Source organism: Lysobacter sp. Soil_N_23 (genome assembly GCF_057656135.1).
The window spans coordinates 1-57,671 of record NZ_JBDGKY010000016.1; the positions used below are offsets into that span (position 1 = coordinate 1).

The 57,671-nt window shown below is 62.8% G+C and carries 43 protein-coding genes and 2 pseudogenes (1 of these 45 running past the window's edge); 28 read left to right on the forward strand and 17 right to left on the reverse strand.

Annotated features, from left to right (window positions below; all coding sequences use genetic code 11):
- Positions 1 to 250 precede the first annotated feature (250 nt).
- The gene (locus AC3A3X_RS12675) at positions 251 to 937 is read right to left on the reverse strand and encodes an energy transducer TonB (protein ID WP_487583385.1); all 687 of its coding nucleotides are present in this window, start codon (positions 935 to 937) and stop codon (positions 251 to 253) included.
- A gap of 263 nt (positions 938 to 1,200) precedes the next feature.
- On the opposite strand from AC3A3X_RS12675, the pseudogene AC3A3X_RS12680 reads away from it, so the two are divergent.
- The 6 genes and pseudogenes from AC3A3X_RS12680 (at position 1,201) to AC3A3X_RS12705 (ending at position 10,300) form a co-directional block, all read left to right on the forward strand.
- Positions 1,201 to 2,361: pseudogene (locus AC3A3X_RS12680) on the forward strand (IS30 family transposase).
- Between the two features lie 701 nt (positions 2,362 to 3,062).
- Positions 3,063 to 6,617 (forward strand): DUF6531 domain-containing protein, encoded by a 3,555-nt coding sequence (locus AC3A3X_RS12685; protein ID WP_487583386.1) that lies wholly within the window; start codon positions 3,063 to 3,065, stop codon positions 6,615 to 6,617.
- A 102-nt stretch (positions 6,618 to 6,719) separates the two neighbouring features.
- Positions 6,720 to 9,005, forward strand: a complete 2,286-nt coding sequence (locus tag AC3A3X_RS12690; protein WP_487583387.1) for an RHS repeat-associated core domain-containing protein — start codon at positions 6,720 to 6,722, stop codon at positions 9,003 to 9,005.
- Positions 9,002 to 9,427: a hypothetical protein gene (locus AC3A3X_RS12695; protein ID WP_487583388.1), complete on the forward strand. Its 426-nt coding sequence runs from the start codon at positions 9,002 to 9,004 to the stop codon at positions 9,425 to 9,427. The genes AC3A3X_RS12690 and AC3A3X_RS12695 overlap by 4 nt, the downstream gene beginning before the upstream one ends.
- A 376-nt stretch (positions 9,428 to 9,803) precedes the next feature.
- A complete protein-coding gene (locus AC3A3X_RS12700) occupies positions 9,804 to 9,947 on the forward strand; it encodes a hypothetical protein (protein WP_487583389.1) in 144 nt (47 codons plus the stop codon).
- A 125-nt stretch (positions 9,948 to 10,072) separates the two neighbouring features.
- Positions 10,073 to 10,300 carry a hypothetical protein gene (locus AC3A3X_RS12705; protein WP_487583390.1) on the forward strand — a complete coding sequence of 76 codons (228 nt, stop codon included), beginning with the start codon at positions 10,073 to 10,075 and terminating at the stop codon, positions 10,298 to 10,300.
- 175 nt (positions 10,301 to 10,475) lie between these two features.
- Here the strand turns inward: AC3A3X_RS12705 and AC3A3X_RS12710 are convergent, their stop codons facing one another.
- The 4 genes from AC3A3X_RS12710 to AC3A3X_RS12725 form a co-directional block, all read right to left on the reverse strand.
- Positions 10,476 to 11,399, reverse strand: coding sequence for a plasmid partitioning protein RepB C-terminal domain-containing protein (locus tag AC3A3X_RS12710; protein ID WP_487583391.1), 924 nt, complete (start codon positions 11,397 to 11,399; stop codon positions 10,476 to 10,478).
- Positions 11,396 to 12,277: a plasmid partitioning protein RepB C-terminal domain-containing protein gene (locus AC3A3X_RS12715; protein ID WP_487583392.1), complete on the reverse strand. Its 882-nt coding sequence runs from the start codon at positions 12,275 to 12,277 to the stop codon at positions 11,396 to 11,398. The genes AC3A3X_RS12710 and AC3A3X_RS12715 overlap by 4 nt, the downstream gene beginning before the upstream one ends.
- A gap of 12 nt (positions 12,278 to 12,289) precedes the next feature.
- Positions 12,290 to 13,855: a recombinase family protein gene (locus AC3A3X_RS12720; protein WP_487583393.1), complete on the reverse strand. Its 1,566-nt coding sequence runs from the start codon at positions 13,853 to 13,855 to the stop codon at positions 12,290 to 12,292.
- A 98-nt stretch (positions 13,856 to 13,953) separates the two neighbouring features.
- A complete protein-coding gene (locus tag AC3A3X_RS12725; RefSeq protein WP_487583394.1) occupies positions 13,954 to 14,349 on the reverse strand; it encodes a helix-turn-helix domain-containing protein in 396 nt (131 codons plus the stop codon).
- 484 nt (positions 14,350 to 14,833) lie between these two features.
- On the opposite strand from AC3A3X_RS12725, the gene AC3A3X_RS12730 reads away from it, so the two are divergent.
- The 4 genes and pseudogenes from AC3A3X_RS12730 to AC3A3X_RS12745 all read left to right on the forward strand — a co-directional run bounded on the left by AC3A3X_RS12730 (position 14,834) and on the right by AC3A3X_RS12745 (position 17,750).
- Positions 14,834 to 15,004: a YegP family protein gene (locus tag AC3A3X_RS12730; RefSeq protein WP_487583395.1), complete on the forward strand. Its 171-nt coding sequence runs from the start codon at positions 14,834 to 14,836 to the stop codon at positions 15,002 to 15,004.
- A gap of 545 nt (positions 15,005 to 15,549) precedes the next feature.
- Positions 15,550 to 15,786, forward strand: a complete 237-nt coding sequence (locus tag AC3A3X_RS12735) for a hypothetical protein (protein ID WP_487583396.1) — start codon at positions 15,550 to 15,552, stop codon at positions 15,784 to 15,786.
- Positions 15,787 to 15,870: 84 nt separating this feature from the next.
- Positions 15,871 to 16,215, forward strand: a pseudogene (locus tag AC3A3X_RS12740) (helix-turn-helix domain-containing protein); the annotation flags it as partial.
- A gap of 524 nt (positions 16,216 to 16,739) precedes the next feature.
- Positions 16,740 to 17,750 (forward strand): S1 family peptidase, encoded by a 1,011-nt coding sequence (locus AC3A3X_RS12745; protein WP_487583397.1) that lies wholly within the window; start codon positions 16,740 to 16,742, stop codon positions 17,748 to 17,750.
- Positions 17,751 to 17,884: 134 nt separating this feature from the next.
- Here AC3A3X_RS12745 and AC3A3X_RS12750 read toward each other — a convergent pair whose 3' ends face one another.
- Both AC3A3X_RS12750 and AC3A3X_RS12755 read right to left on the reverse strand, forming a co-directional pair.
- Positions 17,885 to 18,187 (reverse strand): DUF3892 domain-containing protein, encoded by a 303-nt coding sequence (locus AC3A3X_RS12750; protein ID WP_487583398.1) that lies wholly within the window; start codon positions 18,185 to 18,187, stop codon positions 17,885 to 17,887.
- A gap of 71 nt (positions 18,188 to 18,258) precedes the next feature.
- Positions 18,259 to 18,483, reverse strand: coding sequence for a DUF2188 domain-containing protein (locus AC3A3X_RS12755; RefSeq protein WP_487583399.1), 225 nt, complete (start codon positions 18,481 to 18,483; stop codon positions 18,259 to 18,261).
- A 130-nt stretch (positions 18,484 to 18,613) separates the two neighbouring features.
- On the opposite strand from AC3A3X_RS12755, the gene AC3A3X_RS12760 reads away from it, so the two are divergent.
- Genes AC3A3X_RS12760 through AC3A3X_RS12770 form a run of 3 tightly spaced genes read left to right on the forward strand, consistent with a single transcriptional unit; the run spans position 18,614 to position 20,405 of the window.
- The gene (locus tag AC3A3X_RS12760) at positions 18,614 to 19,240 is read left to right on the forward strand and encodes a hypothetical protein (RefSeq protein ID WP_487583400.1); all 627 of its coding nucleotides are present in this window, start codon (positions 18,614 to 18,616) and stop codon (positions 19,238 to 19,240) included.
- The gene (locus AC3A3X_RS12765) at positions 19,237 to 19,653 is read left to right on the forward strand and encodes a hypothetical protein (RefSeq protein ID WP_487583401.1); all 417 of its coding nucleotides are present in this window, start codon (positions 19,237 to 19,239) and stop codon (positions 19,651 to 19,653) included. Before AC3A3X_RS12760 ends, AC3A3X_RS12765 begins: the two co-directional genes overlap by 4 nt.
- Before the next feature lie 2 nt (positions 19,654 to 19,655).
- The gene (locus AC3A3X_RS12770; RefSeq protein ID WP_487583402.1) at positions 19,656 to 20,405 is read left to right on the forward strand and encodes an ImmA/IrrE family metallo-endopeptidase; all 750 of its coding nucleotides are present in this window, start codon (positions 19,656 to 19,658) and stop codon (positions 20,403 to 20,405) included.
- 83 nt (positions 20,406 to 20,488) lie between these two features.
- Here AC3A3X_RS12770 and AC3A3X_RS12775 read toward each other — a convergent pair whose 3' ends face one another.
- From AC3A3X_RS12775 to AC3A3X_RS12795, 5 genes are all read right to left on the reverse strand, one after another.
- Entirely contained in the window at positions 20,489 to 21,271 is a 783-nt protein-coding gene (locus AC3A3X_RS12775) for an AlbA family DNA-binding domain-containing protein (protein WP_487583403.1), read from the reverse strand.
- A gap of 285 nt (positions 21,272 to 21,556) precedes the next feature.
- Entirely contained in the window at positions 21,557 to 22,063 is a 507-nt protein-coding gene (locus tag AC3A3X_RS12780; protein ID WP_487583404.1) for a hypothetical protein, read from the reverse strand.
- Between the two features lie 1,231 nt (positions 22,064 to 23,294).
- Positions 23,295 to 23,810: an HAD domain-containing protein gene (locus tag AC3A3X_RS12785; protein ID WP_487583405.1), complete on the reverse strand. Its 516-nt coding sequence runs from the start codon at positions 23,808 to 23,810 to the stop codon at positions 23,295 to 23,297.
- A gap of 417 nt (positions 23,811 to 24,227) precedes the next feature.
- Entirely contained in the window at positions 24,228 to 24,479 is a 252-nt protein-coding gene (locus AC3A3X_RS12790; RefSeq protein ID WP_487583406.1) for a peptidase, read from the reverse strand.
- Positions 24,480 to 24,511: 32 nt separating this feature from the next.
- Positions 24,512 to 25,543 carry an alpha/beta hydrolase gene (locus tag AC3A3X_RS12795; protein WP_487583407.1) on the reverse strand — a complete coding sequence of 344 codons (1,032 nt, stop codon included), beginning with the start codon at positions 25,541 to 25,543 and terminating at the stop codon, positions 24,512 to 24,514.
- Positions 25,544 to 25,863: 320 nt separating this feature from the next.
- Here AC3A3X_RS12795 and AC3A3X_RS12800 point away from each other — a divergent pair, with 320 nt between their 5' ends.
- The 6 genes from AC3A3X_RS12800 (at position 25,864) to AC3A3X_RS12825 (ending at position 36,500) form a co-directional block, all read left to right on the forward strand.
- On the forward strand, positions 25,864 to 29,088 hold the full coding sequence (locus AC3A3X_RS12800) for a YadA-like family protein (RefSeq protein WP_487583408.1): 3,225 nt from the start codon (positions 25,864 to 25,866) through the stop codon (positions 29,086 to 29,088).
- 61 nt (positions 29,089 to 29,149) lie between these two features.
- Entirely contained in the window at positions 29,150 to 30,916 is a 1,767-nt protein-coding gene (locus AC3A3X_RS12805) for a S8 family serine peptidase (protein WP_487583409.1), read from the forward strand.
- A 251-nt stretch (positions 30,917 to 31,167) separates the two neighbouring features.
- Complete coding sequence (locus tag AC3A3X_RS12810) at positions 31,168 to 31,446, forward strand: protease inhibitor I42 family protein (RefSeq protein ID WP_487583453.1); 279 nt, start codon at positions 31,168 to 31,170, stop codon at positions 31,444 to 31,446.
- Positions 31,447 to 31,557: 111 nt separating this feature from the next.
- Positions 31,558 to 33,900, forward strand: coding sequence for a winged helix-turn-helix domain-containing protein (locus tag AC3A3X_RS12815; RefSeq protein ID WP_487583410.1), 2,343 nt, complete (start codon positions 31,558 to 31,560; stop codon positions 33,898 to 33,900).
- A gap of 463 nt (positions 33,901 to 34,363) precedes the next feature.
- Positions 34,364 to 34,618, forward strand: a complete 255-nt coding sequence (locus AC3A3X_RS12820; RefSeq protein WP_487583411.1) for a hypothetical protein — start codon at positions 34,364 to 34,366, stop codon at positions 34,616 to 34,618.
- A 193-nt stretch (positions 34,619 to 34,811) separates the two neighbouring features.
- Complete coding sequence (locus AC3A3X_RS12825; RefSeq protein ID WP_487583412.1) at positions 34,812 to 36,500, forward strand: tetratricopeptide repeat protein; 1,689 nt, start codon at positions 34,812 to 34,814, stop codon at positions 36,498 to 36,500.
- Here AC3A3X_RS12825 and AC3A3X_RS12830 read toward each other — a convergent pair.
- Genes AC3A3X_RS12830 through AC3A3X_RS12840 form a run of 3 tightly spaced genes read right to left on the reverse strand, consistent with a single transcriptional unit; the run spans position 36,485 to position 38,956 of the window.
- Positions 36,485 to 37,615, reverse strand: coding sequence for a serine hydrolase domain-containing protein (locus tag AC3A3X_RS12830; RefSeq protein WP_487583413.1), 1,131 nt, complete (start codon positions 37,613 to 37,615; stop codon positions 36,485 to 36,487). The genes AC3A3X_RS12825 and AC3A3X_RS12830 overlap by 16 nt on opposite strands.
- Entirely contained in the window at positions 37,612 to 38,349 is a 738-nt protein-coding gene (locus AC3A3X_RS12835; RefSeq protein ID WP_487583414.1) for a GntR family transcriptional regulator, read from the reverse strand. The genes AC3A3X_RS12830 and AC3A3X_RS12835 overlap by 4 nt, the downstream gene beginning before the upstream one ends.
- A 46-nt stretch (positions 38,350 to 38,395) precedes the next feature.
- Positions 38,396 to 38,956 (reverse strand): VOC family protein, encoded by a 561-nt coding sequence (locus AC3A3X_RS12840; RefSeq protein WP_487583415.1) that lies wholly within the window; start codon positions 38,954 to 38,956, stop codon positions 38,396 to 38,398.
- A gap of 281 nt (positions 38,957 to 39,237) precedes the next feature.
- Between AC3A3X_RS12840 and AC3A3X_RS12845 the strand changes: the two genes are divergently transcribed.
- From AC3A3X_RS12845 to AC3A3X_RS12885, 9 genes are all read left to right on the forward strand, one after another.
- A complete protein-coding gene (locus tag AC3A3X_RS12845) occupies positions 39,238 to 42,198 on the forward strand; it encodes a TonB-dependent receptor domain-containing protein (protein WP_487583416.1) in 2,961 nt (986 codons plus the stop codon).
- Between the two features lie 34 nt (positions 42,199 to 42,232).
- On the forward strand, positions 42,233 to 43,660 hold the full coding sequence (locus AC3A3X_RS12850) for a spinster family MFS transporter (RefSeq protein ID WP_487583417.1): 1,428 nt from the start codon (positions 42,233 to 42,235) through the stop codon (positions 43,658 to 43,660).
- 56 nt (positions 43,661 to 43,716) lie between these two features.
- Positions 43,717 to 45,909, forward strand: coding sequence for an alpha-ketoacid dehydrogenase subunit alpha/beta (locus tag AC3A3X_RS12855; protein ID WP_487583418.1), 2,193 nt, complete (start codon positions 43,717 to 43,719; stop codon positions 45,907 to 45,909).
- A gap of 30 nt (positions 45,910 to 45,939) precedes the next feature.
- Positions 45,940 to 47,169: a pyruvate dehydrogenase complex dihydrolipoamide acetyltransferase gene (locus AC3A3X_RS12860; protein WP_487583419.1), complete on the forward strand. Its 1,230-nt coding sequence runs from the start codon at positions 45,940 to 45,942 to the stop codon at positions 47,167 to 47,169.
- Between the two features lie 4 nt (positions 47,170 to 47,173).
- Entirely contained in the window at positions 47,174 to 48,565 is a 1,392-nt protein-coding gene (lpdA, locus tag AC3A3X_RS12865) for a dihydrolipoyl dehydrogenase (protein WP_487583420.1), read from the forward strand.
- Between the two features lie 74 nt (positions 48,566 to 48,639).
- The gene (locus AC3A3X_RS12870) at positions 48,640 to 49,650 is read left to right on the forward strand and encodes an extracellular catalytic domain type 1 short-chain-length polyhydroxyalkanoate depolymerase (RefSeq protein ID WP_487583421.1); all 1,011 of its coding nucleotides are present in this window, start codon (positions 48,640 to 48,642) and stop codon (positions 49,648 to 49,650) included.
- A 109-nt stretch (positions 49,651 to 49,759) separates the two neighbouring features.
- On the forward strand, positions 49,760 to 50,722 hold the full coding sequence (locus AC3A3X_RS12875) for an extracellular catalytic domain type 1 short-chain-length polyhydroxyalkanoate depolymerase (protein ID WP_487583422.1): 963 nt from the start codon (positions 49,760 to 49,762) through the stop codon (positions 50,720 to 50,722).
- Positions 50,719 to 52,203, forward strand: a complete 1,485-nt coding sequence (locus AC3A3X_RS12880; protein WP_487583423.1) for an NAD-dependent succinate-semialdehyde dehydrogenase — start codon at positions 50,719 to 50,721, stop codon at positions 52,201 to 52,203. The genes AC3A3X_RS12875 and AC3A3X_RS12880 overlap by 4 nt, the downstream gene beginning before the upstream one ends.
- A 196-nt stretch (positions 52,204 to 52,399) precedes the next feature.
- Positions 52,400 to 53,896, forward strand: a complete 1,497-nt coding sequence (locus AC3A3X_RS12885; RefSeq protein WP_487583424.1) for a hypothetical protein — start codon at positions 52,400 to 52,402, stop codon at positions 53,894 to 53,896.
- A 27-nt stretch (positions 53,897 to 53,923) separates the two neighbouring features.
- Here AC3A3X_RS12885 and AC3A3X_RS12890 read toward each other — a convergent pair whose 3' ends face one another.
- Positions 53,924 to 54,802, reverse strand: coding sequence for a toll/interleukin-1 receptor domain-containing protein (locus AC3A3X_RS12890; protein WP_487583425.1), 879 nt, complete (start codon positions 54,800 to 54,802; stop codon positions 53,924 to 53,926).
- A 321-nt stretch (positions 54,803 to 55,123) separates the two neighbouring features.
- Positions 55,124 to 57,671: the 3' portion of a glycosyl hydrolase 115 family protein gene (locus AC3A3X_RS12895; RefSeq protein WP_487583426.1), read on the reverse strand. Its footprint extends 65 nt past the window's final position; the window shows 2,548 of its 2,613 coding nt (coding positions 66-2,613); its start codon lies beyond the right edge, outside the window; it ends in the stop codon at positions 55,124 to 55,126.

Below are 57,671 nucleotides of genomic sequence, written 5' to 3' on the forward strand. Positions count from 1 at the left end.
CATGAGAACCAGCAACGGCCTTCAAGCTCCAGGCAAGAGCGTCATGCACCCGGAGTTGACGGGAAGCTCCTTACGGACTTGTTAGGCCTAGCGACGCAAACGGAGCCCGGAGCTGCGGCCGACCGCCGTGCCATGACCCAACCCCCGGCCGGGAATGTATCTGTTCGTGATGCGGTCTCAGCACCTCGCCCAAGCCGAGCACCCTCAGTCGGCCAGGAGCGTACGCGAAGCGTCCAAACCGAGCCGACGCCTATCTCACCGTGAAGTCCGACTCGGCGGAATAACCGTCGTCGGCTGTGATGATGACCCGATACCGGCCTTTCGCCTGGGGCGCATCGAACAGAAAGATATAGTTGTTTCGCGAGGGATCCACGGCGCGCGTCTCTTCGCCGACGGGAATCAATGCACCGTACTCTTCTCTTACCCAACTGGCGACAACGGTCATTGGCCTAGGCGGCTGGAACCGCACCTCCGCGAAAACGGGCTTGCCCGCAGCAAACTTCCACTGCCCGGGTGCCGGTGCCAGGGTCAGGAGCATTTCGGAGCAGAAGGCTGGCTTCTTCCGTTGCGCCTCAAACGAAATCGGGAAACGCACCCTCTGCGCCACGGGCACACCGTCCGCGGTGGAAGGCCTGAACTTCCACTGCTTTGACGCCTGCAAGGCACTTTTGTCGAACAAGCGGTTCCCGCTGCTTGCTTCTACCTGCTGGTCTATCACCACGCCCGATGAGTTCACTAACAGGATGAGGGTCGTTGTCGCAGTCAGCCCCGAACAGGTGAGCTCAGGCGGATAGATGGGCGAGGGCACCTGCGAGACAGGCACTGCATTGCGCACGTCTCGTGGATAGCCCGGCGGAATCGGCGGAGGCGGCGGTGGACCCGCCAACGCGTTGGACATCGCAAGGCAGGTCATGGTCGACCAAAAGAGACGCTTCACCAGTTTTTCCCCTGTAGTTGCGGAACCGCTGCCGCTAGCGAGGGCATGGAGATCTTGACCAGATCCGCTCGCTGCCCCGTCCGTCGAAGCATAGCGTGCCGGCCGGTTCGGGCAATAGCTACTCAGTCAGCGGATCGTCTTGGCGCGAGTGACAACGTCCGCAAGCGCCGGAGCGGGCTTACGTCGTTCGTCTGCTATCGGCTGCGGTTTCAACCGGTCGATGCAACACACTGAAGGCTGCCTCGGCAGCAGGAGTGTTGCAGATGAAGTACCGGGCAAGGATCTGCTACACGGAACTGCAGAAGGCCCAGATGTGGGATCGGTGGCAGAAGGGCGAGTCGCTGCACCAGATTGCGCAGCTCTTTGATCGGCGCCACAGCTCGGTTCGCGGGATCCTGGCCGCGTCCGGCGGGATCCGGCCGCCCGCGCGCCGACGGTCAGATCGGGCACTGAGCCTGGCCGAGCGGGAAGAGATCTCGCGTGGTGTGGTGAGCGGGCAGTCGATCCGTTCGATCGCGGCCGCACTGGGGCGGGCGCCATCCACGGTGAGCCGGGAGTTGCGGCGCAATGGGAAATCCAGTGGCTACCGCGCCAGCCGAGCCGATCAAGCCGCCTGGGACCGGTCGCGTCGTCCAAAGACTTGTAAGCTGGCCCGGCATCGAGCCTTGGCGCGGCAGGTCGCGGCCAAGCTGCAACGGCGCTGGTCCCCGCAGCAGATCGCCGGATGGCTCAAGCGCATCCATCCAGACGACGCGAGCGGTCAGGTGTCATACGAGACGATCTACCGCACCCTCTTCATCCAGGCCCGGGGCGCCTTAAAGCAGGAGCTTCTTGGCTACCTGCGGCGGACGCGGGCGATGCGCCGATCACGCCACCACACACAGAAGACGGACAACCACGGCCGCATCAGCGACACCGTATCGATCCGCGAGCGCCCTGCAGCGGTCGAGGACCGGGCGGTGCCGGGCCACTGGGAAGGCGACCTGTTGTTTGGCAGCAGCAACAGTTAGATTGCCACGCTGGTGGAGCGGCATACGCGCTACGTCATGCTGGTGAAGGTCGGAGGTAAGGACACCGAAACGGTCATCGATGCGCTGATCAAGAATGCGCGGCGCCTGCCGAAGGAACTGTACCGATCGTTGACCTGGGACCGTGGCAAGGAGATGGCCGACCACCGCCGTTTCACTTTGGCAACGGACATCCAGGTCTACTTCTGTGATCCACAGCATCCTTGGCAGCGCGGCTCGAACGAGAACACCAACGGACTGCTGCGGCAGTACTTCCCCAAGGGGCTCGATCTGTCCGCTATATCGCAGGCCAAGCTTGACGCCGTGGCCAGAGAGTTGAACGGACGTCCCCGGAAGACGCTAGGCTACGAAACGCCGGCCGAACGATTCCAACAATCTGTTGCATCGACCGGTTGAAACCGCAGTCGGAAGCGGTCGTTCCCCGCCCTCCAGTACCACGCTGCCGTTCGAGGCCAGCTTACGTCTATCGTGCGTCCTAGCACGTAGCCCCAGCTAGCCGAGAAACTTTCTCGGTGGCGTGCGGGGCGGTGCCGTCAGATGCTCACGACGCTGCAGCCCGCAGCGCTATTAGGGGGCGGTATGCATAGTTGGTGCGCTCGGATGGGCCAGGCCTCCACCGGTGGCGTCTGGCACGTTGTGCCAGGTTGGAGGTGAGTGGTTCCTTCGCGTTGCCGTAAGCGCTACTTCAGCTAATGTCCTTATGGTCACTGCGACACAGTTCACAGACATATCACATGGAGGCATGATTCGCTGTTCCGGCCTGCCAGGGGTGGTGCGCCGGCTCGCTTAATTGAGTCGATAGGGAAAGAATCGGTCGCCGCAGCGTATGGGCCGTCGATTGCAGGGGGAGCTATGAAGCTAAGGGGTGTGCTTCTGAGCCAACAGGAATGGCCCGGTGGACGGCACACGATGCCGATACCAATGGCCATCTCGAATCTCGCTTTGCTCAGCTGGACGATTCGGGACCTTGGCCCGCGCCGTGTGCTCGCATGGGCATCACCTGCGTCACCTGTGTCAGTGCAACCAATCGGCCTGTAGCGATTCGCGCGTTGAGTTCAACACTGCAGTTTGCCTGTCGGCAAATCAGGGGAGAAAGGATGCAGATTCGATCGTTCCGCCCTGACAAGGACGCTCCCCTGTCGGCCGTCATAGATGGAAGAGTTGGAGCTCAGTTTTGCAAGCGTTGGGCGCTTCTATCATTATCCATTCTTTGCGCCGGTGCTCATGCGCAGGGCTACGCCCTGTCGGACCAGGGTTACGGGGCAGGCCCTCATGACCTAGACCATGTGACGGTACAGGCGTTGGGACTGTCACTGTCCAACTTTCAGTTCCTGAACCCTGGATTGCTCCAGGAGACTTCGCCTGTCGTACCGCTGTTCAATCAGACCTTGGGCGATCCGGCTGTCAGCGCGAACAATGGCACGGGTTGCGGCGGGACGCAGCCGGACAAGTCCAATCCCATCGTAACTGCAACAGGGAACAAGGTAGAGCCCGAAACTGATTTTACAGCCTCCGGCGAAATGGGATTGTTCTTACGCAGGGAATACAACGCGCAATCGAACGCGGCTGGAATGTTCGGGCCCAAGTGGCTGAGCAATTTTGACAAGAGGTTGCTGTTCGATTATCGAGACATTCAAGACTGCTACCCATCTGCCGGCGGCCTGCTATGTCAGGCGCCTGATCTACCCATGGCGGTGTGGGCATACCGGCCCGATGGACGCGCCATCAAGTTCCTCCAGTTCGTAAACGGCACCATGCAGGAGGTCAAGCCTGCCGCGGTTTCAAAGCTGATGGGAACCAATGCGCAGAGCATGACGCTCTACACCGAAGACAACACGGTGGAGGTCTACCAAGGAGGCCTCATCCAATCTGAAGTCAACGCCCATGGCGTTGGATGGGCCTACACCTACGGCGGTGCGAATGGAACCCAGCTGCAGCGCGTAACACACACAGGTGGCGCGCACGTCGATTTCACCTGGTCGGGTGGGCGGCCGGAGACTGTGACGGATCCGGCGGGTAACGTATACACGTACAGCTACGACGCCGGGCGGCTGTCTTCTATCACCTTGGCGGGCGGTCCGAGCACCGCCATTTCGTACGTTTACGGCGGAACTGGAGGCCTCCAGTTGCTAGGGAAATCGTACAACGGCGTTCGCTATTCATATTTTGATTACGACGCAAACGGTCGTGCAACAAGGTCGGAGCACGCCAATGGTGCAGATCGATACATCTTCGGCTACACGACGGACGCGGCTGGTCGAGTCACCCAGACGTTGGAAACCAACCCGCTCGACAAGCAGACGAGGTACACCTTTCAGGATGGGAAGCTGACTACGACCGACGGTCTGGAATCACCGAACTGCGCCGCCAGTTCTATGATTCGGCGCTACGACGCCAACGGCTACGAAGATGAGGTCGAGGACTTCAAGGGCAACAAGACGAACGTTGACTATGACGCCCATGGGCATCTCATAACCAAGATCGAGGCATTCGGAACTCCCCAGGCGAGAACCACTACCTACGAATGGGACGAGGGGAACAACCGGCTAACGAAGGCAACGGTCTTGGGTGTGCAGGAAACCTCGTATACCTTCGCGCCGGACAATCGCCTACAATCCGTGGCCATCCGGAACCTGTCGGCCAGTGTACCAGCCAGCCAGGGGCAGGTCAGGACGACCAGCTATTCGTATACGAAACACCCCAATGGAATGTTGGCCACGGTGCAGGTCGATGGCCCGCTGACCGGAGACACAGAGACCTACACCTATAGTGCAGCGGGAAATCTCATCGAGGCCCGCAATGCGCTGGGACACGCCGCACTCTTTGAAGGGCACAACGGGCTTGGGCAACCCGCGCGCGTGACAGGGCCGAATGGCGATGTCCTGGACTACAGCTATGACGGGCGAGGCCGGCTTACCCGCGTTCGCGCCTACCCAAACGGTGTTGCTGCAGACACCCTCTATCGATACGGCGCCGACGGACTGCTTGAATCGGTAACGAGCCCAGATGGCCTGGAGATGAGGTACGTCTACGACGCAGCAAGGCGCCTGATCGAGAAGTATTACCGTGAGGTGAGTGGCGGCTATGCGCGCACTCAGTACACATACAACGCAGTGTCGCTGCCGACGGTGGTCCAGACCCTCGGGACGGCCTACCCATGGAACACGAAGGTCATCGGCAACATCGAAGGCCTGTCGACCGCGACTGGCGACTACACGCTGGCTGGCTGGGCGTGCTCAACCGGTATGAATGGCGCGATCGATGTGCACCTGTACTTGGGAGGAGCCGCAGGGCAGGGGCAGTACGTAGGCAGTTACGTGGCGAATCTGGCAAGCGAGCCCGCGGTGGCCACTGCGTGCCAGGCAAACGGCAATGCCTATAGGTTCTCGATACCATTGCCGCAGGCGCTGAGGGCCGTGCATGGTGGCAAAGCAATCTTCGTGCACGGCATCTCGCCCACGGGTACCGGAAACCTGCTCCTGAACTCCTCCGGCGCCTTTGTTATCCCAGTGGTAGCTCCGACCATCAGCCTGCCGCCGACGAACGACACCGGCACATATTCAGTTGGCTGGAACGCGGTCGCTGGCGCGATTGGCTATGAACTGCAGGAGCAGTTCAATGGTGGAGCCTGGTCTGCAATAGAAACGTCCGGAACGCAGACGAGCAAGCAGGTCACTGGCAAGGTCAACGGAACGTACGGCTACCAAGTTCGTGCCTGCAACGGAGCATGCAGCGCGTACTCGGCAGTGGCTTCCGTTGCAGTGAGTATCCCGCCGCCTCCAACGCCGACAAACTTCACCTACACGCCGCATTATAATCCGCCTCCGTACACGACCACGTGGTACTTCTCGTGGACGAACGCGCCGACGGCCACCCGCTATGAGTTGTCCGACGGAGGGGCGCCGTTCGCAGCGGTCTCGCAGCTCGTGCGAGACGGCTCGCCCAACGGCATCAACTATTCGATCCGTGCCTGCAACGGTGGTGGTTGCTCTGCATGGACGGCCATGCCTCCGGTGTACAACGCGCAGTTCATCGCTCAGACCGTGCCGACGGTCATGCTTCCGGGTAGCACGCACTCCGTTAGCGTCCAGATGAAGAACACGGGCAACACGGTCTGGGCGGCATCCGAGGCCTATAACCTCGGGTCCCAGAATCCGCAGGACAACACGACCTGGGGGCTGGGGCGGGTGGCCGTTGCCGGATCCGTGACACCAGGACAAACGGCTACGTTCAACTTCACCGTAACTGCGCCACAGACGCCCGGCAGCTACAACTTCCAGTGGCGGATGGTGCGCGATGGCGTCACGTGGTTTGGGCCTCAGTCGACTAACGCCGCAGTGCAGGTCCAGCCTGCGATCCCTGCGACTCCAACGCTTACAGCACGTTATGTTGTCACGCCCATGCCTCCTGTCCGGACGACGTTCACCATGTCCTGGACGGTGTCGCCTGGCTCGTCCTACTACGAGCTCCAGAAGATCTCGACACCTACCGGAACCGGAACCATCTACTCGGGATCGGGCGTGTACTACCAGTATCAGAACTCAGGTGGTGGTCCGTTGGAGGGCGGGATGATTCCGAGATTCTCGGTGCGGGCGTGTAACGCAGGTGGCTGCTCGGCGTGGTCGCCAGAGATCACGCCTACTGGTGGATAGTGAAACGGCATGGGCACTTGCGCATCCGGGCATATTGGCAAACACCATGCAATCGCTGGTGACTAGAAGTAGGTCAACTGCCGGACTTACAAGGGGATAAAGATGAACAGGAACGTCCTGGTGGTGTTCTCTGCGCTGGCATTACCGGCGTATGCCGCCGTTGAGGATGGCACCAAGGTCTACCACGAGTACGACGAACTGGGTCGTGTAATTGCCCAGTATGGCGACGCGCCTAGCTCGCGGTTGGTCAGCTACACATACGACGACAATGGCAACCTTGAATCAGTGACTGAAGGAGAGGTAGGTCAGGAGCGAACCACAATTCTCACCTACGATGCGCTCGATCGCGTTATCACGTCTTTGGATGCGGCCGGAAAGGCCGCCTACTTCGAGTACGACGCCGGTGATCACCTGGTCAAAGTGACTGATCCGCGTGGCAAAGTGACGGCCTACACCTACGATGGCTTTGGTCAGCTATGGTCGTTGGTTAGTCCCGATAGCGGGTCAACTACCTTCAACTACGACGGCAGTGGCTTGCGAGCGTCGATGACCCGGGCGGGGGGGCAGGTCACGACCTATGGATACGACGGCATGGGTCGAGTGACAGGCGTTTCGTCCGGTGGAAAGGTTCATGCGTTCACATACGACGCGTGCACCAACGGTAAGGGGCGCCTGTGCCGTGCAGCTGACCCTGATGGCAAGGGCACTTTGGATTACATCTATAGCCCTGAGGGGCGCGTGCTTGTGCAGCAGCAACGGATTGGTACGAGTGGGATTGCCTTTGACATGACGTATAGCTACGACAATATTGGACGCATCACGCGGACTACATATCCCAATGGTGTCAGAGCCGATTACAGCTACCAGTTGGGGCACCTGTCCAGCATGACAGCGACCATCGCCGGTACAACTTCCAACGTGATCAGCGGAATTACGTATCGCCCGTTCGGTCCGGTGACGGGCTGGACCCATGGCAATGGGATGTTGCGATCCCACTCCTACGACAGCGACGGACGCCTGTTGGGCCTAAGTGTAAAGTCCAGCGAGAGTGATATTCGCCAGAGCCTGACGTTTGGATACAACGAAAGCGATGAGATCGTCGGCATCACCAATGCGGTGAGTAGTAGCCTTAATCAGGCATTTGCTTACGACCAACTTTCACAGCTGACCTCGGTCACGGCGGCGGGAGCGAACCAGCAACTCAACTACGACGAGAATGGCAATCGCACCAGTCACACCTGGGGTGGTCAAACCGACAGCTATACGGTCGACGGTCAAAGCAATCGCCTGCTGGCTATCACCGGTCCGCGACCGCGATCGTTCATCGTTGATGTAAAGGGCAATGTCACTTCCAGCGGTGATGCCACCTTCACGTACGACGACTTCAATCGTTTAGATAGCGTCACAAAAGCAGGTGTCACAACGACTTACTGGTTCAACGCGCTCGGGCAACGGACCTACAAGAGCCAAGGCTCTTCCAACGCAACGGGCTACGTCTATGGCCTCGATGGTCAACTAGCCGCTGAGTACAACTGGGCTAGCGGTAACTGGAAGCTTTATATTCGCGCTGGAAGTGAACTAGTGGGTTTGGTTCGCAGCGGCGACAACCAGGTCTACGCCGTGCACACCGATCAAGTTGGACGCCCGGAACTAGTCACGAACGCGGCTAGGGCCAACGTGTGGAAGGCGAACAACTATGCGTTCGACCGTACAGTCACACAGGACGGCATTGGCGGGCTGAATATTGGGTTTCCTGGGCAGTACTACGACGCTGAAAGTGGCATCTGGCATAACATCAGTCGCGACTACGATGCGAGTACTGGTCGCTACTTGCAGTCGGATCCGATCGGGCTGGGCGGGGGCATGAACACCTATGCCTATGTGGGCGGGAATCCGATTAGTGCGATCGATCCCCTGGGGTTAGACACGCTAGTGATCATTGGGGGCGAGACATCTTCAAACCCGTTTGGCCATGTTGCGATCGCATTCACAGGTCAAGGTGTTTACAGCTATGGCACCGGAACACCACTGGGTTCATCGCTTACTGGGTACTTGGCCAATCAGGCTCAGTATCGATCTAGCACGATCATTCGTATCGCCACAACCCCAGCACAAGAGAAGCAGATGCTTGCGCAGATTTCGAAGTACAAGGGCATTCGATTGCCGGATCCGAAGGAGGATCCGGCCGGCGCTTTCAAAGATACGTGCGCGACGAGAACCCAGGCTTCGCTAGCTGCCGGCGGCATTACGTCCTCTTTGGTTCCAGGGAGAAGCCCATTCCCAATTGACACCGGGATTATCGCTGGAATGAATAGCTCGCAGATATCCGTCCTGTGGCAAGGAAGCGCTGTACCATCGGGCTATGAGTCATTCAATCCGGGGCCATGAAAATGCGTAGTTTTTATCACATTGCCCTGTCGGCACTAGCACTGCTTGGTGCAGGGTGCGGGGCTGACTCACATGCCGGTCAAGAACTCGATGCAAAGTCTGAGTATTCTGTATTGCAGAGCTTCGAGTTTGATTACAGGCAGCAAGACCACTCACAGCCTTATGTCGTCGGCAAGAATGCTCTAGGCTCCGAATTCGATGTGGTTGGATTGCCTCGAAGAAGTAGCAATCACGGGTATGTGTGGCTGATAGCGAATCCGGAGAGCGAACCGCTCGTTAAGCAATTACCGAGCGACGTCGATTTTTCCATCAGCAAGGATGTGCTTGTCGCGATTGAGGCATCAACACGATTGACCCCAGAGGTAAAAGCGTACCTTTCCGCCCATGTTGCGAACAACCAACCAGGCCGCCTTCACCGCTGATGGTGTGTCCGCGCCTCCGGGCACACACACCGACCGGGCGCGAGAACGGCGCCCAAGCCGACGCAGCTGGGCAAGCGCACACCGCATTGGCTCACTCCATCGCGCCATCACCCGGTCGAAGCCAGTCACTCTTTGGTGGGGATAGCGCCTGACGTAAAAAGCGCCCGGGCGCTCCACCTCCCAAGGCTGAGCGGCCCGTGACAGTAGTTTGCGCAGTAACAACGCCATTGCTGCGAAGCAGAATCAAAGTAAGTTATTGTTTCCTTGGAATATTACGTGTCGCTCCACGCTGGTCCAATGGAAGGCGAGGTTCGAATATTGAAGGCAGCGTCAACGCCGACTGGCTGGCGATGACGAGCGGCACACCAACCTGGAGGTGCTGGGCTGGCGGACCTCCATCAGCTACACCCCCTACGACAACCTGGGGCGGTTGACCAGCTACAGCTACACCAGCCGCGACATCGGCAACAGCACCCACACGTTCGTGATGGCCTACACCGGCTGGGAAAGCTACCAATAGGCCGGTGTCTCCGGTTCCAACCCCAATACCAACTACAAGCCACCACCAACACGCTCACCTGCGACGGCCGCGGCCGCCTGGTCAGCCAGCGCGAGCACACCAACAACGCGACCCTCGACGACCGGATGCGCTATTACGGCTACACCGGCAAGGACCAGGTCCTGATGCGCCGCAGTGGCATGATGAGCGGGACGACGTTCGTGCAGGAGGCCGACCCCTACGGCGCCCGCGCCAATGCCCTGTTCGTGTACGCGGCCGAGGGCACGGTGCTGGAAGCGCCGGGGGTGATGGGCCGGCCGTTTGGCGCAGAAGCATGGCATGGTGTGAAAGCTGGAATGCTATGGCTGTCGTAAACGCCCTACCCGGGCGAGAGGATTGAGGCGATGGACAATGAGACAACAGCGGCGGCAGTTGGTCGCCTAAGCGAAGAAGAGAAGCGCCGACGCATACTGGAGGCGCTCGCTGATGTAGATGCCGGGCGCACAATACCCCACGCTGAGGTGGTTGCATTGGTTCGGCAGATGGTAGCTACGGACTTGCGGCGGAAGGCGCCTCGGAGTCGAGACTGACGATGTCGCCAATTCGCTGGAACTCTGCCAGGTATTCCGGCTGATTTGAGCTAAGCCACTCTACTATTCTTGCCTTACTGAGGATCTTCGTCAGAAAGCTCTTGGCGATCGTCAGGTGCAAGTTGTCGATGCCATAGGTTTCCTCTGCGAACAGGGTTCGACTCTGGACCGACGCCAGTTCACGCTCAAGTCTGGCAATCTGCTCGCGTGTGACGTCAGGTTTTCGGCCGACCGCCTTAGGCTTGGTTAGCTGCTCGTCTGGGGTTGCGTGAAGTAGTGCTCTAGCGAAAGACGTTGTGTAGTTTCGTTGTCCTGTCATGATCTCAGCCGCCTCGATCTGTCTCAGTGGCTTCATGCGTTTGAGGATCTCAAATGCGGCCATCGGACAAGGCTTGTCAGAGAGCAGAGTGGCGGCCTCCGAACAGATGCCATTTAGCAGTCGAAACCGTCTCCGAATTGAGCTGGCTTCCAAGTTGAGGGCCTCGGCTATCTGGTCTTCTGGAACGCCTTCCTTCACGGCTCGAACGACCATCTTGTGCTCTTGCACAGCCGATATCCTGCTGATGCGCTTGTTATAGGTGTACGATTCGTCGTCCGTCGAGATCAGGCATTCGATATCTTCAGCGCCGAGATCCTTCAGTATCTCCAGGCGCAGCAGACCATCGAGTAGCAAGTAGGTTCCGTCACCCTTGGGGTTCGGTGCTACGACTGGTAGCTCGACTAACCCGATCGTGCGGATGGATGTGGCTATTTGTTGAAATTTCTGACTCTGACGGGTCGTCTGACGCAAAGATTTGAGTGGCACGATGCGGCTGATAGGGATTAGTTTCGTTTCCGGATGGAAGCCTAGGAGTGGCCCCTGTGGGGGCAGTTCGCTGCTCATTGGATCACCCTCCTGGTCATTCTTTCCTCCAGCGCTTTTGGCATGGAGTGGATCCCTTCGGTGCGAAGCAGTTCGACAAATTCCTTTTCGATTAGCAGCTCCCTCAGGGCTTCGACAACGAACAACAGGCGCCCTTGGGTGAACTCTGCCTTCTTGGCAAGTAGCTGTTGCTTCTTTACCTCTTTCTCGTAGACGCGGCGAAGATCCTCCGCTGACAGCTTCTTCGTTGCCTTCTTTCCCTCGTAGGGCTTTCGCGCTGACTTTCCTCGGTTCGCTCTCTGTTCAAGCAAGCGCCTCAGCATGGCCAGCTTCTTACCCTTGAGCTTGCCTTGCGTGTAGGCATCGGCTAGGGCCATCTGAATTCCAGAGTCGTCGCTCCTTGAAATGATGACGGCCAGGCTGACAGGAATCAGACCAGTTTCGACGGCTGATAACAGGCGCTCCTCGCCTCGCTCGAATAGCCGAAGGACCATGCCGACCCACGACTGAGTGACTCCTAGCTTCTCGGCAATCTTGTTCTCGTCATAGCCCCGCTCATCGAGGGCGCCGATTTCCTGCATCAGCTCAATGGGAGCGTGTTGACGTCTGGCAATGTTCTCTACCAGGCTCATGACAAGGCAGTGCTCTTGGGCAGCGTCGACTACGAAAGCGGGGATCTCTTGGTGTCCAAGCTGCTGGTATGCCTCTAAGCGACCTTGCCCGCATACCAGGTCGTAGTGTGGAGTACCTGCACTGTCCGGACGTCGGCTTACCGTGATGGGTCGCTTCAGCCCAATAGTTCCGATGTTTTCGGTGATCTCTCGATGAACCCGTGCGTTCCTGCTCCTGGGGTTGAGCACGTGGATGTGCTCAAGACGAATCATCTCGATCGGGCGCATGGCGTTGTCCTCTCAAGCGGCGGCTTTCAGGTGGAATCGCTCCGCCAGATCGTACAGCGGCGCTAGCGAATCGAATCGATATGAATCGAGCGTGATCTCGTTGTTATCCTCGGCCAACCGTCGGCCCCGCAACGGCATGTCGACTCGAGGGAATATGTAATAGTCAAAGATGTCTTTGTTGGTGGCAGCCATGCGCGCAACAACGGTTACGTCCGGCGTGAGACTCGTGTCAAATCGAAGGTGCCAGCGGAAGGTGCCACTGGGGAGCTGTCGGCACCTGGCCAAGGCAATCGACAGCGTGAACTCGTCGTTTACCGTGACAAGCTGCGTTGTCTCCGTGGTGGTTCGCGCGCCGGCAGATACGAGGCCTTCGATGACACCTTCAATGACGTTCGGCAGCATCGATCGAAGCCTTTGGTTGATCTCCAGGTAGCGAAAGTCACGATCTGGATGGAATCCAATCAAAGAGTAGGCGCGGATGAGGCCGCCGAAGTGCGATCGATAAACGCTACTCGATGGCATTTCGTCTTGTTCGTCAATCAGTAGGCCGGAAAGCGCGCCGGTTCGTTCGTAAAGGCGCCTTAGTAGATCAAGCATGGTCGATTCGTCGAATCGGCGTGCTCTGGCGGTGATCAGTTGTCGAGCGGCGTTGAAGAGATCAAGCGGGACAATGTTCTCAAACGCGCCCTCGCACCTGACCCACATGTCCGGGCCATTTCGGACGTGCTTTTGCTTCAGTTTGAACGATGTCCGGTTGTAAACATTGTTCCCGACGTACTTTTCATTGGTTAGCAGTTGGTGGACGGTTCCCCTGGTCCAGGTTCGGCCTAGATCTGTGCATATGCCGGCGGCATTGAGGTGGTCGGCAATCTCCCGCTCAGTAGCTCGGCGGTGGACAAACTGCTCGTAGATGTCCCTGACTAAGGCCACCTCATTGTCCGGCCCCGGTACGAGAGTCACCCGATCGGTTTGTAGGCTTTTCCGTTCTCCCGGCTGCAACTGTGACTTGGGCGCGCGACATTCGTCCAACAACATCCGGCGTAGACCAAAGCCAGGCGATCCGCCTTGTCGAAAGCCGAGCTCTATGAGCCTGCATTGGCCCATGAAGACCTTGTTGGAAAGCTCGCGGCTGTACTCGCCGGCCATCGCGCGTTTCACGCTCTTCATGATGACCGACATGGGGCTGCCGTCGTTCTCAAACGGCTCAGCGCAGTACAGGACACGAAGCCCAGCGCGCCGGCAAACGTACTCGTAATATGCGCTCTCGTCTGCGTCCTGAAATCGGCCCCAGCGACTGATGTCATAGACCAGGATCGCCCTGAAGCCTGCCTGGGAGGACTGGACATCCTGAATCAGCTGCTTGAGTGCATCGCGACCATCTAGGCTAAGGCCGCTCTTGCCCTCGTCTGCATAGGTCCTGACGATCTCAAAGCCGTGCTGAGCGGCGTACTTCCCGATGGCTTCGCGCTGGTTTTCTGTCGAGTAGCGCTGATGATCGGTCGACATGCGCACGTACTGAGCGGCCGGGACCAGGGCGTCCCCGCTCAGCCGAACCGGATCTCCGTGTCGACCAGTCATCGCCGCGCTTGGGCGTAGCCCTGCCAGCTGTGCAAGGGGTCAATCCTCTACTACAATGTTGGAAAATGTCAAGAAGTTCCAACATGTTGCAAGAATGCCTACTTCCTCGAGGCAAACTCGTCTGGCGAGACTTGGGGAGGTCCGGAAGAGATGGCGATAAGCAACTGGAGAACCGCTTCTTGTTGCGGTGCGGTAAGGCACCGGAGACGATCGAGCGCGCGTATCTCATATGGGCTCAGCGGCTGAGGAAGATCGTCTGCAACGAGTGTCCAGGGGTGGCACCCCAAGGCGGCCCCCAAGCGCTGGAGCCAGTCGACAGTGAGCCGACGCTTGCCTGTCTCCAGATTGCTGATCTGTTGGTTGGTCGTGTTGGCGAGCAATGCGAGCTTGTCCAAGGACAGCCCTTGAGCCTCTCGAAAGGCTCTGATCCGATTGTTCACGCTTGAGGCTACTCCCCGATCAGGTGCGGCTCGACAGTCCGTTCTTCCAGCCATCCTTAGGCTACTTTACGCGGGGAGCTCAACTGCAATGGAGGGCGGCTTGGTGGCCATTCCCTAACGGGCCAGCGGCACCATAACAATGGCTCCGTTATCGCGCAGAAGTCATGTTATTTATTTGAATTAAAAGGAATATTTAGGGGGTTGGTGGCATCTTAGTCGATCGGGATGACGTCTACCTGCAGATCGCTGCTGGTGAACGGTGCGCGAGCCGGGGCCTCCCGGCCTAGACGGCAACCGGCGAGTCGGCGGCTTTCCGGTCCGAACTTCGTCCGTCTGGACGCGTTTCCCGGCCACTGGCAAGGCAATCTTGGCTGCCGCACTTAGCAGGGCGACCTAACAATTCACTCCAAGCCGAAGCCGCCGCGGCCGCGGCTCGGCTTAACTCTGGCGTTAGGCTTGGGTGAATATGTCTCAGCTTGTGAGACATGACCATGATCTGCTCCTTGCGCGTCGCTCCGACGCGCAATCGAGCACCAATATGTACTTCAAGCTGTACAAGGACACCGCCGGATACTGGCGCTGGACGCTTTACTCGTCCAATGGCAATAAAATTGCCGACTCTGGCGAGGGTTACTCCAACAAATCGGGCGCTGAGAACGGCATCAATTTGGTCAAGTCCACGAACTCTGCCACTCCCGTCCGGGAGTAAGTCGTAATGGCTTGGGCGGGGCATTTCCCGCCCTTTTTCGCACCTGAGGTGCTGCTATTCTCAGCCCTAGCAAGTCATTCAAGCCGGCGCCGCTCCGCGGCGCGGCTTACCGTATGCGGAGGCGCAGGCGCTTCTGAGCGCGCTGGTCGACGAAGGCCACGATTCGATCAGGTGCAATTGCTCGGCAGTCACCAGCGCTGCAATCGGCGTACGACGAGACTCTCGGCTAATGGGAGCCTGGTCAGCCCCGCCCGTAACGATTCTGTTCGACACACTATCGACGACCGGATCCGCTAGTACGGCTACACCGGCCAGGACCAGGTCCTGATGCGCTGCAGTGGCACGATGAGCGGGACCACATTCGCGCAGGAGGCCGATGCCTACCCCGCTTGCAGAACTCGAGATGTCACCGTCAGCGATCGTGGCCAAGGAGCCTGTCGTGTCGAGCAGGGCCTTCGTGGCCGCTCCCAAAGTGTCGAATCTTGATTCTGCTCAACTGTACGGGCAGCATCCGGTTGATCCGACTGGATGCCTGAGGAGTCACTATGGATGAGAAGGATGCTTTCGTCGAAGGTCAGCTAACTGCCATGCAATGGGCGCTTTTAGCACTAATTGAGGCGTCCCCTTCTCGTGAAGCAATCTGCGCGACCGCATTGCGCGGAGTGGCCGCGCACGATGAGCGATATCGCCAGAGTGACCGTAACCCCGCGGTCCGCGATGAGTTCCTGAAGGGGCTGCATACTGCCGCCAACCTTCTCTTCGCGCCGAGAGGCAACACCTAGTACGGCAGGGCGAGCTTGCGTTGGTCAAAGGGGAGCGGCCGCTTCCGACCGCGGTTTCAACCGGTCGATGCAACACACTGAAGGCTGCCTCGGCAGCAGGAGTGTTACCGGGCAAGGATCTGTTACGCGGAAAGCCAGAAGGCCCAGATCTGGGATCGGTGGCAGAAGGGCGAATCCCTGCACTCGATCGCACGTCTGTTTGATCGGCGCCACGGCTCAATTCGCGGGAGCTTGGCGCAGTCTGGTGGGATCCGGCCACCCGCGCGTCGACGTTCTGAGCGTACGTTGAGCCTGGCCGAGCGGGAGGAGATCTCGCGGGGTGTGGTGAACGGACAGTCGTTCCGCTCGATTGCGGCCGCGCTGGGGCGGGCGCCGTCCACGGTGAGCCGCGAATTGCGACGCAATGAGGGTTCGAATGGCTATCGGGCCACCCGAAGGATGCTGGGAAAGGCGCCTCCAAACATCAAGTTGACGTCATGCCCTCATTACGCGACACGGGCAGATAGGGAGAATTATGCCGCTGCGCATAGTTCGGCTGTTCTCAAGTTGGCACTGCAACCTACGGATTTACAAGGAATTATCCTTCCTTGTCAGGTTCTGACTAAGAAAGGATAATTTCTGCATAATCAGTCACTTACTTAGGCGCAAAGGCGGTGAGCAAACTGCGACGGCATGGCCTACATCGGATTTGACGCCGCTTATGACACTGTTGTGCACGTACCTGAGTGCCACTCTTGAAATAGATTCGTTCCCTTCTCCGCGGTTTTGACGGCGCGCGGGTGCACCGTGCGACCAACGCCATTGCCCCTCGTTGCTGCTGGCCATATCGGCAGCACTCCCGTTGAGAAGCTGGCCTTTCCGCTCGCCTTGTACGCGAGCGAACTTCGCAGCCGCGCATCGCGTCGCGCACATGGTCTACGATCTCGCTCTCCAGTCACCCGGCGAGGCGCGTCTTGGACGCAGAGCAGCGCAGACAACGGTACTCCCGGCTTGCCCCGTTCTCGCTCCGTCAGCAGATCGAGCTCGCAGTCGCCGCGCTCAATTTCTTCTCGCCGATGGCATACGAGAAGAACTGCCAGGTCGTTGGGCGACCTCCAACCCCCGGCCGAACCGAACCGTTGGACGGCGCGGAGTTCCTCATGTTTCTTGAGCGCACCGGAAGATTGCCGGAGGCCCGACGCTACCAGGCGCGCATTGCCGAGCTGCTCGGCCAACTGGAAAGAGCTGGACTACTGGTCCCTCTCGGGCAGGGACGAAACATCCATGTCGGCAAGAAGTACTACTTCCTGAAAGAGCTTACGTCGGTGGAGCGAAGCAGCAATCTATGGCTGTCGGAATCGCTCGGGCCGCAGTTTCTGTACAACCAGTTCTCCGACTTCACCCTGCAGGTCACCGGCACCAACGAGGTGGGCGATGTCCACGCGGGCACGGGCCTCGTGCTGGGGAGTCACTGGGTGATCACGTGCGCGCACGTCCTACGTGACATGACCGTCGACGCCGACCAGATGATCTCAGGCACTCCTGTCAAAGTCGCGCAGGTGCTCGCCCACCCCACCTTGGACGTCGGTCTCTTGCGCATCGAGCCAGGCGTGGCGACATTGCCGGGCCTGGTGTTCCGCGATCCCCAACTGTGCGAGCCGCTGTACACCTTGGGGTATCCGCGCGTCCCGCTCGCGCGCACGGCCCCGCTGGTCATGCAAAGCGGCGAAGTCACCGCGTCCGCGGTGACGTTGCTTCATGGCGCGCAGGTGTTCCTCTATTCGGCAGTCGCCCGACCCGGCAATAGCGGCGGGCCGATCATTGCGGCGAACGGACACGTTCTCGGCATCGTCACGGAAGAGCTTTCCGTCGAAGGCGCCGCACCGGCATCGCCATTCCACGCCGGCCTGACGGCGTCCACCCTCGCGGCCGCCATCGCGGAACTGGCCCCCGGCCTTGCACTCCCGATGGAGGACTACGAGTGAATCTCTGTCTGGGCCCGACCTGGCCCCACCCCCGCGGCGTGGACGCGAGCCGGGTCCGGCCTGGACGACAGGCGGCGGCGCCAATCGGCGCCGTCGCGATCATGTTGGAATTGAGTGGCTCCGGTTAACGTGTTCTACCCCACAAGCGAGCAGGTAGCCCCACATTCGGCAAGTGCGAGCAGATTGTCATTCCAGACGCCGTCGGCATAAGTGCGCAGGTATGGGGCCTTCCCAGCCTCCCTAACGACGCCGATGTAGGCGCGGGTGCCGGTGACGCGATCGACCGTATAGAACACGTTGACCTTAGCCTCAATCTGCGCGATAGCCAGTTCACGGGTCATCCGCCAGTTCGCCTGGATGTTGCCGATGTGTGTGATGTGCTCGTGCCGGCTGGTCCGGTCGGACTTGTTGATGCAAGTAACTTGGTAATCGGCCACGTGGAGCGTCCTTGATGTAAGTGGGGTTGGTAGTAGCGGGCGGCCCCCGGCGGCACCGAGGGCGCTGGCAATCAGCCCTTCGGGGGGAGCGGATCGGAGCCGTGGCTGTCCCTCGATTGGATCTGGCCATCGCGACCGTGGACTACGAGCTCGGTATGCTGGTTCTGCGCGATCGCGCGCGCCCGGTCGACAGCGTTGGACTTCCGGTCGAAAGTCTCGGTGGCCCGGGATGCTCCGGCGCCACGGACCGCCCAGCCACTCGCGTGGGGAACAACATGCTGGTTGCGCTTGCTCATGGATATCTCCTTGCGCGGCAGGAAGTACCGCTCAGGTATGTGTGCGGAACGACCCGACGACCCGGACATGGCAAGGCCGTGTCCGGGTTTGGTTTTCGTTCCGCATACTCAAGGGAATCAGGAGCCTTGAGTGAATCGACCCATCCCCGAAGGGGCCACGACCATCGACGACATTCGCCAGGCCTTTGAGGGCCTGACGAATGACGAGCTCTACCGGCTGCGCAAGCTGGCCCGGATCTTCATGGTCGGGACCGAGTATGTCGACCCGCAGGAACTGCTGAATGAGACCTTGGTGCGGACCCTTCGCGCGGCCAACGGCGAGAGGGGACGCCATTGGCCGAAGTCTGTGCCTTTCATGGCGTTCCTGGTCCAGACCATGCAGGGCCTAGCTGACGACTCGCTCAACTCCTCCTACGTCAAGCAGACACAGGGAATGGAAGCCCTTGCTACGGAAGCATTGACGGCCGAGGAAGTTCTCGGGGCGAACGGACACGCCCACATGGACGTTGTGACATTGGCCATTGAAGCGGGTGAGCGGGCGGACGAGCAGGATCGAGCGAAACAGGACGCTGCGAGGATCGATGCGCACTTCACCGGCGACGATGAAATTGGCTGGCTGGTGATGGGCCACAAGGATGGCCTGAAGCCCACGGAGATCCGCGAACTATCCGGCATGAGCCAGACCCAATACGAGACGGCGCGCCGGCGCTTCCGCCGCGGCCTGGAAAGAATATTCCAAGGCAGGAGTCAGAAATGAAGCTGCCTAAAACACATCAAGAAATCATGGCCATGCGCACGCTCGCCCTGGAAGACCTGATGGCGCAGAGTGATGCGCAGCTTCGTCAGGAAGCGGCTGAAGATGGCGAGAATGTTGACGCTCTGACAACAGCGCTGCGGGCGGCGTTGTGTGAAGCAACTGCGCATGTACTGCGGCAGCGGATCGCAGATGCAAAGGAGCGCATGATGAACTCGGCGACGCGCCCCATGAAATCAGCAGCGTATCCGGCGCTTGAGATGATCAAACGTCGGATCCAAACCGCATTTGAAACGCAACCTGAGCTAGGGTTGGCATTTCGAGAAGGAAAGAAACAGTCGGAGTCGGATTGGCATTCGCTATACGACGACTTGATTGAACTCGGTGCTATTGCCCCGGATGAGGACAGCCTTTGAGTATGGTGTTGGCGCCGGCTGAAGCATTGCTCAAGAGCTACGGCATCATCGAGCCGAGCCAGATTGACTTGGATGCTATAGCGTATGACCAACGCGCTGTAGTGCGATATCGCTCACTGGAAGGATGTGAAGCGCGCCTAGTCGCAGGCGTCGAAAGCGCTGTAATTAGCGTCAATACGATGGGGGCGAGTCTTGGTCGGCAGCGGTTCTCGCTGGCTCATGAGCTGGCGCATTGGCTTTGCGACCGACGCACCGGTTCGTTCCTGTGTGCGAAGAGTGACATCGGCCCGCAGAACGCCGAGGCGAAGTCTGTCGAGGCTTTTGCTAACGCGTATGCCAGCCAACTGATACTTCCCACGTATCTTGTGGATCCATGGCTGGCCGGTCGTGCAGCCTCCCTGGCGGTCGCGCGCTCTCTAGCTTCTGAGTTCCGGTCAAGCCTAACGGCGGCCGCCATCAAGCTCATCAAGCGGACCCACGACGTCGCGATGGTGGCACGCCATGGGCAGGGGCGACTGGTCTGGCATCAGCGAAGCATGAGCGTTCCGTCGGAGTACTTCGTCTTGCCGGAGTTGCACCAAGATACCGACGCGTTTACGTTGAGCTTTGGTGGCGCAGTCAGCGATCGTCCGCGGCGCGAGCCGGCTAGCCGCTGGCTTGCCGGTCCGAACGTTGTCCGCCTCGACGCGATTACGCAATCTGTCAGACTTCCCGATGGCACAGTGTTGTCCCTAGTTTCCTTTGGGAGATGATGCTGTGCGCGGAGTCGCGTGACGTCGATGAGCAATCATGCAGAGGATAACGCGTCTGAATCCAAGATATGTCTGGTCCGCCATCACAACGACCAGTCGATCTCGATGTCTAAAACGCCAAGGCCTAACTCGGCGAAGACCTGAGCCTTCTTTCGTTCGTAGATACCCTCGATAAAGCCCTTAAAGTCTGATGACTGCTGATCGTCTGAGGGGCTTTCGTGTGCCCTTATGGCTTGGCTAATCCAGCTGTCGTTGTGATGGCGCCACTCGTCCAGGACACGAAGTTGCTCGAGATGCTTGGTGAGGTCCAATGCTCCTTGGTTGGAGTGCCCTGTTTCGATTCGGCGGTTTAGGAGCTGCTGTAGTTCGTCGTGATCCGCTTCTCTCGAGCTAGTGCCAGAGCGGACATAGATTGCATTCTTCCTAAGGTCCTGCCCATCAGAGAGGGCCAGATACGGCAACTCCTTCGGATCGCTCTCGGTCAAGACGACTTGAAAGGATTTTCCGGTGAGTTCGGCGAAATCGGAGGAGACATAGGTAAAATCGAGCACGAAGTAGTTGAGCGACTTTGGCAGGAACCTCTTTAGGGTCATCGTCACCTGGGCCTTATCCAAAACGGACGAGAGACCGCTCGCCACGAGTTGACCGCTGGTGCCTTGGCGAACACCGATTACAAGTGCACCGCCACCAGAGTTTGCAAGCGCCAAGATGTGCTTGGCTAGCTTTGGAGTGTCTGGCCAAGCCTCTTTGAAGTCGAGGTGGTCAGCTTCGCCGATGCTGTTCCTAATTAGTTGCCGGAACGCGTCTCGAGTAGGCTCACTGAAGAATCTGGCAAATTCCTCATGCTGATCCTTTTGTAAGCGCATGGTTCGTCATCTTCCTAGCGGATCATGGCTGCTTGCTGGAATCTGTGCCGAGCTTATTCCAATCACTTCCCTGTCGAGAGACGCCACAGGTCGTGCAGACGTAGTCGCCCGTTGCTGACCCGAAGTGGTACTCCTTCGAAAGGACAGGGTGATCGCAGGGATTGTCTCCCCAGGCCTTCCTGAGTGCAGCGGCTTCCCTAATTTGCATTCACTTCTCCTTACTTCCGTTTCGGCGGCGGTGGTTCATATCCGCGATTGGGTGTGTTGAGCCCACCGCCGTTGCCTCTATCGTCCCGCTGCGGCCGGGGCTCTGGTTGCGGACGAGGTTGGGGGCTGGACGGCTTTCTCTCGGTCATTTCGGGGGGCTCCTGTTACGAGATTCTTTGTGGCAAATGCGGCCATGAAGCAAACCCCGACAAAAAAGAGGATTGCGCCACTGGCATTCAGCCAACGTGTGATCCTGGAAAAGAAACCTCCAGGCGGCTGGCAGAAGATCGTGTTCTCATCGCACTGAATGATGGCTCTGCGTAGGGCCAGGCGGCTAAGGTAGAACGATGCGAGGACAGCAAAGGTACTGAAGGCCCATGCGGACCAAGCGCATATCAACCAACTTGGGTTCTGAATGGGATTTGTCCCGACGATGTCCTTCACAAAAACGAAGGACACGCCAAGGGCGCCGCCGGACAAAGCGATAACTGTCTTGTCGAAGTCTTCTTGAGCTTTTTGCTCTGCGACGACGAGCCATTGCCGGTACTCAGGGTCGACCTCCGGTGGAGAGGATTTTGCTTCCATCACTGGTGGCTTAGTTGTCATAGCGCCTCCCTGTCTAGCTCCATGTACAGGCCCCCCGGAAAGCTTATTCAACCGCGCAACCGGTCACAAGTTCTGCGCTTGGTGCGCTCCGCAGCTAACGCGCCTCTGCCCCGAAGTTGCCACGCGACTCAGCTGGGGTGGGCGACTACACGCCGCCCTAGGGCACTCTCGATCCCAGCATCGGCATGAAGGCCGACCCGCCGGAGGTAGTTGACCGGATGGACGCGACGACCTACTGCGGCCAGTTCGTGCTGAAACACAGCCCGCCCAGCCAGGTGGACTACCCGCGTGCCGGAGCCGGTGCTTAAGTCCGCTTCCGACCCATTGCGACATTGGCCGGGCCATCCGAGCCGGCCCGCTGGATTCGGCCGTACGCTGGCTTGCTAGCCGGATCCCGCTTGCATAAGCTCAAGCCGAATCAGGGGTTGCAGCCTATTCGATTGGGTGTGGCGTCAGAATGACTGGACCCACGGGTCCGTTTATTAGGTAGTTGAGGCAGTACGCAGTTCTCACGGCAAAATCTGAAAACCCAAAGGAGCATTGCTATGACGACAATCAAGCCTGGCCCGAAGCCGATTGCCAAATCGACGGGGAAGCCGGACAAGCGTCGGCGGGACAACAAGGAGACTCCAGGAAATACGCCTTCTCTCAAGCCTCATAAGCACAAGAAGGGTAGCTGAAGGTTTGCCTCTGCTTTGCAGATGTGTCGCCTAACAATTCATTCAAGCCGACGCCGCTTCGCGGCGCGGCTTAACTCAGGCGTTGGCGAATGGCCGCTTGTGGCCGATAGCGGACGCTCTCGACGGGTAGTGTCTCCAAGGCTGTGGCCAGTATTCGTTGCGACGAGTTGGGTACGCACACCTCGGCACGACCACGGCCTAAACTGTCCAATTATGAAATTCCAGCTAATTGCCGCTAATTCTTCGAATGCTGTGCTTTCAATAACTTAGCCAGCCAAGTGGCGTCGCGGGCAAGCGGAATTTCGATCAAATCGTCAGCAGCTTGATGACTTCGATCGACCAGAAGTGGACCTTGCGCATCGTTTCATAGCGAGGTTGATTCGTCCGGCGGGCGGAGCGTTTCGTGGGTATTGGCCATGCAGCCACCCATGTCTTCATTCGATATGGTGACGCATTGGTAGTCGCTTCGGCAGTAGAGCTCCGCCTGTACGCACCTCCGCCCTGGATGACGCTAACAAGAACCATAGGCGTCACGGCCCCAGCATTTGCTTGAGGCGCTCGACTAGATTGCTTTGCACCGTAAGATTGGCCAGCGTGCCCCAGGCCAGCACCAGGTGTTCGCGCTGGTCTTCGGGGAATGAGTCTCCATCATCGTCTAGCGCGAGCCATGGGCCTGAGTAACCTGGGCGTCGGCGCTTCAGCCAGACATCAATGCAGTTGTAGCGCGTGGCGAAGGGGGAGAGGTAGTCGTTGGATCCCGCCCTCAGTTCGGGAAGCCAGATCGAGTCGACCACGTGCGTCGCCAGTGCTGGCGGCAACAAGGCGCGGATCTGTTGGAGGCTACGCGTGTAGGCCCACCAGCTTGAGATTATGATCTCGATGCGATCGGCGTACGGTGCAAGCAAGGCTTCCAGAATGGGTGCCTCAATTAGCCACGGCCCTGCGTACGGTTCTGCAGTCTCGCGGCCTCGATCGCCTTTCTTGAAGGTCCACGTCGGGTGCAGCGTGCCATCGAAGTCAAGGAAGAATGGCATGAGTGGGGCCATGTCTAGTTCACTCCCTGGCGACACTGGCCGCCATGCATACTTAGCTTAGGTGACTGTTCGAAGGAGTCGAACCAGAAGCTTCGTGCGCTCTTGGGGATAGGACTTCATTTCCAGAACCTTATCGACCCAATGATGCGGCCGGGATAGAACTTCGAGATCACGCCTCTCAACTTTCGCGACGGGCAATCAAGGAGTTTCGACTGCCGGACGATAAGGTTCTATTCTCGGTCCACAACAAGTTGTCTACAGCAAATGGAATTCCATCTTGGGTAATGGAGTTCTATTTCAGGCAATAGAGTCTGCTCCTCGCATTTGTGGTACGAGATAATAGTTGGTCCAACTTAGTATTCGTCGGCCCGCCGCCCGGCAATGTCTAGCAGGTGAGACGGTTTAGGGGCGACCCTTCCAAAGGCTACGTTAGCGCTTCACCGGGGGATTCTTGCAGAACGCATCGAATGCCTCCTTCGTCGGCTCGTAGCCGTTCTTCTTCGCAAGCTCCCAAGGGCGCTCGCACTGATTCAGGTCGGCACACCATGAGTATCCTGCCGATGCGATGCAACCGTGTGCATCACTGTCTGATCCAGGCGCGATTGCCGGAGGCGGTGTTTGAGTAGTGCAACCGCTCAAGCTGCCGATCAGGGCCGCAGCCATAGAGAGTGGCAGTTTCATGTAAACCTCCTGTCGACTGGGTTGTCGTGACTTCAATCGTCAATCTGCTCTGTAGAGCGGGCCTCTGGTACATCGCTCTGTGCGGTCGCTGTCTTGAGGAAGCTGATCATGTGGGCCAGCGCTTCGCGACCTTGCGGACTATCCAGATTGAACTGGTACTCGTGCGGCAAGGCGGGGCTCATGCCTTGCGGGAAGAATAGGGTATCCACGGCGACGCCAAGCGTGCGCAGCTTGTCCGCCAATGCAACGGCCTGCGGCTCAAGCGGATCGCCGTTGCCGCTGGAAATGAAGCTGCGCGGAAACGCGGAAGTCACATGGGGCGTGATCGACATCAGTCTGAACTGCTCGTCGTTGCGGAAGTCTTTGATCCCGGAATAGGCCCACAGCACGGTTCTCAGGAACCAGCCTTGATCGCCTTCATAGTCGACGGTATCCAGGTCGTACGCCCCTGACAGCAACAGCAGGGCGCGGAGACGATCAGGCGCAAGTGCCGGCGCAATGCCGACCCGAGCCGCGTAGTCTGGATCCGTCGTAATGATCCCCACTTGGGCGGCGATCTGGGCGCCCGCCGAATCACCCGCCAGCACGATGCGGCGGGGATCGATTCGAAGCTCCGTCGAGTGACGCATGAGGTGGTCGAGCAGCGCGTTCACCTGGCGTAACGGTTTGGGATACGCCGAGTCACGACCGGTCGAGTACTCGACACCGATGGTGGCATAACCCTCCCCGGCAAGCACCTTCAGATAGTTCGCGACGCCTTCCTTACTGCCTCCGATCCACCCCCCGCCATGCACCCATACCACGACTGGAAGCGGTTTGGTCGTATCACCGGGGTAGTTGAGATCGAAGACCTCATCGTTTCCTGCCCCATAGGCCAGGTTGGAACGGGAGACGATCCCGGCCGGGACGTGTTTTGCCAGTCCCGCTTCGGAGGCGGCGTCCCCGCCTGAAAACGCGCGAGCAATGACGAACGCCGATGGCCAGGGGCTGAGATAGAAGGCCAGGGTGACCGCCACGGCGATGATGGCGGCGATCCCGGCAGACCAGAGGACGAAACGTTTCATTCGACGGAGCCCAAATCGCACGTGGTGTCTTCTTGAGAGCCTAGCGCAGCGATTCGGGGGAATCGTCGATAAATCATGAATTTGACCGCCATTTGTCCAATGTTTGATCGACGTTTGATGGGTCGACCGGGAGATTTGATCGATCTCTGAAGCTCGCCGGCGTTGAGGGGGGCACGGTTGGGGCGGGGAATTTCGGCAGGGGGCATCTCGGTCGGGGTTATCCCCGAAACCTCAACCCGAGACCAGACATGCCTTTTGAGCTTCCTGTTTGCCGGCTGCAACGCCGGGTCCTCGCTGTCGCCCTTCTATCCGCCCTAGCCATGCCGGCCTACGCAGGTGCCAATTGCCAATTGCTGGACGGGGTCGGTAATCCGATTCCTGTCGACAGCTCCGCACCCGGCGCCGAGGCCCTCGCATGTGGCCCGCGTGCCCAGGCTGGCGGGGACAAGGCCGTCGCGGTCGGCGACGAGACGAGCGCGTCCGGGAAGAACGCCGCCGCGGTCGGTTCTTGGGTTGATCTGGACGGCGACGGCCTGGTCGATCCCAACGAAATCACCTGGGCTGGCGGCGACAGTGCCACTGCGATAGGCGCTGCAGCCCAGGCGCTTGGCAAGTCGGCGGTCGCAGTCGGTGCCCAGACGCAGGCAAAGCTCGACAACAGTATCGCCGTGGGCAATCAGGCCCAGACCCAGGCGGTCAACAGCACCACTGTGACGACCACCGTACTCAGCACGCCGAACGTAACGTCGTCCACGACCTCCAGTGCGGCGGCCACCGGCACCAACACCGGCAGCGTCGCGGTGGGCAGCCAAGCCCGCGCCAACGGACACAACAATCTGGCCTTGGGCACGGGCGCCACCACCGAGCGAGTCAACGGAAGCCAGACCGCCACTGACAACGCCGGGGTCATCACCAGGGAAGTGACCCTGCTGGCGACGCCGGCGCAGAACGCTGTCGCCATCGGTACCTCCGCCCGCGTCAACGGCACGGGCAGCATTGCGTTGGGCAGCGGCGCGACCGTCGAAGGCAGGAATCCCCAGGTCGTCATCCATACCTCCCGCGCTCCGAACGGCCAGTTCGACACGATCGTGCTGACCACGGCAGCGCCGGCCAATAACGCCATCGCCATCGGCAACAACGCAGCGGCGCGGGGCACGAACAACGTCGTGATCGGTGCAGGCGCAGGTACGCCGGGCGACAACATCCTGGGAGTCTTCGATCCCGTCACCGCCATTCCGGTCCGAGATCCGGTGACCGGGCAACTGCTGTGGTCGGCGCTGCAGAAGGACGAAAACTCCACCGTTGTCGGGGCCTCGGCACGCACGGTACGCGGCTACGGATCGGCATTCGGTTACAGCGCCCAGGCTTACGGACGCATGAGCACCGCGCTGGGTTACACCAGCTTTGCCGTTGGCATAGGGTCGACGGCTGTGGGCGGCTTCCTCGACGACCGTGCCGCCTTCGGTGCCACGCCGACGCTGTTTCCGAGCGTCACCAATCCCTATGGCCGCGCTGTTGCTTTGGGTATCGGTGCGCAAACGTTCGGCAGTGGTGCCTACACCTGGGGCAACTACGACACGGCGGTGGGCCCGGCGGCGGCCACGAGCGATCTGAGCTACTCCGACCCGGGTTATGCAGGCAACGGCACGGACGTGAAGCTGATCAACGGCTCGACGGCGGTTGGCTTCAAGGCATGGGCAGAAGGCCACGCCAGCGTCGCGATGGGTGTGCAGAGCCATGCGCGCTACGAGAACTCGGTCGCGATCGGCTCCAATAGCTTGTCGGGTGCCAACGCGGTCGCCATTGGCAACGCGACAGAAGGTTGGGGCCAATACGCAGTGGCCGTGGGCGATACCGCCAACGCGGCCTGGCACGAGTCAGTGGCCATTGGCCACAACGCGGTCGCAGGCACGGCAGGCGCCACCGTGAACGCCACCGCCGTGGGCGCGGCCGCATCGGCCACGGGCAACAACGCCACCGCCAGCGGTTACGGCGCGCAGGCCTCGGCAGACTCCGCCGCTGCCTACGGCGACCAGGCCCAGTCGACGGGCGAATACGCCTCGGCGTTCGGCGCATTTGCTTACTCCAGCGGCGGCTATAGCCTCGCCGTCGGTACCAACGCCTTCGCCATCGGTGCCAATAGCGTTGCCACCGGCTACAACAGCAGTGCCAATGGCGACGACAGCATCGCGCTGGGCAGTTTCGCTGTCGCCGACAGCGCGCTGAGTACCGCCCTTGGCAACGGCGCGATGGTGATGGCCGACAACGCCGTTGCCGTCGGTGCGAACTCGATGGCCGACCGCGCCAACACGGTGTCGGTGGGAAGCCTCGGCAACGAACGGCAGATTGCCCATGTCGCCGCCGGCACCGACGCCACCGACGCGGTGAACAAAGGCCAGCTCGACATCGCCTTTGCCAGCGTCGGTGGCGCGGTCGGCGACCTCGATGCGGCAGCAGTGAAGTACGACGACGCCGGTGCCAAGGACGCAATCACGCTCGGCGGTGCCGGCGGCACCACCATTACCAACCTCTCTGCGGGCAGCAACGCCGGCGATGCCGTGAACTTCGGCCAGCTCGATTCCGTGGCATCGGTGCTGGGCGGAGGCGCCGCGTTCGGCGCTGACGGAATGCTCTCGGCTCCGACGTTCTCGGTCCAGGGCAGCAACTACGCCAACGTCGGCGCCGCCTTCGGTGCCTTCGACAACGTCCTCACCGGGCTCACCACCCGCATCAGCGTGCTTGAGCAGGCCCCCGGCGGTGGTGACGGCATGCCGATGGGCAGCGGCAACGGACTGGCGATCGGTCAGGGCAGCGCGGCTGCCGATGCCACCGACACCGCGATCGGCCATGGTGCAACCGTTGCCGCCGATGGCAGCACCGCAGTGGGTAGCAACAGCCTGATCGATGCCGCGGCCACCAACGCCGTTGCAGTGGGCGCCAATGCCAGCGTGAGCGCGGCCTCGGGCACGGCTGTTGGCCAGGGAGCGCTGGTGACGGCGGACGGTGCAGTCGCGCTCGGCCAAGGATCGGTGGCCGACCAGGCCAACACCGTTTCGGTGGGCACGACCGGCAACCAACGCCGCGTAACCAACGTCGCCGATGGTACGGCCGTCACCGACGCAGCCAATGTCGGCCAGGTGCAGGCTGGCGACGAAGCGACCCTCGCCAGCGCCAATGCCTATGCAGATGGCACGGCAACCCAGACCCTGACTCGCGCCAACGCCTACACCGACAGCCGCTACCAGGCATTGAGCGATGAGTTCACCCAACTCAGCAACGGCATCGATGCACGCCTGAACCAGCAGGACGAGCGCATCGATCGCATGGGCGCAATGAGCGCGGCGATGATGAACATGTCGATAAATGCGGCCAACAGTCGCAGTGCGCGCGGTCGCGTCGCGGTGGGCGCGGGCTGGCAGAACGGCGAGAGCGCGCTCTCGGTTGGCTACTCCAAGGCAGTTGGCGAGCGTGCATCCTTCAGCATCGGCGGCGCCTTCAGCAGCGACGATTCGTCAGCCGGCGTCGGCTTCGGCATCGATCTCTAACTGGCCCGGTGCGGCGCCATCCGACGCCGCACCTCCTTACCTTTCAATTGGAAATCCGCACATGATTCTTCGTCGCACCACACTCAGCATGCTGCTCATGAGCGCCTGCCTGCCGGCACTCGCTGCCGGCGCGCGCATCGACTTCTCTTCGATCGACGACACCGCCATCAGCCCCAGATTCATCGTCAAGTATCGGGATGGCAGTGCCGAGAGCGTCCAGCCGGCGGCCCGGCAGCGGTCTCTGGATGCCGCCGTCAGTCGCGTGCAGTCCTCTGCCACGCAGCGCGCTTCCGGACTGCGGATCAACACGCTGCGCGAGACTGCGCGCGGCGGCATGCATGTGGTCAAAGCTACCCAACGTCTCGCGCGGCCCGATGCCGAGGCCCTCATGCGCCAGATCGCCGCAGATCCGAACGTCGAGTACGTCGCAGTTGATGCGCTGATGCATCCGACCGCACTCCCCAACGATCCCGTCCTCGCCACGCACCAGATGTGGCATTACGGTGCCGGTGCCGGTGGCGCCCGCGTCACCACGGCGTGGGAGCAGGCAACGGGCAGGGGCGTGGTCGTGGCGGTGGTGGACACCGGCGCGACTGCGCACGCCGACCTGGTCGGCAACCTCCTGCCGGGCTATGACTTTATCACTGACCCATTCATCTCGCTGAGGCCGACGGCCGAGCGCGTTCCTGGCGGCTGGGACATCGGCAGTTGGAATGCCGCTGGCGAGTGCGGCTCCGGATCGACCAAGCGCGACAGCAGCTGGCACGGTACACATGTGGCCGGCACGATCGCCGAAGTGACCAACAATTCTATCGACGGCGCAGGCGTAGCGCCCGAAGCAAAGGTCGTGCCCGTTCGCGTACTCGGCCGTTGTGGCGGGCTGACTTCCGACGTCGCCGATGCCGTCATATGGGCTGCAGGCGGCACAGTTGCTGGTGCAGCGGAAAACCCCAATCCGGCTGAAGTCATCAATCTCAGTCTCGGCAGCTCACAGACCTGCCCCCAAGTCATGCAGGACGCCATCAATGCCGCGGTCTCGCTGGGTGCAACGGTAGTGGTCGCAGCCGGCAACGATAACGCGGACGCCGCAGGTCATTCTCCGGCAAGCTGCGCAAACGTGGTCAACATCGCTGCCACCGGTTATGGCGGAACGCGTGCCAGCTACTCCAACTACGGCCCGACGATTGACTTGGCTGCGCCAGGCGGTGGCGGCGTCGAAGGCTCTCCGAATGGCTACATCTGGTCGACGCACAACACCGGAACCACGGTGCCGTTGGCCGGCCGCATCGTCGGTATGACCGGTACGTCGATGGCGGCGCCGCACGTGTCAGGCGTGGTTGCTCTGATGCAGAGCGTAGCGCCGACGCCCTTGTCGCCCGCAGTGATCGAGGGGTTGATAGTGGCCTCTGCACGACCGTTCCCGGTCAAGCCGGCAGCAAACACACCGATCGGCGCAGGCATCCTTGATGCTACAGCGGCAGTCGAACGGGCGAAGACCTTCGGCCAGCCGATCGTCGCCAGGCCGTTAGCGAATAACCTCGCCGAGCCACTTCCGCCGCTGGCTGCTGGGCAGAGTCTGATCTATGCAATTGATGTGCCCGCCGGTGCCACTCGGTTGGAGTTCCTGAGCTACGGCGGCCGGGGCGTCCTACTCGCATACGCCAACTACGAGGCCGAGCCGATGCCGACAATGAACATCGGGTCCTCGGCGCGTCCCGGCACAAACCAGACCATCGTGCTCACGACGGTTCCGGAGGGCCGCTACTACCTGAAGGTCACGGCGGCGAGCGACAGCGCCGGCGTGCTGTTGCGGGCAAAAGTGCTCTGACCGCATAGAGACAGTACAAGGCTGAAGAATCACATGGCCGGGACCGGCGAGCGTCCCGGCCTCAATCCAAGGGGGAAGTGTCATTGATTCTAAAGCGGGCGCTAGCACTGTCCATTCTGCTGATCCTAGGGGCGTGCGACGAAACGCACTCATTTCAAAGTGATCTGAGGGCGGTCAGCGTATCCAGGAAGCCCGGCACGCCAACCGTGGACATCGGCCCTGGAGACACGATCGCGACGGTCAATGCAAGGATGGGTCAGATGCTGCGGGTACATCTCCCTGCAAGTTCGGCGACCGGTTACCAATGGGTGCTCGAGGGGGAACCCCCTTCCTTCCTGATAATGGAGGTCGACCCCGGAGGCAGTTCAACGGATGTAGTCCTTCCGCGAGTCGAGGGCGGGGGCGTACAAAGCTGGCACTTCTCTGCCGAGCGACCAGGCCGCGGGATATTGCGCTTTGCGTACCGTCGGCCATGGGAGGTTAGCGCCGCTCCGTTCAAGCGGGTGGAATACGACGTCTACTTCCGCTAATCGAGGCCTCGGTGGGAGGTTCCATCGAAGGTCGGTTGCCCCCTTATCGATTAGTATGGCCATGCTGCCCGGCGCGACCTTGGGACACCGGGGCGAACAAGGGCAGAGCGCATGCCCCTCCTGTTGTACCGCTTTGGCGAATTCGAACTGGACGTTGCCTCCCGCTTGCTTCAGCGGCGTGGGGAACGCGTGCCGCTGCCGACGAAATCATTCGAATGCCTCGCCTACCTAATCGCGCATCGTGACCGCGCCGTAGGGCGCGACGAGCTCATCGCTGCGGTCTGGGGGCGGGTGGAGGTAAGCGATGCCGTCGTTTCTCAAACCATGTTGCGCGTCCGCAAGGCACTGGATGACATCGGTAACAAGCAGGCCTACGTTCGAACTGCACCGCGCTTCGGTTACCAATGGGTCGCGTCTGTCCAGGAAGTTCCCCATATGGAAGACGCCACGATCATCGAGGTGGCGAACACAAGAGATGGAGCGCCTGAGGAGTCCGCAGATACCGCATTGCCGACGGTGACTCAGGTCCGCAGAAAGACGTTCCTCTGGATCGCGCTCGGCTTGTTGGTTGCCGCCGCTGGAGTGGGCATCGTGTCGTTCCTTCACAGATCTAAGTCTATCCCTGCGGAAAGTAGTCTTCAGCGGTCACAGGAGCTCGTACTGATTCTCCCTGTGTCCGTGACGCCGACCAACAATGAGAGTTCTTGGGTGCGTTTGGGGGGCATGGACTACGTCGCGAGCCGAATCCGGCAGAGCGGACTCAAGGTATTGCCAAGCGAGCAGACTATGCATCTGAACGCCCAGGTGGGGAACCCAACCGCATTTAGCGCTGCCGCCTTGCAGACTTTACGCTCTTCGAGTGGTGCTCGATGGATCGTTGCGCCGGAAGCCCGACGTGACCAGCGCGGATGGCGCGTACGTTTGAACTTTCACGAACCGAGCCGTCAGTACGTCATTGAGGCACGTGCCACGACACCGCTCGCGGCCGCGGCGTCGGCGACAGACTCTTGGCTTAGGCGAACGGGTCGTCGTGGCGGAATTGAAGAGAATCTGCCAAGTCCACTGATCGAACGACTACAGCAGGTTGATGCGGAACTGGTTGCAGGCCAGCTCGCCGCGGCACAGCGCCTAATCGAATCGGCGCCCGACAAGGAAAGGTACGATCCGCGCCTGCGCGTTAGGGAGGCTCAGCTTGCGTATCGCACTGGAGGTCTTGACGACGCAACGAGCATATTCCAAAAGATCCTTTCCTCGCCGACGCGACCCGACAACGAGATCATGGCCAAGGCCCTGATGGGCCTGGGGGCCGTAGACATTCGACGTGAGAACGCTGCAGCAGCCGAAGCGCACTACACGCGGGCATTGACATACCTGGAGGCTGGACATGAGGATCTTGACGATCCTGGTCTGCAGGGCAGCGCGTACAACGGACGTGGTGTCGCGCGGGCAAAGCAGGAAAAGATGGAAGCTGCTGTGCAGGACATGGGCATGGCACGGATCTCCATGCAGCGTTCAGGCGATCTGGTTGAGGCCGCCATGGTCGACAGTAACCTGGGGATGCTCGAGATACTGCGAGGACACTATCCTCAGGCACTGGAAGAGTTTGATCGTGCGATTGCGGTGTTCGAGAGGTTCGACGTGCGCGACTACCTCGCGGCGACTCTGATGGCCAAGGCAGAGTCACAGCTCATGATGGCGCAGCCAGTCGGCGCAACTGCGTCCATCAATAAGGCAAGCTCGTTGGTCAAGTACGTGCGAGACCCCGCGCTGATCAATAGGATAGGTGCGGTCAGCACAGGTGCGCTGCTTTCCAGTGGCAGACTGCAAGAGGCGGGGAGGAGCATTGCGGATCTCAAGGCGCAGGGTATGAGCGAAAACAGCCCTGTGCTGCAGGAGCTGGTGCTTCGATGGAACCTTAGCAAGGGCGACTGGAAAGTGGCTGGAGCGCTGGCGAGCCAGAAGCCTGATGGCGAATGGGCTAGTGCATCTTTGGCCTTGGCAGGCGTCCAAGCCGCGCTGCGCAACAACGACGCCGACACGGCGAGGCGCTGGCTGCTGCGGGAGCCGAAGGATGCCCGCCCCACAGATCGCGATAAGTCCGCGGGGCTTTGGGACGTGTCACGTGCTCTGATGGCTGAGAGTCAAGGTGACCACGACGGCGCGATACAGGCCGGGCGACTGGCTGTCGCCAAGGCCGAGCGGCAAGGAAGTCCGGATGACCGCATCACAGCCGGCGTTGCTCAAGCCATGTTGCTGCTTGAAGCTGGCCAACGCGATTCGGCCGCTGCGACGCTAGGTGATTTGAGTGCTTTTGCGGGCACAGACTACCGCGTGGCATGGGCGATGCTGGCGCTCTACCGGGCGATGGGCGACGCAGATATGACGGCGGCGGCGTACGAACGTGCGCAAGCGCTTCGGGGTGAGCGGGACGTGTCGGTGAGGCCGACCCTCTAAATCTGATTGATGGCCCTTCGGCCATGGTCCGGAGCTCTGCACTGAGGTGGTCGCTGCGGTGTCAAGGGCCGCGGTCATTGAACCTGCCGAGAAGAGCCGTGGCACTTCCCCCTAAGAAAGATGGACTTTCCCCTGCCTCCGGGGTGCCAGGTCGCGTGTCTGTCTAGCACTGCAAGCGCTTCGTTTGAAAGCGCGCTCGGCAAAAGGTTCAATTGTGGCCAGCCGCGGCGCGTTGTTATCGAAGTGTGATCGATTGGCACAGTGATTTGAGGGGTCTTTGATGTCGCCAAGGGCTCGCCAGTTCATTCTTGATGACGGCCGCCATTGGCGACCTATTTCGTGTGACGCGTGGCGGCGCGGAGAAAGGCCGGTACGCCGTCCCAAGATTGAGCGCATATCGGAACACTATGGGGGCGAAACATTGACCTGCTCATCGCAACTGCGTCGAAATGCGGCTGGGCCAATGCTGGGTGTGGCCGCGAGAACGATAGTCAAACGAATTCTGGATCGCTGGAATGATCAGCTGAAGACGGTACCCTCGGACAATTCGTTGGACACAGCTGGGCAGCGCCTCTTTGTCGAGCAGGGGCTGGCGCGGTTCCTTCGGGACGTGGCCCGCGCCGCAGGCGATGTCGAGCTGCTATTGCTAGCTGACGAGACAGAGCGGCTGTTGACGAGTGTGACCAAGTCGCCCGCTATTGCCGAAAGTGACAGCTGAACAGTGGATAGCTTGGCCCGGAAGGGATTGTCTGCTTGCGCCACGTAGCTGGCGTCGCTTGCGGCACGCAGGCGCTGGCCGAGCGCCGGCATCTCCCGCGACCTGCTCTACCGAATCGAAAAAGGCGACCCGCGCTGCGGGCGCTCCACCCCGATGGGCGCATGATCCTCTTGGTACGACAGGAGGAGTTCCCATGACCCTGATACCGCGATGCCCGCTTTCGTCCATCCCGTACTGCTGCGCCGCCGTGATGCTCGCCGCCACGGCGTTCCCACCGGTCGCGCGTGCACAGGAGCAGACACACGCCGGACACGCGCTGGGCACGGTGCACATGCCTGTATCGTGCAGCGCGTCGACGCAGCGCGACTTCGACCAGGCGCTGGCGCTGTTGCACCACATGACCTATCCGCAGGCACGCTCGGCGTTTGCCGCACTGGCCACGCGCGAACCGGACTGCGCGATGGCGCACTGGGGCGTGGCGATGACGCTGTTCCAGCCGCTGTGGCCAACGCGACCTTCCCCTGCCGATCTCGCGCGTGGCGCGGACGAAGTGACTGCCGCGCGTGCCGCACCGACGCCCACCAGGCGCGAGCAAGGATTCATCGATGCGGCCGCTGCGTTCTTCGACAACGATGGCGAACCGTCCTACTGGGACCGCATCAATCGCTGGGAAGCGGCCATGCGTCGCGTGCACGAGGCATTCCCGCAGGATGACGAAGCCACCGCGTTCTACGCGCTGTCCCACCTGGCGGTTGCGCCAGCCAACCAGAATGCGCGTGCCAACGCCGACCGCGCCGCCGCGCTGCTGCTGACCGTCTACGAGCGCAACCCCGAGCACCCGGGCGCAATGCACTACCTGGTCCACGCCAACGACACGCCCGGGCGCGAACGCGAACTGCTGGATGTAGTGCGCAAATACGAGTCCATCGCGCCAAACAACCCGCATGCGCTGCACATGCCTACGCACATCTACACCAGACTGGGCGACTGGCCATCGGTGATTCGCGGCAACCAGCGCGCCGCGGAAGCCGCGCTGGCGTACCCGGCCGGAGACCAGGGCCAGTACGTGTGGGACGAGTTCGCCCACGCCATCGAGTATCTGGTCTACGCCTATCTGCAACAGGCCGACGACGAGGCCGCGTTTGCACAACTGCGCCGCCTGCAAACGCAGCCTCGAATGGAACCCAGCTTCAAAACCGCGTTTCACCTCTCATCCACCGCGGCGCGCTATGCGCTGGAGCGCGGCGATTGGAAGGCCGCCGCCGCCCTGCAGGCGCGCACGCCGGACACGCTGGCGTGGGACAAGTATCCGTGGCCCGAAGGCGTCACCTGGTTCGCGCGCGGCATCGGCGCGGCCAGGCTGGGCGACGCCGAGGGAGCGCAGGCCGCGATCGCTCGCCTGTCGCAACTGGAAGCAACCGCTGCGGCGAGCGGCGAGGACCTGTTTGCCCGCAGCATCCGCGTGCTGCGGCTCGCCGTGGAAGGCTGGCTTGCGCAGGGACAGGGCGACACCGGACGCGCGCGCGACCTGCTCAGCCAGGCCGCGGCCCTGGAAGCGGCGACGCCCAAGCACGCCGTCACCCCCGGCCCGACGCTGCCCGCCGAGGAACAGCTCGGCGACCTGCTGTTGCAACTCGATCGCCCCGTCGAAGCGCTGGCTGCCTACGACCGTTCCCTGAAGGCCTACCCCGAACGCTTCAACAGCCTTCTCGGCGCCGCCCGTGCTGCGCTCGCCAGCGGAGACCGCGTCCGCGCGCGCAGCACACTCGACCACCTGCTGGCCATGGCGAAAGACGGACCGCGACGACAACAGGCCGAAGCAGAAGGGCGCAAGGCGTTTGGAGAGGCGGTCCCTGGAGGGGGCCTTCAAGGTTCCCCTTGAGCCGTCGCGAGGCGTGCAAGTGCCTTGGCACGCGGGTCGCCGTTGAGGGCTGAGCCCATACGGTTGACGATATAGGCCACGCCGCGCGCGGAAGCCGGATCTGCGAAGCCAAAGCTTCCTCCCCAGCCGCTGTGTCCGAAGGCGCCGGGATGGTCGCCGTACAGGCTGCCGCGGTTTAGCGCGACGCCTCTCGCCCATTGCCGTTCGCCGAGCATCTCGTCGCGAGGCTCGCCGCGGGCCAGAACCATGCCGGCGATGGCGGGTGCGGACAGCAGTCGTACGCCATCGAGCTGCCCGCCATTGGCCAGCGCACCGTACATGCGCGCCAGCCCCTCGGCGCTCGCGTGCAAGTTGACGGCCGGCAGTTGCGCGGTGCGCCACGCAGCGAGGTTGGCGGTGTTGGCGTCGGGACGCGGGTTGATGGTGGGCCCGGCGGCAATGCCGTTCGGCTGGACCGGATGCAGGTCCGCCTGTGGAGGCACGATTTCCGCGATGTCGGCCTCGCGGCCGGGCGGTATGCCCAGCCACAGGTCGCAGCCCAGGGGTTGTGCGATGTGGAGCCTGATGTAGTCGCGGGGCATCAATCCGGTGACCCGACGGATCAGCTCGCCAGTGAGCCAGCCATAGGTCATGCCGTGATAGGAGGCGGTGGAACCGGGTGGCCACAGTGGCGCCTGCCTGGCCAGCCGTGTGGTGATCAGCTCCCAGTCGTAGAGGTCGTCGGTCGTGGTCGGCTCGACGAAGCCGTTGAGCCCGGCACGATGCGACATCACCTGATCCAGCGTGATCCCGGCCTTGCCCGCCTGCGCGAACTCCGGCCACCACCTCGCCACCGGCGCGTCGTAGTCCAGCGCCCCGGCATCCACGAGCTGGGCGATGGCCACGGCCATGACGCCCTTGCTGGCGGACCAGATGTTGGTCAGCGTCCGCCCGGTCCAGGGGCACAGCCGCGAAGGATCCTGGTAACCGCCATACAGGTCGACCACCTTTTCCCCGGCTTCGAAGACGACCAGACCCGCTCCAAGCTCGCGGAACTCGTCGCTGCGCTCGAAGTGCGCCGCGAACTGGTCCCGCAGGGCTTCGAATCCTGGCCGCAGCAAGCGCTCTACGATCATCGGCCGGCTGCTGCGCCGGGCCCGTCAGGCAGGAACAGTTCCTGATGCTTCTGCAGCTCGAAACGCGTGCGGCGGATGTGCTCGTGCAGCAGTTGCGCGGCGCCTTCGGCATCCCTGCGCCGCAGCGCGTCGATCATCAACTTGTGCTCGGCGTGGATGATCCAGTTGCCTTCATTGCCGAGCAGCTCGGTGAACGCGCGGCGGTAGTGCTGCGTGGAGTTCCAGAAGCGCTCCACCATGCCGCCCAGTTGCTGCATGCCGGCGGCCCGGTAACTGGCCAGGTGGAACTCGCGGTCCAGGCGCAGGAAGGTGTCGGTGTCCTCGGTCTGCGTCATCTCGATGACCAGGGCTTCGAGGCTGTCGATCTCGGCGTCGGTGATGTTGGCGACGGCCTCGCTGAGCGCCAGCGGTTCCAGGCGTTCGCGGATCTTGTAGATCTCCAGGCATTCGTGGAGGTCGAGTTTGGCCACCCACGCGCCGCGGTTGGGTTCCATCACCACCAGGCCGTCGTTTTCCAGGCGGCTCAGTGCCTCGCGGATCGGGATGCGGCTGGCGCCGAAGCGGGCCGCCAGCGCGTCCTGCGAGATCTTGCTGCCGGGGGCCAGTTCACCGCTGAGGATGAGCTCGCGGATGGCTTCGGTGACCCGGGTGCCGATCAGTTCGGCAGAGGGGCGGGTCTTGCCGGCGGCCCTTGCGGTATCGACGGAGTCCCCGTTGGCGGCGGTCGTGTTCACGGGTGGGCGCTCCCTGCGGATTGTATGCAATCTAATGTGCCGTCCTTCAGTCGGCCGGGCAAGCCGGGTGCCAGAGCTTGACCGTGGCATCGCGCTCGTAGCCCTTGCCGCCCGGGAAACTGACCAGTTCGAACTGCATGCCCCACGGGGCGAGGAAGTAGACCCAGGTCTGCCCGGCGCTGGGGCCGCAGTCGCGGACGGTCGGCTCGCCCAGTACCCGCACGCCGTGGTTGCGCAGGTACAGGAGGGCGGCATCGAAGTCGTCCACATAGAAGGCCAGGTGGTGCCCGCCAACGTCGCAGTTGCGTGGCGGCGTGGTGGCCTGGCCGTCCACCTGATACTCGAACACCTCGAAATTCGGCCCGTGGCCGCAGCGGAAGAAGCGCAGCTCCTTGATCGCGGCTCGGGACGGGACGTTCAGGTGCTCCTGCATCCAGTCGCCCCGATCATCCTGGATCGGGCCGATTGAATACACTCGCTCGCAGCCAAGCACGTCCACCAGGAAGCGCGTGGCGGCCTCCAGGTCCGGCACGGTGAAGCCCACGTGCTCCACCCCGCGCAGGCCGGGCAGACGGTTGGGTGGCGGTGTCTTGCCCTCTGGCTGCATGTTCTCCTCCTTATTATGTATACAGTAATACATAAAACAAGCTTGTAAACCCTTGTTTTGTCGAAGCTGATCTAGGTGCAGCTAGATTACTGTATACAATTTGTTGACCGGGCGTAGAAAACATGAAACATTTCGGCCATCGGTTCCCAGGCGGGACCGGCGCCCCGGGGGGGGGCGGCGACACCGTGATGGATATCGCTGACAACATTGAGGGGAACAGTTCGATGAGCAATGCGCGCAAGCTCCGTGCACCACATATGTATACGATTTCGTGCCGGAGGTTGGTCCTGCCGGGGGCGGTAGCGCTGGCGCTGGCGGCCCTGGCCACCGGCGCACAGGCGCAGGACGCCACCGCGACGGCCCAGGTCACCACGGCCACCGACGCCGCCGAGGCCACCGACACCGCCGCCAAGTCCGGCGCCAAAGAGGCCAAGAGCCTCGATACGGTGGTCGTCACCGGCTCGCACATCCGCGGAACCGCCCAGGAGGCGGCCCTGCCGGTGGACGTGATCACCGCCGAGGACCTGCGCCGTCGCGGTTCGCCCACGATGCTGGAATTGATCAAGTCGTTGCCCGTCACTGGTTCGGTGCTGGGCGAGTCCAACCAGACCAACACCAACCTCGGCGCGCAGGCCCGCAGCGGCGCCGGCACCATCAACCTGCGCGGCCTGGGCCCGCAGCGGACCCTGGTGCTGTTGAACGGCAAGCGCTTCCAGTACGGCCAAGTGGATACAAACCTGCTTCCGCAGGCCGCCATCAACCGGGTGGAAATCCTCAAGGACGGCGCCGCGGCCACCTACGGCTCCGACGCCATCGCCGGCGTCGCCAACTTCTTCACCCGCTCCGACCTGCTGGGCTTCGACGCCGCCCTCAACCACCGTTTCGTCGACGGCTCCGATGGCGACAGCGACCTGTCGCTCGCCTACGGCTGGCAGGGCCAGAACAGCAACCTGCTGATCTCTGCCGGCGCCCAGCGCCGCTCCGAGCTGTCGGTGATGGATCGCGACTGGTCCTACCTGCCGCGCACCGTCAACCCGACCAGCTTCTCGGCCTATTCCAACCCGGGCTCATTCTTCCCGTTGTTCGGCGCGGCCACGCTGGACGCCAACTGCGCCGATCTCGGCGGCGAGGCGGTCAACACCGGCAACATCCCGACCTGCCAGTTCCCGTTCGCGCCCAACCTCAACCTCGTCGAGCGCGAAGAGCGCTACCAGGTCTACGGCGAGTTCAATTCGTACTTCTCGGAAGACACGAGCTTCCACGGCGAGATGCTGTACGCAGTCAACGACACGCCGGACCTGCGCACCTCGCCGGGCTTCCCGCCGTTCAACGGCCCGACCGGTCCGTTCACCCAGTTCACCGTGCCGATCACCAACCCCGGCGCCGTGACCGCATTGGAGCGGGCGGGCTACAGCCCCGCGATGATCCCCTTCATGTCGCCCATCTTCCTGACCTACTGGCGCCCGATCGCCATGGGTGGCAACCCGCTGGACGGCGGCATGGGCGGCACGTCGACCGAGCGCGAATACAAGCTGTTCCGCGCCTCCGCCGGCCTGGAAGGCAGCTTCACAGACGACGTGCAGTGGCAGGCGTCGGTCACCTACGTGCGCGACACCGCATTCGCCAGCACCCCGGACATCCTGACCGCCCGCCTGCAGTCCGCGCTCAACGGCTTCGGCGGCGCCAACTGCTCCGGCACGGTCGCGGGCGCGAACGGCTGCCAGTACTTCAATCCGTTCTCCAATGCCGTTGCCCACAACCCGGCGCTGGGATTGAACAACCCGGGTTATGTGTCCGCCACCGCCAACGGCCTGGACCTGATCAACTGGATGTTCGGCAGCGTCGCGATCAAGTCGGAGTCCGAGTACTGGGTCGGCGATGCGGCCGTCACCGGCAAGACCGGCTGGGACCTCTCCGGCGGCAGCGTCGACTTCGCCGTGGGCGCGCAGGTGCGCCGCCTGGACTTCGAAAGCAATCCGCTCAACGACGCATCCAACTACCTGGTCCAGCCCTGCCCGACGCCGGGGCAGACCAACTGCGCCTTCCCGACCGGCGCTTTCATCTTCCAGGGCACCACGGTGCCGGCGCGCCTGAGCGAGGACGTGGAGGCGGTGTACGGCGAACTGAACCTGCCCTTCACCGACAAGTTGAACGTGCAGGCGGCGCTGCGCTACGAGAACTACGGCGGCCAGACCGGTTCGACCACCAATCCGAAGCTGGCCGCCAACTGGCAGGCCACCGACTGGATGAGCCTGCGCGGCTCGGTCGGTACCACCTTCCGCGGCCCGACCCCGGCCAACCGCGCGCCGGGCGGCTCCACCGTGGTCGCCTTCATCGGCCCGGCCGGCGGCTTCCGCGCGGTCGACAACTTCGGCAACCCCGCGGTCGGCCCTGAAGAGGCGTTCACCTACAACCTCGGCGCGATGTTCCGCGCCGACAGCTTCAACGCGAGCATCGACTACTGGAGCTACGAGCTGGAAGACCAGATCGTCTCGGTGCCGGCGGCCACGATTGCCGGTTCGATGGTGCTACCGACCGGCTTCGTCGACTGCTCCAGCGCGCTGCGCGACCTGGTCACCTTCGACAACAGCAATACCTGCACCCAGGGCACGACCCGCGGCGCCAACATCGCCCGCATCCGCTCCGACACGACCAACGGCCCGACGGTGAACACGTCCGGCATCGACGTCGCGATGGACTATTCGTTCGGCAACGTGATGGGCGGCGACCTGCGCCTGGATGCCAATGCCAGCTTCATCCTCGAATACGACCAGGAAGCGTTCTACTACCGCGATGTGCTGGTCTCCAACGCGTACGACGCCCGCGGCTACCTGAACTACGAGCGCCTGCCGGGCACCGTGTCCAAGTGGCGCGGCAACCTGGCGGCCGAGTACGCCCGCGACGCGCACGTCCTGCGCGCGTCGGTGAACTACATCGACGGCGTCGTCGACGATCGTGGCCGCGTCGCGGTGCAGACGGGCGGCTCGGTGGCCTGTTCGCTGGCCAATGCCGGCGTGGTGCCGGGTTGCCAGCTGAGCACGGCGGACGTGGACATCGATTCGTTCACGACCTTCGACCTGAACTACCTGTACACGTTCTCGGAGACGCTGTCGTTCCATGCGGGCGTGTGGAACCTGTTCGATACCGATCCGCCGCAGGCACGCACGTCGCTGAGCTACGACCCGGCCATCGCCAGTCCCTATGGCCGTACCTTCACGATCGGCGTGCGGGCACAGTTCTGAGCCCGCTGCAGTCGCCGATCGAGGAGCTTGTGCCATGTTGAACGCAACCAACCCTGCAGCAGCCACGGGCATCACGGCCGCGCGTCGCACGACGATGCTGGCCGTGTTGATGATGATCTACACGGTCAACTTCGTGGACCGCACCATCCTTGCCACGCTGGGCCAGGCGATCAAGCTGGATCTGTTGATCACCGACGCCCAGTTGGGCCTGCTGCAGGGCCTTGCGTTCGCGGCCTTCTACACCACGCTGGGCATTCCGCTGGCGCGGCTGTCGGAGCGGGTCAACCGGGTGTCGCTGATCGCGGTCTGCCTGGTCGTGTGGTCGGGCATGACCGCGCTGTGCGGCGCCGCACAGAACTTCGTGCAACTGTTCCTGTGCCGCGTCGGCGTGGGCATCGGCGAGGCCGGTTGCTCGCCGCCGGCGCATTCGCTGATCAGCGACATGTATGCGCCGCGCAAGCGCGCCACCGCATTGGCGATCTACTCGTTCGGCATCCCGCTGGGCACGATGGTGGGCGCGGTGTCCGGCGGCTGGCTGGTGGAGCACTTCAACTGGCGCGTGGCGCTGGTCGTGGTCGGTTTGCCGGGCATCGTCCTGGCGCTGGTCTTCCGGCTGCTCGCTCGCGAGCCGGCACGCGGCGCGATGGACGAGGCTGCCGCCACCGTGGCGACGGAAGCGCCGCCCTCGATCCGCGAAACGATCGCGCACCTGTTCGGCAATCGCGCGTTCGCGCACATCACCATCGGCGCCACGCTGGTCGGTTTCGTCGGCTACGGCACGGGCACGTTCGCCTACGCCTACTTCATCCGCATGTTCCACATGGGGTATGCCGAACTCGGCCTGGTGTACGGCCTGGTCGGCGGCCTGTCGGCGGGACTGGGCACGCTGCTCGGCGGCTGGATGAGCGACTGGGCCGGCAAGCGCCGCCGCAGCTGGTATGCGTTGATGCCGGCGATCGGTCTGCTGATCGCCGCGCCGGCTTACATCTACGCCTTCACCCGCGGCGACTGGATCACGGCCATGTGGTGGATGCTGCTGCCGGGCCTGTTCCACTACGCCTACATCGGCCCGACCCTGGGCGTGATGCACAACCTGGCCTTGCCGCGGATGCGGGCCACGGCGACGGCGCTGTTCTTCGTGGTCGTCAATCTGGTGGGACTGGGCATCGGCCCTTACGCCACCGGCGCACTGATCGACTTCGCCGCGGGCCGACGCTTCTCGGCATCCGGTCTGGGCGACTTCGCCACCCTGTGCCCGGGCGGCGTGGCCACGCCCGGCGCCGCCGAGTCGCTGCAGAACGCCTGCACCGGCGCCATGGCTCAAGGCACGCAGGACGGCATCGTGATCATGCTGCTGGTCTTCCTGTGGGCCGCGCTCCACTACCTGATCGCCGCCCGCCACATGGGCTGGCTGAAACGCGAAGCCACGACCTCGCCCGCACCTGCCAGGCAGCCGGGCTGAATGCAGCCGGCGATGCGCCGACCTGGCGTCGACCCCGATTCTCCGGAAGTAACGAAATGACCGAGCACTCGACACTGTCTCCGGCCGCGCCATGGCGGGAGTTGCGCAGCACCGACCAGGACTGGTCGCAGGCCGATCCGCTCCTGCTCGGCAACCTGCTGAGCCACATGCACCTGATCCGCGGCTTCGAGGAGTGCGTGCTGGAACTGGCCGCCGAAGGACTGGTGCATGGCCCGGCGCATTCCAGCATCGGCCAGGAGGGCGGTGCCGCCGGGTCGATCATAGGCCTGACCAGCGCCGACCAGATCAACGGTTCGCACCGCGGCCATCACCAGTTCCTGTCCAAGGCACTGGGTCACCTGGCGCCACAGGGCATCGGTCCGGGCGAGATGTTGTCGCCGCCGATCCAGCAGTTGCTGCAGCGCACGCTGGCCGAGATATTGGGCCTCGCCCAGGGCTTCTGCGGCGGACGCGGTGGCTCGATGCACCTGCAGTGGACGGAAGCCGGCGCGCTGGGCACCAACGCCATCGTCGGCGGCGGCGTGCCGCTCGCGGCGGGCGCGGCCTGGGCGCACCGGCATGCCGGCACCGACGCGGTGGTCTTCACCTATTTCGGCGACGGTGCGGTCAACATCGGTTCGGTCCTGGAAACGATGAACCTGGCCGCGGCCTGGAAGTTGCCGTTGTGCTTCTTCATCGAGAACAACGGCTATGCGGTCTCGACCCGGGTGGAAGAAGTGACCGCCGAGCCGCGCCTGTCCGCTCGTGGCAGCGCCTTCGCGATTCCGAGCTGGAAGGTCGACGGCATGGATCCGCTGGCGGTGCACCTGGCGACGCAGGAGGCGCTGGCGCACATGCGCGCCGGCCACGGGCCGACGATCATCGAAGCCGACGTCTACCGCTTCTTCCACCAGAACGGCCCGTTCCCGGGCAGCGCCTTCGGCTACCGCGACAAGAGCGAAGAGCAGCAGTGGCGGGCGCGCGACCCATTGGACCTGCTGGCCGCGAAGATGATCGCCCGCGGGCTGATCGACGAAGCCGGCGTGACCGCATCGCGCGAGCGGGTGAAGAACGCCATGCGCGACGCGTGCGCGGCCCTGCTGGAGGCCGACCCGGACGGCAAGCCCGGCAAGCGCCGCATCCGCCCCGAACTGTGGCCCAGCCCCGACTTCCGCGACGTGGCCCTGCGCAGCGATCTGCGCGAGCTGGACGGTGCACGCACCGAGGAACTGGAGCGCTACGCCGGGAAGCTCGAGCAGCGCCGGTTCGTCGACGTGGTGGCCGACGTGATGGGCCGGCGCATGGAAACCGATCCGGGCATCGTCGTCATGGGCGAGGACGTGCACCGGCTCAAGGGTGGCACCAACGGTGCGACGCGCGGCCTGCGCGAGCGCTTCCCCGATCGCGTGCTGGGCACGCCGATCAGCGAGAACGCTTTCGCCGGCCTCGGCGGCGGCCTGGCGATGGACGGCCGCTACCGGCCGGTGGTCGAGTTCATGTACCCCGACTTCCTGTGGGTGGCCGCCGACCAGGTGTTCAACCAGATCGCCAAGGCCCGCCACATGTTCGGCGGCGGCTTCGAAATGCCGCTGGTGCTGCGCACCAAGGTGGCGATGGGAACCGGCTACGGCTCGCAGCATTCGATGGACCCGGCCGGCATCTTCGCCACCAGTCCGGGTTGGCGCATCGTGGCGCCGTCGACGGCGTTCGACTACGTCGGCCTGATGAACGCCGCGCTGGCCTGCAAGGATCCGGTGCTGGTGATCGAACACGTGGATCTCTACGGCACGCAGGGCCCGGCGCCGGTCGAGGATTTCGATTACCAGATCGCCTTCGGCAAGGCGGCCGTGCGCCGCAGCGGTTCCGAGGCAACGGTACTGACCTATCTGTCGATGGTGGCGCATGCGCTCGAAGCGGCGGACCTGAGCGGGATCGACGCCGAGGTGATCGACCTGCGTTGGCTCGACCGGGCGAGCCTGGACTGGGAAACGATCGAGGCCAGCATCCGCAAGACCAACAACGTGCTGATCGTCGAGCAGGGCGTGCGCGGTACGTCCTACGGCGGTTGGCTGGCCGATGAAATCCAGCGCCGCTGCTTCGACTGGCTGGACCAGCCGGTGCAGCGGGTGACCGGGGCCGAAGCCTCGCCCAGCATCTCCAGGGTGCTGGAGCGTGCGGCCACGGCGCGCACCGAGGAGGTGGTGGCGGGCCTGCAGTCGCTGCTGCGCGACAAGGGCGCACGGCGATGAACGCATCGATCGACGAAGGAAATTCCTGACATGGCCACTGTGTTGCGCATGCCCGAAGTGGCGGCGAATGCGACCCATGCCGTGCTCGCGGCCTGGAACAAGCAGGTCGGCGACGCCGTGGCGGCGGGCGAGGTGCTGGCCGACATCGAATCGGAGAAGGCGGTGGTTGAACTGGCCGCCGAAGAGGCCGGAACGATCGGCCACCTGTTCGTCGCCGCCGGGCAGGAGGTCGAGGTCGGTGCACCGATCGCGGTGCTGCTGGCGCCGGGCGAGACAGTGGCGGACGCGGCGGCATTGCTGGCTGCGTCCGCAAGTGCGACCGCACCGGAATCCGTGCAGGACGTGGCGCCGATGGTGGAGAGTCGTGCCGCAGCGCCGACCGCTGCGCCTGCCCGCCTCTTCGCCAGCCCGTTGGCCAGGCGGCTGGCGCGCGAGCGCGGGATCGACCTGGCCAACTGCGTGGGCAGCGGGCCGAATGGACGGATCGTCAAGCGCGATGTGGAAGCTGCACGCACGGCCGCCGCGCCGGCGGCACCCGCGGCCGTGGCGGTCGCCGCTGCAACTGCCGGCGCGTACCGCGAGATCCCGCACAGCGCGATGCGCCGGACGATCGCGCGGCGCCTGTCCGAGAGCAAGTCCAGCATCCCGCACTTCTACCTGACGGTCGATTGCCGCATGGATGCCCTGCTGGCGCTGCGCACCGGCATGAATGCAGCGTCCGCAGCCGGCGCGACGCGCAAGATCTCGGTGAACGATTTCATCGTGCGCGCCGCGGCGCTGGCCCTGCACGAAGTGCCCGAGGCGAACGTCGGCTGGACCGAGTCGGCGATGCGCCAGTACGCCAGCGCGGACATCGCGGTGGCGGTTTCCACCGACAACGGCCTGATCACGCCGATCGTGCGCAACGCCGAAGCGAAGTCGCTGCGGACGATCAGCACCGAGATCGCGGATCTGGCCGCGCGAGCCCGCGCCGGACAACTGCAGCCGGACGAGTACCAGGGCGGCTCGTTCAGCATCAGCAACCTGGGCATGCACGGCGTGGATGAGTTCAGCGCCATCATCAATCCGCCGCAGGCCGCCATCCTCGCCGTGGGCGCGACCCGGCAGGTGCCGGTGGTCGAGAACGGCACGCTGGCCGTGGGCGCGATGATGCGCTGCACGCTCTCGGTCGATCATCGCGCCATCGACGGCGCGCTGGCCGCGCAGTGGCTGGCCGCGTTCCGGCGCACGATCGAATCGCCGCTGGCGCTGGTGGGCTGAAGCGATGACCGACAGCAGGACGGATTTCGACGTGCTGATCGTCGGTGGCGGCCCGGGCGGTTACGTGGCCGCGATCCGCGCCGCGCAGCTCGGGTTGCGCACCGCGCTGGTCGAGAAGGACAAGCTGGGCGGCGTTTGTCTCAATTGGGGCTGCATCCCGACAAAAGCGCTGCTGCGCTCGGCGGACGTGCTGCGCACGGTGAAGCACGCGGCGCAGTTCGGCGTGCGCGTGGCCGAGCCGCAGGCCGACGTGCCGGCGATGGTCGAGCGCTCGCGCGCCGTCGCCGCGCAGCTCAACAAGGGCGTCGCGCAGCTGATGAAGAAGAACGGCGTGAGCGTGATCGCCGGACATGCACGGTTGCTCGGCAAGGGCCGCGTGCAGGTCGAGTCGAACGATGGCCCGGCGACGATCCTCGGCGCCAGGCACGTCATCCTTGCGACGGGTGCGCGGGCACGCGAGCTTGCCGACTTCCCGGTCGATGGCCAGAGCGTGTGGACCTACCGAGAGGCACTGGTGCCGCCGCGGCTTCCGTCGAGCATGCTGATCGTCGGCGCGGGCGCCATCGGCATCGAGTTCGCAAGCTTTTACCGTGCCGTCGGCGTCGAAGTCACGGTCGTGGAGATGGCCGGGCGCATCCTGCCGGTGGAGGATGAAGAAGTCTCGGCCCATGTCGCCGCCTCCCTTCAACGCGACGGCATCAAGCTGCATGTGGGCGCGACCATCCAGTCCGCCGGCCGGCGCGACGGCCTCTGGCACGTCGAACTGCAGGACCACGTGATCCAGGCCGAGGTCGTGCTGGTGGCGGCCGGCATCGTCGGCAACGTCGAGGATCTGGGCCTGGAGAACACGGCGGTGCGGATCGAGAAGACCCACATCGTCACCGACGCCCACTGCCAGACCGCCGAATCCGGCATTTACGCGATCGGCGACGTGGCCGGCGCGCCGTGGCTGGCGCACAAGGCCAGCCACGAGGGCCTGCTCTGCGTCGAACACATCGCCGGACTGGCCACCCACGCGCTGGATCCGCTCGTGATCCCGGCCTGCACCTACAGCCACCCGCAGGTGGCCAGCGTCGGGCTGACCGAAGCCAAGGCGCGGGCGGCGGGCCACCGCATCCGGGTCGGCAGGTTTCCCTTCGCGGCCAACGGCAAGGCCATCGCCATGGGCGCCACCGGCGGCTTCGCCAAGGTGGTGTTCGACGAGGCCAGCGGCGAACTGCTCGGCGCGCACATGGTCGGCGAGGAAGTGACCGAGATGATCCAGGGCTTCGTCATAGCGCGGACGCTGGAGACCACGGAAGCGGAGCTGATGGCCGCGGTGCTGCCGCATCCGACGATGTCCGAGGCCATGCACGAAGCCGTGCTGAGCGCCTACGGACGCACCTTGCATCTGTAACCGGTGGGGGTCGCTAGGACAGTCGATCGTCGTTGCCGATTCCCGGACATCCGCTGCAACTGGAGGGTACAGGCATGAGAGAGGGGAGCTTCTTCGAGCATGGCTTCTTCACAAATGGTGGCGTCAAGCGTGGCTTCTTCAGGACGGTGGCGGCATTCGCCTTCATGATGTCCAGTGCTTCGGTCAGCGCGCAGGCCACGCTGACCGAGGACACCGGCTTCGGTACGAATCCCGGCAACCTGCGCATGTTCTTCTACGTTCCGTCCGGCCTGCCGGCGGATGCGCCGCTGGTGGTGGTCGCCCCCGGCTGCGGGCAGACGGCGCAGGAAATGGCCGACGCCACGGGCTGGACCACGCTGGCCTGGCGCGACAAGTTCGCCCTGGTGTTCCCGCAGACGTCGACCGCCAACGAACCGACCGGTGGCTGCTTCCGCACCTGGCTGCCCGCGCACCAGGCACGCGATGCCGGCGAACCGCTGTCGGTGCGGCAGATGATCGAACGCATGCGCACGCTGTACGCGCTATCCACGACGCGCACCTACATCACCGGCATGTCGTCCGGCGGGCACCTGACCAACGTGATGCTGGCGACCTACCCGGATGTCTTCGCCGCGGGCGCGCCGCAGTCCAGCTTCCCGTACAAGTGCGCGACGGCCTTCAGTGAACTGGCGATCTGCGCCCAGGCCGGACGAAACTACACCGCGCTGCAATGGGGGAACCTGGCGCGCAGCGGCTATCCGGGTTACAGCGGGCCGCGTCCGGTGGTACAGATCTGGCATGGCAGCCTTGACCCGTTGATCTACCTGCCCAACCAGTACCAGCAGGCCATGCAATGGACCAATGTCCATGGCATCGATGCCTTGGTCGACTGGAGCGACTACCTGCTCTTCCATGTGCGCAATTCCTACAGGACGATCGCAGGCAGTACCAAAGTGCAGACCATCACCGTGCAGGGCATGGGGCACTACATTGCGGTTGATCCTGGTGTGGGTTTGCAGCAATGCGGTGCCATCAGCAGTTACTCGGCAGACTTCAATATCTGTTCTGCCTACTGGATCGGCCGCTTCTTTGATGTCGTGAATTGAATTTCGGATTGGTACGCCTCGCCTCGATTGGCGGGGCGTACCGGTCTTTTCGGATCGGCGGGATCGGCTCGATTCCGCGAATACTCGTTGCCTGTGGAGGATTGAAGGCATGAAACCCCGCTCCATGTTGATGGCGCTGGCCTGCGCGGCCTTCAGCGCTTCCGCCTGTGCGCAGGCCACGCTGACCGAGGACACCGGCTTCGGCACGAACCCCGGCCAGCTGCGCATGTTCCACTACGTTCCCGCAGACCTGCCGGCAGGCGCGCCGCTGGTGGTCGTCGCCCACGGCTGCATGCAGACGGCGCAGGGCATCGCCGACACCTCGGGCTGGACCACGCTGGCCGACCGCTACAAGGTCGCCCTGGTGTTCCCGCAGACGTCGAAGGAGATCGAGCCGTTCGCCGGCTGCTTCCGCACCTGGCTGCCCGCGCACCAGGCTCGCGATGCCGGCGAGCCACTGTCGGTCAAGCAGATGGTCGAGCACATGCGCGTGCTGTTCCCGCTGTCGGCTTCGCGCACCTACATCACCGGCATGTCGTCCGGCGGGCACCTGACCAACGTGATGCTGGCGACCTATCCGGATGTCTTCGCCGCCGGCGCGCCGCAGTCCAGCTTCCCCTACAAGTGCGCGACGGCCTTCGATCAACTCGCGCCCTGCGCCAAGGGCGAGCGGGACTACACGGCGCGGCAGTGGGGCGACCTGGCGCGCAGCGGTCATCCGGGCTACAGCGGACCGTGGCCGAAGGTGCAGATCTGGCACGGCAGCGCCGACCCGGTCATCCAGGTGCCCGGCCAGCGCCAGCAGGTCCTGCAGTGGACCGACGTCCACGGCATCGATGCGGTGGCCGACACGAATGACGAGCTGCTCGGTCGGGCACGCAGTTCCTACGACGCGCCGTCCGGCGGCAAGGTGGTGCAGACCGTCACGGTGCAGGGCATGGGCCACGCCGTCGCTGTCGATCCGGGCACCGGTGCGCAGCAGTGCGGCACCACCGGTCCCTATGCCGCCGATGTCGATATCTGCGCGGCCTACTGGATCGGCCGTTTCTTCGGCGTCGTGACTGAACGATGAAAACGCATCCGCTGGACGCCCTGGCCGATCCGGGCCTGTTGAAGCGCCATGCCCTTATCGGAGGTGAGTGGGTCGACGGAGCCGATGAAGGCTTCGCCGTGCACGACCCCGCCACCGGCACGCGCCTGGCCGTGGTGGCCAACCTCGGGCCCGCCGACGCCGAGGCCGCCATCCAGGCGGCCAACGAAGCGTGGCCGGCGTGGCGGGCAATGACCGCCAGGGAGCGCGCGGCCATCCTGCTGCGCTGGCACCGGTTGCTGCTCGAGCATGCCGATGACCTGGCCCGCATCATGACCGCCGAGCAGGGCAAGCCCCTGGCCGAGGCGCGCGGCGAGGTGCTCTACGGCGCAAGCTTCATCGAATGGTTCGCCGAGGAGAGCCGGCGGATCTACGGTGAAACCATCCCGACGACCGACGCCGGCAAGCGCTACCTGGCGATCAAGCAGCCGGTCGGAGTCTGTGCCGCGATCACGCCCTGGAATTTCCCGATCGCGATGATCACCCGCAAGGTAGCGCCGGCTTTGGCGGCGGGCTGCACCGTGGTGATCAAGCCGGCGGAGGCGACCCCGCTGTCCGCCCTGGCCGTGGCCGAACTTGCGCAACGCGCCGGCGTGCCTGCCGGCGTGCTCAACGTGCTCACGGCCGATGCGGAGCATTCGATCGCCATCGGCAAGGTCCTGTGCGACAGCCCGGTGGTGCGCCACCTGTCCTTCACCGGCTCGACCGAAGTCGGCCGCATCCTGATGCGCCAGTGTGCGCAGACGATCAAGAAGCTGTCGCTCGAGTTGGGCGGCAACGCCCCCTTCATCGTTTTCGACGACGCCGACCTGGACGCGGCTGTCGAGGGAGCCATGGCCAGCAAGTACCGCAACGCGGGCCAGACCTGCGTGTGCGCGAACCGGCTGTATGCGCAGGCCGGGATCTACGAGGTCTTCGTGGAAAAGCTGGCGGCCCGGGTCGCGGCCATCCAGCTGGGCAATGGATTCGAGGCCGGCGTCGACCAGGGCCCCTTGATCGATGATGCGGCGGTGGCCAAGGTCGAGTTGCACGTGGCCGATGCGCTGGCGAAGGGAGCGCGCCTGATGGCCGGCGGCAAGCGTGCCGGGGGGCTGGGCCCGCGTTTCTTCGAACCCACGGTGCTGGCGGAGGCGAATCCGTCGATGCTCTGCTCGCGCGAAGAATCCTTTGGCCCCATTGCACCGGTGTTCCGCTTCGATACGGAGCACGAAGCGATCGCGCTTGCCAACGGCACCGAGTTCGGCCTTGCCAGCTACTTCTACAGCCGCGATATCGGCCGCATCTTCCGTGTCGGCGAGGCGCTGGAATGCGGCATGGTGGGCGTCAATACCGGGTTGATCTCGACAGCCGAAGTGCCTTTCGGCGGCGTCAAGCAATCCGGCCTGGGGCGGGAAGGTGCGCGGCAGGGCATCGAGGACTACGTCGAGGTCAAGTACCTCTGCCTGGGCGGCATCCAGGACTAGCGCGGCCGTAAGCCTCCAAGCTGATGGAGCAGTCGGGACAGACCTTCGAAATCAGGCCCTGGATTCCCACCACGGGCAATCAAAGGTTTCGCCCGCTGGGCGATAAGGCTCGCGGTTCGCACTGCGCCATCCACGCCTGCAATGCCCGCGTGCCGGGCTAGAATCAGGTGGGACCTGAAACTTGGGGGATAGGCCATTGGACGGTTTGGACGCCGCAAGAGACCGAACTGCTGGCAGGGTCGGGATCTACTTCACCGACTTCTTCGGCGTCGATCGAGCCGCGCTGGAGACATATGGCGCTTTCAACGTATCCCTAGTCAACGACCTCCCACTGTTCATTGACCCGTTTTTGCTGTTCGACAGCCCTAAGCCGGAATATCAGGCCCTCCACACTGAGATCATCGACTATCTGAAGTTCCTGCGGGACGTGTCCGCGACGGGAAAACTGACTAAGGCGCATGTGGATCAGTGGTTCCGGTTCGCTGAGGTCAAGCAGAACTGGTTGGGTTTCAGCCGTTCGGGAAACAGCGGCAATGGGCTAGGTGAGCGCTTCGCCGGCACGCTGCACCGAAACTTGCACCTGGTCTTCCGGGACTTTGGCGCCGAGTCGATCACCAAGGGCAGTCACCTAGAAAAGCTCTGCCTGCTGAGCGACGGAGTGGGGCGCGACCACCTGAGCGATTTCGTGACCAACCTGATCAAGCGCTTCCTCCTCGAATACACGCGGGAGTTCGCGCGGACCCATCTGCGCTCGGACCAGGTGAGGTCGGTCGCCGTGCAGCGCGTCCAGTTCAATCGTCAGAGCCACCGCTGGACGCCCGGGAAGTATGAGCTTCCATTCATTCACGGTGACTTCGTCATCCTCACGCCGAAGGACATGCTCACCCGCGACGAAGCGTGGATCAATCGAGGGGATCTGATTGACGGCTTCGAGGACATCTACCAGTCCATCCCCAACGAACAGCTGCGGCAACAGATCGACAGTTACTTCATGGCTCGCTTGGGGGAGGACGCCACTGACGCGGACCGGAAGGAGATCGCCGCGAAGGCGATCGAGGAGTTCCCCATCGTCCTGGACTACTTCATTCGGTCCAAAGAAGACTCTGGCGATGAAGCGCATCAGGTGAGCAACAAGAAGGTCAGTGACACCCAGGAACAGTTCGTCGAGCGCGTGTCTGAGCTCGTTCGCGATCATCTGCAGGGCACGTCGTTCTACGCTGGTGGAAACTCTTTCGACGAATCGATGGCGCGCGTGCAGTTCCTGAAGAGCGTGATCGAGCACAAGGACGGGTGGCGCATCTTCTACGTGCGCGACCAGCCGATCACGCAGGAGGCTCACCTGCAGCTTCTGTATCGGCTGACCTGGTACGCCTCGCCATTGGACGTCAACCGAGAGGTGAACAACGGACGTGGGCCGGTCGACTACAAAGTCTCCATGGGGAACGCGGACAAGACGCTTGTGGAATTCAAGCTGGCCCGGAACACCAAGCTCAAGGCCAACTTGAAAAGCCAGGTTGGGATCTATGAGGTGGCCAACGACACCAAGTCGTCGATCACGGTGATCCTGTATTTCACCGATGGCGAGTGGGAGCGGGTCCAGAAGATTCTGCGCGATTTAGAAATCAACAACGCCAAGAACATCATCCTGATAGACGGCCGATCCACCAACAAGCCCTCCGCATCAGCTGCTTGATTTGCGAGTTGGGAGATTGCGGCACTATTAGATGCCTTTTCCCTTCCACGCTTGGACAAGCGCTTCCACTCGTTCGGGAACTCCCCACGATCCTTCGATCTGTCCGTTAGCCTCAACAGCGGCGGCAATGCGACCGGAGAAGCCCGTCTCCCAATACTTGAGCGTTTCAAGTAAGCCCATTAGTCGCTTTGCCTCAGCGAAGCTATCGCTCTTCTCAAACAGTCCAATGAGCGCAGAAGCCAACATCCTTTCGGTCTGCTTGTGCGTGACGTAAACGAGGAATAGCTCATTTGCGAGCGCGGCAGCGGTCTTGGAGTTTCCGTTGAAGGCTTGAAAGCGACCAATAAAGCCATAAGGGTCTTGCCCAAACCTTACGCTGAAGACGGGAACGCCGCGACCCATCGCAAAACCGATTTCCTGGTCTGTCCATTTGCTGTCGTGGAAACTAGGATGCAAAAGGGCGATCAATGCATCACACGTTCCAAGCGCCGTCTCGATCTGAGTCTGCCACTCAGTAGTTGGCTCGATGTCATTATGGGCGACAAATGCGGAGATACCGAGCCTCGAGAACGCCTCTTGCAGTTCCGCCGCATAGACTCGATGCGCGGCCAAGTGTGAAACGAAGAGCCGCAGCTTGCCCTTAGTCCAAAACGGGGGTTCGAAGCCCGGCTGCTGCTCAAGGCCTTGGATGTCATAGCCAGCATGCGCTGCAACCTGCATTAGCACGGCATCACTGGCGCCGGTTACGTGCTGAATAAGATAAGCCTCTTTGCTGCCGCTCCACGTGTCTGTTGTTGGAAGACCAAATTCCTTCAGGGTCAAGTCGATCAGAGGCCACTCCTCGTCACCCATGCGGTCGGCCACCTGTTTAACGAGTGTGATGCGTTGAGATGGTGTCAGTGCCATGGCCTTGTGCGTAGCTCGCCGAAATTGGACGTTCAGAGTATCCGGAATTGCCAGCGTCGAGGCCCCTCAGTTCGCTCAGCGGGGGCGAAGCTCGAATCCCCGTTGAGATGCCGACTTGCGGATGTATTCGCGGACCGATTGAGTTTTATGGCAGCCACTCAGGCATCGGTGGGTTTAGCAAGCGTGGGACACAAGGTGTGCTTTCAGAGACTCGCCTTGGCATCAGTGCGCATGTCTGTTCCGGCCAAGAATGACCGCTTGCGACCAGCCGGGGGATTACCGGAGGATGTACGCAATCAGCGGCATTTTCAGGTGCAACAGTCAATGCACTGCATCGCCCGCCGGTGCCGGTCCCAGGTAGGTCACCGGCAGTGGGGCGCTGGCGATCACGAGTTTCTGCAGCAGTACGTTGTCGTCCAGGCGCCAGATCCTCACTACATGGCGCCCGCGGCTCACATCGGGGAAACGGGCGCGGATGATGCGTGCGTTGTCTTCGACCGCCTTGTTCCAGTCGCGCTGTTCGGCGAGGGTCGTCTCGGTCGGCGCCGGAATCAGGCTGTCGGTCAGTACCTGCACAGGACCGTCGTCGATCGATACGACGATGCGCAGGCGGTTGCCGCCGCTGACGTCCAGTGTGGGAACGAGATACAGGTGGATGTCGAGGTCGCCGTCCCGCCCGATATCCACGTCGTACTCCAGGCGCACGCCGTCCTCGACGGTGGTGGCCGGCCGGCCTTGCGGCAGGGTCGCGACCGCGCCGAGGGTGCGGCCCAGGTTCGGTATCACGCGCCACTGCAGTTGCGCGCCATCGATCTTGCGCGAGTAGTTCGGTGCTTCGATCGCGATGGCGTCGGCGGATGCCGGAAATGCCGCGGCCCTGAAACGCAACGGTTTGGGCGGACTGATCGCCGGCAGTCGGACGACCGGCGGCATCACCTGCTCGTCCGGTTGCTGCCAGCTGGTGTAGCCGATGTGGGTCTGCAGCATCATGCCGTCCCAATTGCCATCGTTGAGCGCGTGGTAGCGGGCGCTGATTGCAGCGTCGCGATCGAATGCGGCTTCGGCGCGGTCGGCGAACAGGTTCGCCCGCGTGTCGCCGGCTGCGGCCAGGCGACGGTTCCAGGCCACGGCGTAATAGAGGCGGTACAGGTTCGCCATGGCGATGATCGGGTGCTCGACCAGCTGGAAGTAGGCGTCGTGCTGGCTGGCCGGCAGCGCCGCCTTCACCCGCAGCGCCTCCCGCTCCAGTGCGTCCCACTGCGCCACGATGGCTGCGAACTCGCCGCCATCGAGCTCGTCGGCGATGCCATCGCCAAGCGGGAAGCTGTCGGCGTCGATCAGTTCCGGCTTGCGTCGCGCCGAGTACTGGCTGAAGCGTGTCACCAGTCCGGCGATTGCTTCGGCGTGCCTGTCACCGAAGCTTGCGCGTGCCCAGTCCAGCGGGAAGCGCTGCAATGCTTCCAAGGTCATCGCTTGCGGATTCCATGCCTGCTTCATGAAGAAATCCAGCGGGTACTCCATCGGCTTGATGTCGCCGACATTGACGATCCACAGCGCCCGCGCGCCGCGCTGGTAGGCCAGGTCCATCTGCTGCCAGGTCTTCTCGATCTGGTTGCTGTTGAGCCACTTGTAGTTGCGCGGCGCGCCGACGTAATCGAAGTGGTAGTAGACGCCGAATCCGCCGGCGCGGTCGAAGTCGCGGGTTGGCAGGCGTCGGTTCTGGCCCCAGTTGTCGTCGGCGAAGAGCAGGATCACGTCGTCCGGCACGTCCATGCCGTGGTCGTAGTAGTCCTGAACTTCCTTGTACAGCGCCCAGACCTGCGGGGTCTGCGAGGCCGGCTTGCCGGTGACCTCGGCGATGATCCTGCGCTGGTCGGCGACGATGCTCTCCAGCAGCTTGCTGGCGGTGCCTTCGGCCATGGCTTCGTCGCCGTCGCCGCGCATGCCGAGGCTGACAATGCTCTCGTAAGGGCGCCCGTCGCCGCGCGACATCATCCGCTCGATGCCGCCGCGCCAGAAGGTGCGCAGGTTGTCGCGGTTGCTGCTGTAGTCCCAGCGTCCGCCGGTGACGCCGTCGCCGGTGTTGCGGTGCCATTCGTCGTGCGCGCGCATCATCGGCTCGTGGTGGGTCGTGCCCATCACCACGCCCATGGCGTCGGCGAGCACCATGTTGCGGGGGTCGTCGTCGTTGAAGGCTTTTGGCGGCCACATGGCCGGCCACAGATAGTTGCCTTTCAGGCGCAGCAACAGTTCGAACACATGGGCGTACATGTCGGGGTTGATGCCGCCGAAGCGCTTGCGTGCCCAGGTGCCGAAGGCCGGGTCCTCATCGTTGATGAAGAAGCCCCGGTACTTCACTGTCGGCTGATCGCCGCGAGCGCCTGCGGTGACATGCAGCGTGCGCTTGCGCTGCACGGGAACGTCCGCCCACCAGTACCAGGGCGACACGCCCATCTTCTCCGACAGGTCGTACAGGCCGAACACCACGCCACGGCGGTCCGAGCCGACCACCACCAGGGCCCGCTCCACGCCGGGCCAGGGCCGGTCGAGCACCACCTGCCGGTAGGCTTCCCATTGCCCGGCAAGACCTGTCACGTCCAGCTTGCCGGCCCGCACCAGCGAATCGATGCTCGCGCTCTCGCCCAGGACGCCGGCAACGACCACCGGGCCACGCACGCTGCCCGTGTCCTGCAGTCGTGCGGGCAAGTGCCCGCTGACACGCTCCAGGTCGGCGGCGAATCCGTCAGCCGCGTGGCGCACTGCCGGATCGGCTCCGGGCTCGACCAGTAGCGCGGCAGGCCGCGACCGCTCGACGAGGGCGAAGCTACCGGTACTGGCCCGGTCACAGATCGATACCGGTGCAGAGCAT

What these genes read in the sequence shown, in the direction of transcription:
- AC3A3X_RS12685 (WP_487583386.1), top strand. Translation starts at nt 3,063, where the DNA reads ATGCAGATTCGATCGTTCCGCCCTGACAAGGACGCTCCCCTGTCGGCC.
- AC3A3X_RS12690 (WP_487583387.1), top strand. Translation starts at nt 6,720, where the DNA reads ATGAACAGGAACGTCCTGGTGGTGTTCTCTGCGCTGGCATTACCGGCG.
- AC3A3X_RS12695 (WP_487583388.1), top strand. Translation starts at nt 9,002, where the DNA reads ATGAAAATGCGTAGTTTTTATCACATTGCCCTGTCGGCACTAGCACTG.
- AC3A3X_RS12705 (WP_487583390.1), top strand. Translation starts at nt 10,073, where the DNA reads ATGCGCTATTACGGCTACACCGGCAAGGACCAGGTCCTGATGCGCCGC.
- AC3A3X_RS12710 (WP_487583391.1), bottom strand. Translation starts at nt 11,399, where the DNA reads ATGAGCAGCGAACTGCCCCCACAGGGGCCACTCCTAGGCTTCCATCCG.
- AC3A3X_RS12715 (WP_487583392.1), bottom strand. Translation starts at nt 12,277, where the DNA reads ATGCGCCCGATCGAGATGATTCGTCTTGAGCACATCCACGTGCTCAAC.
- AC3A3X_RS12720 (WP_487583393.1), bottom strand. Translation starts at nt 13,855, where the DNA reads ATGACTGGTCGACACGGAGATCCGGTTCGGCTGAGCGGGGACGCCCTG.
- AC3A3X_RS12725 (WP_487583394.1), bottom strand. Translation starts at nt 14,349, where the DNA reads ATGGCTGGAAGAACGGACTGTCGAGCCGCACCTGATCGGGGAGTAGCC.
- AC3A3X_RS12730 (WP_487583395.1), top strand. Translation starts at nt 14,834, where the DNA reads ATGTACTTCAAGCTGTACAAGGACACCGCCGGATACTGGCGCTGGACG.
- AC3A3X_RS12735 (WP_487583396.1), top strand. Translation starts at nt 15,550, where the DNA reads ATGGATGAGAAGGATGCTTTCGTCGAAGGTCAGCTAACTGCCATGCAA.
- AC3A3X_RS12755 (WP_487583399.1), bottom strand. Translation starts at nt 18,483, where the DNA reads ATGAGCAAGCGCAACCAGCATGTTGTTCCCCACGCGAGTGGCTGGGCG.
- AC3A3X_RS12765 (WP_487583401.1), top strand. Translation starts at nt 19,237, where the DNA reads ATGAAGCTGCCTAAAACACATCAAGAAATCATGGCCATGCGCACGCTC.
- AC3A3X_RS12770 (WP_487583402.1), top strand. Translation starts at nt 19,656, where the DNA reads ATGGTGTTGGCGCCGGCTGAAGCATTGCTCAAGAGCTACGGCATCATC.
- AC3A3X_RS12775 (WP_487583403.1), bottom strand. Translation starts at nt 21,271, where the DNA reads ATGCGCTTACAAAAGGATCAGCATGAGGAATTTGCCAGATTCTTCAGT.
- AC3A3X_RS12780 (WP_487583404.1), bottom strand. Translation starts at nt 22,063, where the DNA reads ATGGAAGCAAAATCCTCTCCACCGGAGGTCGACCCTGAGTACCGGCAA.
- AC3A3X_RS12785 (WP_487583405.1), bottom strand. Translation starts at nt 23,810, where the DNA reads ATGGCCCCACTCATGCCATTCTTCCTTGACTTCGATGGCACGCTGCAC.
- AC3A3X_RS12790 (WP_487583406.1), bottom strand. Translation starts at nt 24,479, where the DNA reads ATGAAACTGCCACTCTCTATGGCTGCGGCCCTGATCGGCAGCTTGAGC.
- AC3A3X_RS12795 (WP_487583407.1), bottom strand. Translation starts at nt 25,543, where the DNA reads ATGAAACGTTTCGTCCTCTGGTCTGCCGGGATCGCCGCCATCATCGCC.
- AC3A3X_RS12800 (WP_487583408.1), top strand. Translation starts at nt 25,864, where the DNA reads ATGCCGGCCTACGCAGGTGCCAATTGCCAATTGCTGGACGGGGTCGGT.
- AC3A3X_RS12805 (WP_487583409.1), top strand. Translation starts at nt 29,150, where the DNA reads ATGATTCTTCGTCGCACCACACTCAGCATGCTGCTCATGAGCGCCTGC.
- AC3A3X_RS12810 (WP_487583453.1), top strand. Translation starts at nt 31,168, where the DNA reads ATGGGTCAGATGCTGCGGGTACATCTCCCTGCAAGTTCGGCGACCGGT.
- AC3A3X_RS12815 (WP_487583410.1), top strand. Translation starts at nt 31,558, where the DNA reads ATGCCCCTCCTGTTGTACCGCTTTGGCGAATTCGAACTGGACGTTGCC.
- AC3A3X_RS12820 (WP_487583411.1), top strand. Translation starts at nt 34,364, where the DNA reads ATGCTGGGTGTGGCCGCGAGAACGATAGTCAAACGAATTCTGGATCGC.
- AC3A3X_RS12825 (WP_487583412.1), top strand. Translation starts at nt 34,812, where the DNA reads ATGACCCTGATACCGCGATGCCCGCTTTCGTCCATCCCGTACTGCTGC.
- AC3A3X_RS12830 (WP_487583413.1), bottom strand. Translation starts at nt 37,615, where the DNA reads ATGATCGTAGAGCGCTTGCTGCGGCCAGGATTCGAAGCCCTGCGGGAC.
- AC3A3X_RS12840 (WP_487583415.1), bottom strand. Translation starts at nt 38,956, where the DNA reads ATGCAGCCAGAGGGCAAGACACCGCCACCCAACCGTCTGCCCGGCCTG.
- AC3A3X_RS12850 (WP_487583417.1), top strand. Translation starts at nt 42,233, where the DNA reads ATGTTGAACGCAACCAACCCTGCAGCAGCCACGGGCATCACGGCCGCG.
- AC3A3X_RS12855 (WP_487583418.1), top strand. Translation starts at nt 43,717, where the DNA reads ATGACCGAGCACTCGACACTGTCTCCGGCCGCGCCATGGCGGGAGTTG.
- AC3A3X_RS12860 (WP_487583419.1), top strand. Translation starts at nt 45,940, where the DNA reads ATGGCCACTGTGTTGCGCATGCCCGAAGTGGCGGCGAATGCGACCCAT.
- lpdA (WP_487583420.1), top strand. Translation starts at nt 47,174, where the DNA reads ATGACCGACAGCAGGACGGATTTCGACGTGCTGATCGTCGGTGGCGGC.
- AC3A3X_RS12870 (WP_487583421.1), top strand. Translation starts at nt 48,640, where the DNA reads ATGAGAGAGGGGAGCTTCTTCGAGCATGGCTTCTTCACAAATGGTGGC.
- AC3A3X_RS12875 (WP_487583422.1), top strand. Translation starts at nt 49,760, where the DNA reads ATGAAACCCCGCTCCATGTTGATGGCGCTGGCCTGCGCGGCCTTCAGC.
- AC3A3X_RS12880 (WP_487583423.1), top strand. Translation starts at nt 50,719, where the DNA reads ATGAAAACGCATCCGCTGGACGCCCTGGCCGATCCGGGCCTGTTGAAG.
- AC3A3X_RS12890 (WP_487583425.1), bottom strand. Translation starts at nt 54,802, where the DNA reads ATGGCACTGACACCATCTCAACGCATCACACTCGTTAAACAGGTGGCC.